Source organism: Candidatus Enterococcus myersii (genome assembly GCF_017316025.1).
Lineage (GTDB): Bacteria > Bacillota > Bacilli > Lactobacillales > Enterococcaceae > Enterococcus_C > Enterococcus_C montenegrensis.
Window position 1 is genome coordinate 115,344 of sequence record NZ_JAFLVT010000018.1, and the last position, 56,984, is coordinate 172,327.

Annotated in this window: 64 protein-coding genes and 2 tRNA genes (2 of these 66 cut by a window edge); 12 read left to right on the top strand and 54 right to left on the bottom strand. The window is 37.9% G+C overall.

Going from position 1 to position 56,984, the window contains the following annotated elements:
- The 6 genes from rimM to rpsP form a co-directional block, all read right to left on the bottom strand.
- Positions 1-65: the 5' portion of a ribosome maturation factor RimM gene (gene rimM / locus JZO76_RS12055; RefSeq protein WP_206904821.1), read on the bottom strand. The gene continues 457 nt to the left of window position 1, outside the view; only the first 65 of its 522 coding nucleotides appear in the window; the start codon lies at positions 63-65; the stop codon falls past the left edge of the window.
- A 63-nt stretch (positions 66-128) separates the two neighbouring features.
- The gene (locus tag JZO76_RS12060; protein ID WP_206904823.1) at positions 129-662 is read right to left on the bottom strand and encodes a DUF3267 domain-containing protein; all 534 of its coding nucleotides are present in this window, start codon (positions 660-662) and stop codon (positions 129-131) included.
- Between the two features lie 223 nt (positions 663-885).
- Positions 886-1,689 carry a hypothetical protein gene (locus tag JZO76_RS12065; protein ID WP_206904826.1) on the bottom strand — a complete coding sequence of 268 codons (804 nt, stop codon included), beginning with the start codon at positions 1,687-1,689 and terminating at the stop codon, positions 886-888.
- 121 nt (positions 1,690-1,810) lie between these two features.
- The gene (locus tag JZO76_RS12070; RefSeq protein WP_206904833.1) at positions 1,811-2,074 is read right to left on the bottom strand and encodes a hypothetical protein; all 264 of its coding nucleotides are present in this window, start codon (positions 2,072-2,074) and stop codon (positions 1,811-1,813) included.
- A 110-nt stretch (positions 2,075-2,184) separates the two neighbouring features.
- Entirely contained in the window at positions 2,185-2,430 is a 246-nt protein-coding gene (locus tag JZO76_RS12075) for a KH domain-containing protein (RefSeq protein WP_206904836.1), read from the bottom strand.
- 11 nt (positions 2,431-2,441) lie between these two features.
- Positions 2,442-2,714 carry a 30S ribosomal protein S16 gene (gene rpsP / locus JZO76_RS12080; protein ID WP_016171544.1) on the bottom strand — a complete coding sequence of 91 codons (273 nt, stop codon included), beginning with the start codon at positions 2,712-2,714 and terminating at the stop codon, positions 2,442-2,444.
- 256 nt (positions 2,715-2,970) lie between these two features.
- Here rpsP and JZO76_RS12085 point away from each other — a divergent pair, with 256 nt between their 5' ends.
- Positions 2,971-3,525: an NADPH-dependent FMN reductase gene (locus JZO76_RS12085; RefSeq protein WP_206904840.1), complete on the top strand. Its 555-nt coding sequence runs from the start codon at positions 2,971-2,973 to the stop codon at positions 3,523-3,525.
- 165 nt (positions 3,526-3,690) lie between these two features.
- Here JZO76_RS12085 and JZO76_RS12090 read toward each other — a convergent pair whose 3' ends face one another.
- Complete coding sequence (locus JZO76_RS12090; RefSeq protein ID WP_206904843.1) at positions 3,691-4,263, bottom strand: DNA-3-methyladenine glycosylase I; 573 nt, start codon at positions 4,261-4,263, stop codon at positions 3,691-3,693.
- 157 nt (positions 4,264-4,420) lie between these two features.
- On the opposite strand from JZO76_RS12090, the gene JZO76_RS12095 reads away from it, so the two are divergent.
- The 4 genes from JZO76_RS12095 to JZO76_RS12110 all read left to right on the top strand — a co-directional run bounded on the left by JZO76_RS12095 (position 4,421) and on the right by JZO76_RS12110 (position 7,857).
- The gene (locus JZO76_RS12095; protein ID WP_206904847.1) at positions 4,421-4,804 is read left to right on the top strand and encodes a GntR family transcriptional regulator; all 384 of its coding nucleotides are present in this window, start codon (positions 4,421-4,423) and stop codon (positions 4,802-4,804) included.
- Positions 4,801-5,679, top strand: coding sequence for an ATP-binding cassette domain-containing protein (locus JZO76_RS12100; RefSeq protein WP_206904849.1), 879 nt, complete (start codon positions 4,801-4,803; stop codon positions 5,677-5,679). The genes JZO76_RS12095 and JZO76_RS12100 overlap by 4 nt, the downstream gene beginning before the upstream one ends.
- A 14-nt stretch (positions 5,680-5,693) precedes the next feature.
- Positions 5,694-6,902: an ABC transporter permease gene (locus JZO76_RS12105; RefSeq protein ID WP_206904852.1), complete on the top strand. Its 1,209-nt coding sequence runs from the start codon at positions 5,694-5,696 to the stop codon at positions 6,900-6,902.
- Between the two features lie 145 nt (positions 6,903-7,047).
- The gene (locus tag JZO76_RS12110; RefSeq protein ID WP_206904855.1) at positions 7,048-7,857 is read left to right on the top strand and encodes an HAD family hydrolase; all 810 of its coding nucleotides are present in this window, start codon (positions 7,048-7,050) and stop codon (positions 7,855-7,857) included.
- A gap of 225 nt (positions 7,858-8,082) precedes the next feature.
- Here the strand turns inward: JZO76_RS12110 and JZO76_RS12115 are convergent, their stop codons facing one another.
- The 4 genes from JZO76_RS12115 to JZO76_RS12130 all read right to left on the bottom strand — a co-directional run bounded on the left by JZO76_RS12115 (position 8,083) and on the right by JZO76_RS12130 (position 11,015).
- Positions 8,083-8,592: a GNAT family N-acetyltransferase gene (locus tag JZO76_RS12115; RefSeq protein WP_206904857.1), complete on the bottom strand. Its 510-nt coding sequence runs from the start codon at positions 8,590-8,592 to the stop codon at positions 8,083-8,085.
- Between the two features lie 148 nt (positions 8,593-8,740).
- A complete protein-coding gene (ffh, locus tag JZO76_RS12120; protein WP_206904860.1) occupies positions 8,741-10,153 on the bottom strand; it encodes a signal recognition particle protein in 1,413 nt (470 codons plus the stop codon).
- A 25-nt stretch (positions 10,154-10,178) separates the two neighbouring features.
- Positions 10,179-10,517: a putative DNA-binding protein gene (locus JZO76_RS12125; protein ID WP_206904863.1), complete on the bottom strand. Its 339-nt coding sequence runs from the start codon at positions 10,515-10,517 to the stop codon at positions 10,179-10,181.
- Positions 10,518-10,544: 27 nt separating this feature from the next.
- Positions 10,545-11,015, bottom strand: coding sequence for a DUF523 domain-containing protein (locus JZO76_RS12130; protein ID WP_206904867.1), 471 nt, complete (start codon positions 11,013-11,015; stop codon positions 10,545-10,547).
- A gap of 210 nt (positions 11,016-11,225) precedes the next feature.
- On the opposite strand from JZO76_RS12130, the gene JZO76_RS12135 reads away from it, so the two are divergent.
- On the top strand, positions 11,226-11,957 hold the full coding sequence (locus JZO76_RS12135) for a response regulator transcription factor (RefSeq protein WP_206904870.1): 732 nt from the start codon (positions 11,226-11,228) through the stop codon (positions 11,955-11,957).
- Positions 11,954-13,690 (top strand): sensor histidine kinase, encoded by a 1,737-nt coding sequence (locus tag JZO76_RS12140; protein WP_206904871.1) that lies wholly within the window; start codon positions 11,954-11,956, stop codon positions 13,688-13,690. Before JZO76_RS12135 ends, JZO76_RS12140 begins: the two co-directional genes overlap by 4 nt.
- Before the next feature lie 78 nt (positions 13,691-13,768).
- Here JZO76_RS12140 and JZO76_RS12145 read toward each other — a convergent pair whose 3' ends face one another.
- Positions 13,769-14,650, bottom strand: coding sequence for a phosphate ABC transporter substrate-binding protein (locus JZO76_RS12145; protein ID WP_206904873.1), 882 nt, complete (start codon positions 14,648-14,650; stop codon positions 13,769-13,771).
- 205 nt (positions 14,651-14,855) lie between these two features.
- On the opposite strand from JZO76_RS12145, the gene JZO76_RS12150 reads away from it, so the two are divergent.
- On the top strand, positions 14,856-15,059 hold the full coding sequence (locus JZO76_RS12150; RefSeq protein ID WP_206904875.1) for a hypothetical protein: 204 nt from the start codon (positions 14,856-14,858) through the stop codon (positions 15,057-15,059).
- A 222-nt stretch (positions 15,060-15,281) separates the two neighbouring features.
- Here JZO76_RS12150 and JZO76_RS12155 read toward each other — a convergent pair whose 3' ends face one another.
- Positions 15,282-15,623, bottom strand: a complete 342-nt coding sequence (locus tag JZO76_RS12155) for a hypothetical protein (RefSeq protein WP_242595879.1) — start codon at positions 15,621-15,623, stop codon at positions 15,282-15,284.
- A gap of 110 nt (positions 15,624-15,733) precedes the next feature.
- Here JZO76_RS12155 and JZO76_RS12160 point away from each other — a divergent pair, with 110 nt between their 5' ends.
- Positions 15,734-16,585: a hypothetical protein gene (locus JZO76_RS12160; protein WP_206904876.1), complete on the top strand. Its 852-nt coding sequence runs from the start codon at positions 15,734-15,736 to the stop codon at positions 16,583-16,585.
- Positions 16,586-16,729: 144 nt separating this feature from the next.
- On the opposite strand, the gene JZO76_RS12165 is transcribed toward JZO76_RS12160, so the two are convergent.
- On the bottom strand, positions 16,730-17,893 hold the full coding sequence (locus JZO76_RS12165) for a pyridoxal phosphate-dependent aminotransferase (protein ID WP_206904878.1): 1,164 nt from the start codon (positions 17,891-17,893) through the stop codon (positions 16,730-16,732).
- A gap of 183 nt (positions 17,894-18,076) precedes the next feature.
- Positions 18,077-18,808 (bottom strand): epoxyqueuosine reductase QueH, encoded by a 732-nt coding sequence (locus JZO76_RS12170; protein WP_206904880.1) that lies wholly within the window; start codon positions 18,806-18,808, stop codon positions 18,077-18,079.
- A 297-nt stretch (positions 18,809-19,105) separates the two neighbouring features.
- Here JZO76_RS12170 and JZO76_RS12175 point away from each other — a divergent pair, with 297 nt between their 5' ends.
- Positions 19,106-19,462 carry a hypothetical protein gene (locus JZO76_RS12175; RefSeq protein ID WP_206904881.1) on the top strand — a complete coding sequence of 119 codons (357 nt, stop codon included), beginning with the start codon at positions 19,106-19,108 and terminating at the stop codon, positions 19,460-19,462.
- Positions 19,463-19,582: 120 nt separating this feature from the next.
- On the opposite strand, the gene JZO76_RS12180 is transcribed toward JZO76_RS12175, so the two are convergent.
- The 35 genes from JZO76_RS12180 to JZO76_RS12350 form a co-directional block, all read right to left on the bottom strand.
- A complete protein-coding gene (locus JZO76_RS12180; protein ID WP_206904883.1) occupies positions 19,583-20,098 on the bottom strand; it encodes a type II toxin-antitoxin system Phd/YefM family antitoxin in 516 nt (171 codons plus the stop codon).
- 340 nt (positions 20,099-20,438) lie between these two features.
- A complete protein-coding gene (locus JZO76_RS12185; protein WP_431520971.1) occupies positions 20,439-22,613 on the bottom strand; it encodes a copper-translocating P-type ATPase in 2,175 nt (724 codons plus the stop codon).
- Between the two features lie 161 nt (positions 22,614-22,774).
- The gene (locus JZO76_RS12190; protein ID WP_206904887.1) at positions 22,775-24,967 is read right to left on the bottom strand and encodes a heavy metal translocating P-type ATPase; all 2,193 of its coding nucleotides are present in this window, start codon (positions 24,965-24,967) and stop codon (positions 22,775-22,777) included.
- Complete coding sequence (gene copZ, locus JZO76_RS12195) at positions 24,967-25,176, bottom strand: copper chaperone CopZ (protein WP_206904896.1); 210 nt, start codon at positions 25,174-25,176, stop codon at positions 24,967-24,969. The genes JZO76_RS12190 and copZ overlap by 1 nt, the downstream gene beginning before the upstream one ends.
- Before the next feature lie 24 nt (positions 25,177-25,200).
- Positions 25,201-25,650: a CopY/TcrY family copper transport repressor gene (locus tag JZO76_RS12200; RefSeq protein ID WP_206904898.1), complete on the bottom strand. Its 450-nt coding sequence runs from the start codon at positions 25,648-25,650 to the stop codon at positions 25,201-25,203.
- Positions 25,651-25,771: 121 nt separating this feature from the next.
- Positions 25,772-26,761: an aldose epimerase family protein gene (locus JZO76_RS12205; RefSeq protein ID WP_206904899.1), complete on the bottom strand. Its 990-nt coding sequence runs from the start codon at positions 26,759-26,761 to the stop codon at positions 25,772-25,774.
- A gap of 323 nt (positions 26,762-27,084) precedes the next feature.
- Positions 27,085-27,156 (bottom strand) — tRNA-Gln (locus tag JZO76_RS12210).
- A 1-nt stretch (position 27,157) separates the two neighbouring features.
- Positions 27,158-27,241 (bottom strand) — tRNA-Tyr (locus tag JZO76_RS12215).
- 87 nt (positions 27,242-27,328) lie between these two features.
- Positions 27,329-27,589, bottom strand: coding sequence for a DUF2969 domain-containing protein (locus JZO76_RS12220; protein WP_206905334.1), 261 nt, complete (start codon positions 27,587-27,589; stop codon positions 27,329-27,331).
- A 122-nt stretch (positions 27,590-27,711) separates the two neighbouring features.
- Complete coding sequence (locus JZO76_RS12225; RefSeq protein ID WP_206904903.1) at positions 27,712-28,365, bottom strand: CBS and ACT domain-containing protein; 654 nt, start codon at positions 28,363-28,365, stop codon at positions 27,712-27,714.
- Positions 28,366-28,368: 3 nt separating this feature from the next.
- Entirely contained in the window at positions 28,369-29,070 is a 702-nt protein-coding gene (locus JZO76_RS12230; protein ID WP_206904906.1) for an ABC transporter ATP-binding protein, read from the bottom strand.
- Positions 29,070-29,846, bottom strand: a complete 777-nt coding sequence (locus JZO76_RS12235; protein ID WP_206904909.1) for an ABC transporter ATP-binding protein — start codon at positions 29,844-29,846, stop codon at positions 29,070-29,072. Before JZO76_RS12235 ends, JZO76_RS12230 begins: the two co-directional genes overlap by 1 nt.
- Positions 29,827-30,801: a branched-chain amino acid ABC transporter permease gene (locus JZO76_RS12240; protein WP_206904913.1), complete on the bottom strand. Its 975-nt coding sequence runs from the start codon at positions 30,799-30,801 to the stop codon at positions 29,827-29,829. The genes JZO76_RS12235 and JZO76_RS12240 overlap by 20 nt, the downstream gene beginning before the upstream one ends.
- Positions 30,802-30,810: 9 nt before the next feature.
- The gene (locus tag JZO76_RS12245; protein WP_206904916.1) at positions 30,811-31,689 is read right to left on the bottom strand and encodes a branched-chain amino acid ABC transporter permease; all 879 of its coding nucleotides are present in this window, start codon (positions 31,687-31,689) and stop codon (positions 30,811-30,813) included.
- A 167-nt stretch (positions 31,690-31,856) separates the two neighbouring features.
- Positions 31,857-33,038, bottom strand: coding sequence for an ABC transporter substrate-binding protein (locus JZO76_RS12250; protein WP_206904919.1), 1,182 nt, complete (start codon positions 33,036-33,038; stop codon positions 31,857-31,859).
- Positions 33,039-33,772: 734 nt separating this feature from the next.
- Positions 33,773-34,060: a membrane protein insertion efficiency factor YidD gene (gene yidD, locus JZO76_RS12255; protein WP_206904922.1), complete on the bottom strand. Its 288-nt coding sequence runs from the start codon at positions 34,058-34,060 to the stop codon at positions 33,773-33,775.
- Between the two features lie 107 nt (positions 34,061-34,167).
- Positions 34,168-34,827 carry a 3D domain-containing protein gene (locus JZO76_RS12260; RefSeq protein ID WP_206904924.1) on the bottom strand — a complete coding sequence of 220 codons (660 nt, stop codon included), beginning with the start codon at positions 34,825-34,827 and terminating at the stop codon, positions 34,168-34,170.
- Positions 34,828-35,334: 507 nt separating this feature from the next.
- Positions 35,335-35,511 carry a DNA-directed RNA polymerase subunit beta gene (locus JZO76_RS12265; protein WP_016171500.1) on the bottom strand — a complete coding sequence of 59 codons (177 nt, stop codon included), beginning with the start codon at positions 35,509-35,511 and terminating at the stop codon, positions 35,335-35,337.
- 19 nt (positions 35,512-35,530) lie between these two features.
- On the bottom strand, positions 35,531-36,829 hold the full coding sequence (gene murA / locus JZO76_RS12270) for a UDP-N-acetylglucosamine 1-carboxyvinyltransferase (protein WP_206904927.1): 1,299 nt from the start codon (positions 36,827-36,829) through the stop codon (positions 35,531-35,533).
- Positions 36,830-36,923: 94 nt separating this feature from the next.
- A complete protein-coding gene (locus JZO76_RS12275; protein WP_206904931.1) occupies positions 36,924-37,157 on the bottom strand; it encodes a DUF1146 family protein in 234 nt (77 codons plus the stop codon).
- 332 nt (positions 37,158-37,489) lie between these two features.
- The gene (locus JZO76_RS12280; protein WP_206904934.1) at positions 37,490-37,909 is read right to left on the bottom strand and encodes a F0F1 ATP synthase subunit epsilon; all 420 of its coding nucleotides are present in this window, start codon (positions 37,907-37,909) and stop codon (positions 37,490-37,492) included.
- A gap of 13 nt (positions 37,910-37,922) precedes the next feature.
- The gene (gene atpD / locus JZO76_RS12285) at positions 37,923-39,329 is read right to left on the bottom strand and encodes a F0F1 ATP synthase subunit beta (protein ID WP_206904937.1); all 1,407 of its coding nucleotides are present in this window, start codon (positions 39,327-39,329) and stop codon (positions 37,923-37,925) included.
- A gap of 29 nt (positions 39,330-39,358) precedes the next feature.
- Entirely contained in the window at positions 39,359-40,261 is a 903-nt protein-coding gene (locus tag JZO76_RS12290) for a F0F1 ATP synthase subunit gamma (RefSeq protein WP_206904940.1), read from the bottom strand.
- 14 nt (positions 40,262-40,275) lie between these two features.
- A complete protein-coding gene (gene atpA, locus JZO76_RS12295) occupies positions 40,276-41,841 on the bottom strand; it encodes a F0F1 ATP synthase subunit alpha (RefSeq protein WP_206904943.1) in 1,566 nt (521 codons plus the stop codon).
- Between the two features lie 23 nt (positions 41,842-41,864).
- Positions 41,865-42,407, bottom strand: a complete 543-nt coding sequence (gene atpH, locus JZO76_RS12300) for an ATP synthase F1 subunit delta (protein WP_206904947.1) — start codon at positions 42,405-42,407, stop codon at positions 41,865-41,867.
- Positions 42,394-42,912, bottom strand: coding sequence for a F0F1 ATP synthase subunit B (gene atpF / locus JZO76_RS12305; RefSeq protein ID WP_206904950.1), 519 nt, complete (start codon positions 42,910-42,912; stop codon positions 42,394-42,396). Before atpF ends, atpH begins: the two co-directional genes overlap by 14 nt.
- A 91-nt stretch (positions 42,913-43,003) precedes the next feature.
- Entirely contained in the window at positions 43,004-43,219 is a 216-nt protein-coding gene (atpE, locus tag JZO76_RS12310; RefSeq protein WP_016171491.1) for an ATP synthase F0 subunit C, read from the bottom strand.
- A gap of 91 nt (positions 43,220-43,310) precedes the next feature.
- Positions 43,311-44,027, bottom strand: coding sequence for a F0F1 ATP synthase subunit A (gene atpB, locus JZO76_RS12315; RefSeq protein ID WP_071865630.1), 717 nt, complete (start codon positions 44,025-44,027; stop codon positions 43,311-43,313).
- A 295-nt stretch (positions 44,028-44,322) separates the two neighbouring features.
- Complete coding sequence (gene smpB / locus JZO76_RS12320) at positions 44,323-44,781, bottom strand: SsrA-binding protein SmpB (protein ID WP_206904952.1); 459 nt, start codon at positions 44,779-44,781, stop codon at positions 44,323-44,325.
- A 174-nt stretch (positions 44,782-44,955) separates the two neighbouring features.
- The gene (gene rnr / locus JZO76_RS12325) at positions 44,956-47,328 is read right to left on the bottom strand and encodes a ribonuclease R (RefSeq protein ID WP_206904959.1); all 2,373 of its coding nucleotides are present in this window, start codon (positions 47,326-47,328) and stop codon (positions 44,956-44,958) included.
- Between the two features lie 3 nt (positions 47,329-47,331).
- Positions 47,332-48,081, bottom strand: a complete 750-nt coding sequence (locus JZO76_RS12330) for an alpha/beta hydrolase (protein ID WP_206904961.1) — start codon at positions 48,079-48,081, stop codon at positions 47,332-47,334.
- 107 nt (positions 48,082-48,188) lie between these two features.
- Positions 48,189-48,425: a preprotein translocase subunit SecG gene (secG, locus tag JZO76_RS12335; RefSeq protein ID WP_071865626.1), complete on the bottom strand. Its 237-nt coding sequence runs from the start codon at positions 48,423-48,425 to the stop codon at positions 48,189-48,191.
- A 162-nt stretch (positions 48,426-48,587) separates the two neighbouring features.
- Positions 48,588-48,857: a GNAT family N-acetyltransferase gene (locus JZO76_RS12340; protein WP_206904965.1), complete on the bottom strand. Its 270-nt coding sequence runs from the start codon at positions 48,855-48,857 to the stop codon at positions 48,588-48,590.
- A gap of 1 nt (position 48,858) precedes the next feature.
- Positions 48,859-49,128, bottom strand: coding sequence for a (4Fe-4S)-binding protein (locus JZO76_RS12345; protein WP_206904966.1), 270 nt, complete (start codon positions 49,126-49,128; stop codon positions 48,859-48,861).
- 142 nt (positions 49,129-49,270) lie between these two features.
- Complete coding sequence (locus JZO76_RS12350) at positions 49,271-50,215, bottom strand: alpha/beta hydrolase (RefSeq protein ID WP_242595880.1); 945 nt, start codon at positions 50,213-50,215, stop codon at positions 49,271-49,273.
- Positions 50,216-50,403: 188 nt separating this feature from the next.
- Here JZO76_RS12350 and JZO76_RS12355 point away from each other — a divergent pair, with 188 nt between their 5' ends.
- On the top strand, positions 50,404-51,105 hold the full coding sequence (locus JZO76_RS12355) for a TIGR00266 family protein (RefSeq protein ID WP_206904968.1): 702 nt from the start codon (positions 50,404-50,406) through the stop codon (positions 51,103-51,105).
- A 137-nt stretch (positions 51,106-51,242) separates the two neighbouring features.
- A complete protein-coding gene (spxB, locus tag JZO76_RS12360; protein ID WP_206904970.1) occupies positions 51,243-52,967 on the top strand; it encodes a pyruvate oxidase in 1,725 nt (574 codons plus the stop codon).
- Between the two features lie 49 nt (positions 52,968-53,016).
- On the opposite strand, the gene JZO76_RS12365 is transcribed toward spxB, so the two are convergent.
- From JZO76_RS12365 to JZO76_RS12380, 4 genes are all read right to left on the bottom strand, one after another.
- Entirely contained in the window at positions 53,017-54,030 is a 1,014-nt protein-coding gene (locus JZO76_RS12365) for a branched-chain amino acid aminotransferase (protein WP_206904971.1), read from the bottom strand.
- Positions 54,031-54,356: 326 nt separating this feature from the next.
- Positions 54,357-56,051, bottom strand: a complete 1,695-nt coding sequence (locus JZO76_RS12370) for an oleate hydratase (protein WP_206904972.1) — start codon at positions 56,049-56,051, stop codon at positions 54,357-54,359.
- Between the two features lie 47 nt (positions 56,052-56,098).
- On the bottom strand, positions 56,099-56,224 hold the full coding sequence (locus JZO76_RS12375) for a methanol dehydrogenase (protein WP_206904973.1): 126 nt from the start codon (positions 56,222-56,224) through the stop codon (positions 56,099-56,101).
- A 200-nt stretch (positions 56,225-56,424) separates the two neighbouring features.
- Positions 56,425-56,984, bottom strand: partial view of a PH domain-containing protein gene (locus tag JZO76_RS12380; RefSeq protein WP_206904974.1) — the end only. The gene runs 832 nt beyond the window's last position; the window shows 560 of its 1,392 coding nt (coding positions 833-1,392); the start codon falls outside the window, past its right edge; the stop codon is at positions 56,425-56,427.

The following is a 56,984-nucleotide window of genomic DNA, read 5'->3' on the forward strand; positions in this document are numbered from 1 at the left end:
ATAACACGAACTTCGCCACGGATCCCATGGGTATTGACAATTTTTCCTACATTTAAATATTCCATTTAATAGCCTCTTTCTCTCAAGTAGAATTTCTGATTTATTTTATCACGGTTACTGCTTGTTTTCTAGCCTACTTCGTGAAAGGTCAAGCCAACCTCTGTATCTTCTACCAATAAATTTTTAGGGGTCTTTAAAAGGAGATAACACCAATAAAAATCACCCGCACATGCCCCGCTATGGGCTGCCACTAAAAGACGTAGCCATGCATAAGGCCAAGTATTCATAATCAGTAACAAGCCAGTTGTAAGCAATACAAATGGGGCAATACTAATCATGAAAAATTGCCATTTAGGATACAGTGAACCAGGACTTGTAGCATAGGCCATACCATTTTTAAAACCAAATTTTACTTGGCCTTTCAAATTAAAGATTTTGAAAAAAATACCATGGATGCCTTCGTGAATAATGACAATCACCAAAAAACTAATAATAATTGCGCCAATTTCTAGTAAAAATGAGATACTTTGAAAATTATGCTGATTAAATGGCGGCAACAATAGCACACCATAACAAATCGCCATAATTACCAAGGCAGCTATGTTTAACTTTTTGATAACTTTTTCATCTTCTAAAAGATTTAATTCACGATAAACTTTCATTTTGTCTCACCACTTTTTTTAATTACCATTTCCACATAACTTCCCAAATGTATTTTTATTATAACATTTTTAATTTTACTCAGAAGCACTTTCTTTTCTACCAACATTAGCTTTTTCATATTTAGAGTCAATAAAAGCTCCACGAACGAAGAAATTGCCGCCAAAAATTTAACTTTAGCAGTATTGATTTCGTTTGTAGAGCATAAAGTTCGCCGTATTTTTTTTATTTATTCATAGAAACTGCCATCTCCAAGGCAGGAATTGTATCTTCATGGGTGACAGTATAAACCGTTTTGTCTACTTGCCAGACGACCTGATTACTTTCATAACCATTTTGTGCCATATCAATGGTAATTTGTCCAACACTTTTTGGTGCAGGTAACATGGCTTTTTCTAAATAATTTACCACTTCTTTGGCTAAGGCTGTACCATCTTGCCCATTAACATTACTTGCCCGCAGCACAATCGACCAGTTGCCTTCTTTCCAATTTAAATAAGTTGAGCCTGCCGCACCTTGACTATAGGCGGTAATATCATGACCCAAGTCCACTTTTTGGCCCCCCTCATCAAATTGGTAGTTGACCGCCTTTTTAGCGGCATCTTTACTGGCAAACTGCTCCATTTTATAACGGGCAAAGGGTGTTTGCTGGTTTAAAGATTGATCGTTTAAAACCAGTGGTGCATCCATAATATAATACAAAACCGCCAAACTGTCTTTTTGCTTATCCATCGCAATATTCAAAGCACGATTTTCATCCCGCGGAATATTAGTTGGCAATAAGGTCTTCGGATTTTCTTTTTTTAATTTGGCTAAGGCGTCAGCCTTTTTCTCACTTGAACTTGATTTCGTCGTGTTTTTAGTACTTTCACTTGACTTTGTTTTTGTTTCAGAATTTTTATCTGTTGTCGTAGTGGTTGCGTTTGTTTGTGCTGTACTTTTATCTTCTTCACTATTGGCAGCTGGTGTTTTACTTGCACAAGCTGCAAGGGTTAAAAGTAAGGCCCCCAATAAAATTATCTTTTTCATTTTAATCCTCCAAATTTAAGACATAAATTTTTGAGCGATTCCAATCAATAAAAAAAAGATTATTGATTAAAATTAAGCGTACTCAATTTGAAGACAATTGACAATCAATACGACTTAAAGGCTACCCAATCTTATCTGAAACCCAGTTACTAACATTATGAAACGTTTCTTTAACAAAGTCTACACTACTATTTAAGACAGAATCAATTCCATCGGCATTAATGTGTGTTACTGTTTGATTAAACCAGTTGGCAATATCGTCTTTGAAAATCCATACCAAAAAAATTGCCATAGCTAGCCCTAAAAGACGCCATAAAAAGGAGCCTAATTTAAAAATAATAAACAAAATAATGATAATTGCTACAATTACAAGCCATTGTGTCATTTTTTTTTCCTCCTGACTTTTCTTTTATTATCTATCAGAAAAGATTTCTTGTCCTCCGTCTTGAGTATGAAAAAAAGACAGTCCCAAAAAGGAACTGCCTTAATCTTTATCTACTTGCCATCTAGAATGTTTAAACGGACTTTTTTGGTACCTTCAGTACGTACACCGTAAACAATTGTACGAATAGCTTTGGCTACTCGCCCTTGTTTGCCGATAATACGACCGATATCTTCTGGTGCCACGCTTAAATTATACTCATAAAAGTCAGCTGACTCTTCAACATTAAGTTTAACAAGATCAGGCTGAGTAACTAACGGACGAACAATCGTCAAGACTAAATCAGTTAAATCAGTCATCATTGGTCACCTTATTTCGTATATTTTGCTTCGTGGTGTTTTTTCATAACGCCTTGTTTTGAAAGGATGTTACGAACAGTATCAGAAGGTTGTGCACCTTTTTGCAACCAATCAAGTACTAAATCTTCTTTGATTGTTACTTCTGCAGGGTCAATCAAAGGATTGTAAGTACCTACAGTTTCGATGAAACGTCCATCACGAGGAGAACGAGAGTCTGCTACTACGATACGGTAAAAAGGTTTCTTTTTAGAACCCATACGTTTTAAACGGATTTTTACTGCCATTACAATTCCACCTCCATATAATTTAATCACAAGAGGTAGTTTAACAGGTTTTTCACTTGGTGTAAAGAGTTTTTTCTTTACAGCTAAAATAAAATTTTTTTAAACATTCATTTAAAGAATTTCCACTAGCTCCAATTAAAAATAGCGTTCGTTTTTTAACAAGACTTATCTTTTGTTTTTTTCATACTTTTCTTGTTATGATTGTTGTAACGAAAGCATTTATCACAGGTATAAAACTATAGGAGGAATATGATTTATGAAAACAATTGGTTTTATCGTCGGTAGCCTACGGAAAGATTCTTACAACTTAGCCGTTGCCAAAGAATTTGCAAAATTATTGCCCGCTGGTTTTGAAGCAAAGTTCATTGAAATTTCAGACTTGCCTTTTTACAACGAAGATTTGGAAAATGAAAATGATATGCCCGCAAGCTGGAAACGGCTACGAAGTGAAGTGGCTACAGTAGATGGCGTCTTCTTCTTTTCACCTGAATACAATCGTTCTGTCCCTGCCGCTTTAAAAAACGCCTTAGATGTTGGTTCACGTCCGATGGGTTCTAGTGTCTGGGGTGGCAAACCAGCTCTTGTGGTTACCGCTTCTCCTGGTGGCATTGGCGGTTTTGGTGCTAACCATCATATCCGTCAATCGCTTGTCTTTTTAGACATGCCAACCTTGCAACAACCAGAAGCTTATATTGGTGGCATTCATAATCTTGTTAAAGAAGACGGCTCGATTATTGAAGATACGGCTAAATTCTTCCAACTAATCGTAGATAAATACATCGCCTTCTTCAATAAATTAACGGCTGAATAATAATTTTTTGGTATTAGTTAGATAGTAAAAAAAGATTGCCAAACTATATTTAAGGACCTGTGACTATTAGTGGTCACAGGTCTTTTTGATATCTATCTATCGTACTTTACGAGCTATTATTTCATTTTGAACACTTCAGTTTTATTCTTTTAGCTACAGTAAAAATCACAGCTTTTCTTGTACTTCTTCGTGACGAAAACAAACTGTAAGATGATCGTTTACAATCCCCACAGCTTGTAAGAAAGCATAGATAATTGTACTGCCAACAAATTTAAAGCCTCGTTTTTTTAAGTCTTTGGTAATTTCATCGGAAAGTGGTGTTTTTGTTGGTATTTCTTCACTCGTTTTAAAATAATGTACCAGCGGTTTACCTGCGACAAAGTGCCACAAATATGCTGAAAAACTTCCCCACTCTTTTTGAATTTGTAAAATGCAATTTGCATTGTTAATCGCCGCTGTAATTTTAAGCCGATTTCGAATGATGCCAGCGTTACCCATTAAGCTTGCAATTTTCTCATCATCAAAAGCAGCCACTTTTTCAATTTCAAAATTTTCATAGGCCTCATCAAAAGCAACACTTTTATTTAGAATCGTTTGCCAACTTAACCCCGCTTGATTACTATCCAAAACCAATTTGCGAAATAATTGCTGATCATCATATTCTGGTACGCCCCAGATGACATCGTGATATTCTTTCATTGCCTGATTACCAGTTTCGGCCCAGTCACATCGCTTCATGTTTATTCTCCTCGTCTCATTTTTCTTTATTTTAACAGATAAAACAAAAAACACTTGCTTTTTCTAGGTGTACTACATATACTAGTACACACAATGAAGGTCATTACTTTACCATTCATTTAATTATTTAACAGTAAGAAAGGAGTTGCCCACACTTATGCTTACAATTGATAAAAACAGTAGCAAACCCTATTACGAGCAGTTAGTTTTAGGGATAAAACAGCAAGTCGTCACTGGTATTTTGCAGCCTGGCGATCGCTTACCGTCTGTGCGTGAACTGGCTAAAGAATTATTGATGAATCCAAATACCATCAGTAAAGCTTATAAAGTTTTAGAAGTGGAAAATGTAATTGTAACCGTTAAAGGTAAGGGTACTTTCATTAAAAATACCGAAAATATCCCCCGTGATGAATTTCGTATCCAGCAGCTAAAGCAAAATTTTCAAGCATTAATTATTGAGGCCATGCAGTTGCAAGTGACCAAACATGAACTGATTAGTTGGTTAGAAGAACCACAGTTAAAAGGAGGAGGCACACAATGAAATTAACCCAGCTAAAAAAAATAATCGGCACAAAAACTGTTTTAACTGATATTGATTTTACCTTACATGAAAATGAGATTGTTGGGTTGATTGGCCGCAACGGCTCTGGCAAGACGACTTTGTTTCGTACCATCGCTGGTAATTATTTGCCAGATGAAGGAAGCATCACGATCAATGGTCAAAATATTACCCAGGATACAAAATTAAAAACTGAAATTTTTTATATTGATGAGTTGGATAACTTTTTAAAATATTATCCACTGCAAGGGATTAATGATTTTTATCGCACCGCCTATCCTAAGTTTAATCAAGACCTTTACTTGCAATTAATGAAAGAACATGGCCTAAATCAACGACTACACTATCGCAAAATGTCTAAAGGCATGCAAGGACTCTATCAAATGATTTTAGCAATTTCATCTAGTGCCAAATATCTTTTATTAGATGAACCCTTTGATGGCCTAGATATCATTGTCCGCAAAAAAGTAATCGGCTTACTATTAACTCATCTAGCAGAAGACGGCCGTAGCGCATTAATCGCCTCTCATAATCTGCAAGAATTAGAAGGGATTATCGATCGGGCACTACTGATTAAAGGTCAAACGATTGCAAAAGACTATACATTAGAAAATATGCGTGCCAATGCCCGCAAAATTCAGCTTGTTTTCCGCACAAAACAGATACCACCAATCGTTAAAGAAAACTCAAAGCTTGTCACAATCCAAGGACGTGTAATCGTCGCAATCTTTGAAAATTACACAGCTGAATTAGCCGCAACCATTAAAAGCTATGAACCATTAGTTTTTGAAGAACTACCGCTAACACTAGAAGATCTTTTTGAAGCCAATTTGCAAAAAGAAAAACTATTGGTTTAAGAAAGGAGTTTATTATGTTAAAGAAAATCTATTTAAAACGCTACGGTAAAGCTTTAATCGCCTTTGCTGTCATAACTTTTGGACTTTACTTTTTAAATGCCCATAGCGCTGTTACCAATTGGCAATCACAAAATAACTACTATCACTCTTCTCAATTTGAAAAAGAATTTAAGGAGCATCCGGAATCTTTCACTTATTGGAATCAAGAAAATGAAAAAGATGTACCTTATACCTCAAGTAAAGATTACGTACAAGATCAGTTATATGTCTATGGTACCGCCTACTCAGAACACAATATTTCTGCTAAACAGGCACAAAAATATGATGCCAAAACAACTTATTACACTCGCTTTGGTGGCGATTTTACTATTTTAAATATTGTTCTGGTTGCTTTAGCTGGATTTTTACTTTTCTTTATTGATGAGAAGACCGCATTTAATCGTTTTTTATTTGCACTACCACAAAAACGTAAACAGCTTTTTAGGGCGAAATTGCTGTATGTTGCCTTACCTATTTTAGCGATTTTCTTACTGGGACAACTCTTTTATGTGACATATATAAAAATCGGTATTCCAGCACCCTATTTAAATGCCAGTTGGAGTCAATTACTCCATGCTGTTTTTAGTAGTTTTAGTTTAGCTACTTTGTTGTTTGCCGTAAGTATATTTATCGGTTCAATGGTAGGAAATCTAGTATTCGGTCCTTTGACTTGGCTTGTCTTTGTATTTTTTGCTAGTTTTACTCCTGGTTCTGTTACAAACTTTTTAAATCTTTTTACCTTCAAAGAATACGGGAGCTTCCCCTTTAATTTGGAAAATTTATTTATTTATCGCATCGGTAAAACCGGTGGCTATTGGTGGATGATTCCGATTTTTCTAATTGCAGCCTTCTTATTTATCTGGTGGAGTTATCGCAAATTTACTGTTTTGTCCCTAGAAAACGACGGGGATTACTTACTTCATCGTGATTCTCGTTGGCCCGTTTGGTTTTTAATGTGGGGCTTCACCGGCTTTATTAGTTTGAACACATTTACGAATCCATGGCAAAGTTACTTGATGTTACTAGATACTCCTGAACGTATTTCATTGTTTAGCACAGTTATTTCTACGCTTGTAACGCTTGTTTTACTCGGTATTATGCTCTATGTACTAGTCTTCTTTTCTACCCTTAAAGCTGCTTGGCACCATTATCGTAGTAAAAAACACGGAGTAGAACTAAACTAACTTTTAGAACAAAAATTTACAAAAAATAAATAATTTATGCGAACATTTGTAAAACGTCGTGGAATCTTCCCCGACGTTTTATTTTTTTACCCTTTTATTTGCTATACTAATAACAGTAACCGATTACAATTTGAGGAGAAAAATCATGATTAAACTGATTATTAGTGATTTGGATGGTACTTTTTTAAACAGTCAAAGTAAATTTGACGAAAATTTGTATCAAGAAGTGCGCCAAATCATGCACCGCCAAAATGTTATCTTCGCCCCATGTACAGGTAAGCAATGCGAACGGGTAGAAGCTTTATTCAAAAATGTTGGTAGTGAAGATTTATGGATCTTAGGCGATAGCGCCACGCGAATTAAACACAAAGACAAGTACATGTATGAATCCTTACTACCTAATACCATTGGCAAAAAAATTATTGCCAAACTACAAAGTATCCATCAGGACTTCACGATTATTGCCTGTACGCAAACAGCTGCCATTATTAGTGAAGACACTCCAGCTGAAAGTGAAAAAATGGTACAGGGATCTTACGAAGTAGTTGAAAAAATAGCAGACTACCAAGAAATTAACGATGACTTTGTCAAAATTACCGTTTACGATGGAAAATTAAGAAGTTATGAAGTGGCACCCCAGTTAGCTGAATTTGAAAAACAAGCTTACATCGTGGCTTCTGAAGCAGCTTGGATTGACATTACCAATTTTGGCGTACACAAACGACACACAGTTGAAGAATTGCAGCAAATTTTACAGATCAGCTCACAAGAAACAATGGTCTTTGGCGATGGTCACAACGACTTAGAGCTTATGCAAGCTGGTGAATTTAGTTTTGCAATGCGTAATGCCTTTGAAGAAACTAAAGCAGCTGCCAAATACATCTGTAAAAGTAACGACGAGAATGGTGTCTTATTAACGATTAAACAATTATTATCGTTACAAGAGGAAAATTAAGCTAAACAACTTCACGAACTTTCTCATAAGCTCGTTTGTGAAGCCAGATATTAAAAAAAGCTTTCCGAACTCCTTTAAATCGCCTTTTCTTTACAGCACATGCGTTAGAAAGGCTGGATGTGGTCATAACTGCTATGTGAGTGTTTTTACCTGTGAAAAACTTATACTTTCTTATACGAGCAAAAGTGCAGGATTTTATGCTTTAATAGCAAATCCTGCACTTTTTTATTTTGTCGCCATAAACAAATAATGCGGCATCACCACATTACGATAATTTTTAATGAAACTCTCTTTTACCACCATGCCATTGCGAATAGCAACATTCATTGAAGCTAAATTCGTATCCCGGACAATGGAAACAACGGCTGATGCTCCCAAATTTCTAAACGCATATTCTTTTACTGCTTTAGCTGCTTCTATCCCATAGCCCACACCCCAAGCGTCATAAATCAAATGATAGCCAATTTCCAAATAGGTTTTGCCACTCACGAGTTGATCAGTTAAGCCGCATTCGCCGATAATTTTACCATCACTTTTGCGAATCATAGCCAAGAGACTATAGCCTTTTTCCTGATACAGCTTTAAATTCCAATTTAACCAATTGCTCACTTCTTCATCAGAAAAAGCGCCCTCATAGGCATACATCACCCGCTCATCTTGTAAAAATTCTGCTAAAAAGTGTTCTTCCCCTTTTTCCCACGGACGCAAGATAAGACGTTTGGTTTCAATTTGCATTTTTATTTTCTCCTTTTAAAAAAAGATACAAAAACCCGAACAGCTTATATCCTTTCTTACAGACGTGTTGTTTGAAATAAACAAGCAGTAAAAAAGGCTATAGTATTCGGGTATCATCATCATAAACTAAGACTTTTAGCCCATTAGTTTATTTACGTTTTTTCTTTTTCTTTTGTTTTTTCATCATACGGTTCATAGCCATTTTGCCCATTTTACCTTTAATGCCAGAACCAAACATCTGATCCATTCCCGCCGGCATTTGACCTTTTGTCATTTGTTGCATCATTTTACGGGCTTCTTTAAATTGCTTAATCATGCGATTCACTTCAACCACTGAATTACCAGAACCTGCAGCAATGCGGCGACGGCGACTTGGATTTAACAAGTCCGGATCTTCTCGTTCGGCTGGTGTCATCGACATCACCATTGCTTTTTGGCGGGCGATTTGTTTAGGATCGACTTTAACATTTTCAATTCCTGGCATTTGACTCATTCCTGGAATCATTTTTAATAAATCTTCTAAAGGTCCCATCCCCATGACTTGATCCATTTGTTCAATGAAATCGTTAAAGTCAAAGGTATTTTCCTTCATCTTTTTCGCTAATTCTTCCGCTTTTTTCTCGTCGTAATCTTGTTGCGCCTTTTCAATTAAGGTCAGCATATCCCCCATGCCTAAAATACGACTCGCCATCCGGTCGGGATGGAAAACTTCTAAGTCCGTTAATTTTTCACCAGTACCGGTAAATTTAATTGGTGCACCAGTCACTTGACGAATGGAAAGGGCAGCACCACCACGGGTATCCCCATCTAATTTGGTAATCACGACCCCCGTGATACCTAGTTGTTGGTTAAAGCTATCTGCAACTGTAACCGCATCTTGCCCCGTCATAGCATCTACGACTAAAAGAATTTCATTGGGCTGGGCAATTTCTTTGATCTGTTTTAATTCATCCATCAGCTTTTCGTCAATGTGCAAGCGACCCGCTGTATCGATTAAAACATAATCATTTTTCTTTTCCCGTGCTAATTCCATCCCTTGGCGCACAATTTCCACTGGACTGACATCAGTTCCCATATCAAATACCGGAACATTTAATTGTTGGCCTAAAACTTTCAATTGATCAATCGCCGCTGGACGATAAACGTCACCGGCAATCATTAGTGGTCGGGCTTTTTCCGTTTTAATCAGTTGGTTGGCAAGTTTACCAGCAAATGTTGTTTTACCAGCCCCTTGTAACCCCACCATCATGATAACCGTCGGAATTTTTGGTGATTTATTTAAGGTTGCAGTCTCACTTCCCAAAGTCTTGGTTAGTTCTTCATCAACGATTTTAACAATTTGTTGCGCTGGTGATAGACTATCTAAAACTTCTGATCCGACTGCTCTTTGACGTACATTTTTAACAAATTCTTTGACAACTTTTAAATTAACGTCGGCTTCTAGTAATGCCAAGCGGATCTCCCGCATCATTTCTGTGACATCAGCCTCAGTAATCTTTCCTTTTTTACGCAACTTGCTCATGGCTTGTTGCAGGCGTTCTGTTAGATTTTCAAATGCCATTTTATTCGTTCCTTTCAACTAAAAACTATTCATCGATTTCTTGCAGTTCCTGCAAAAATTTCGGCAGCTCTGCATCTTTAGGATAATGGGCCTTAATGTAGTTTTCTGCCCGATCTAAAACTTCGCCGCGAACAATATAGTCCGAAAATAAATGAAGCTTGCGCTCATAATCTTCCAAAATTTTTTCCGTCCGCTTTATATTATCATAAACTGCCTGACGACTCACCTGAAATTCTTCTGCAATCTCCCCTAGTGAAAAATCATCGGCGTAATACAACTCCATATAATTCATCTGCTTTTCGGTCAAAAGCGTAGAATAAAATTCAAATAATGCATTCATACGATTTGTCTTTTCGATTTCCATGAGATTCCTCCTGTCATGAAAAATTAGTTAATTGGTAGCTATTGTGATCAGTTGATGATAATTGTTTTCTGAATAAACTTCTATGCCTTGCTTTACAAAATAGGCAGTTGCAACCCCGACACCAGCTACTTTATTGCCACTAAAGGCACCGTCATAAATTTGATGACTGCCACAAGAAGGACTGCCCTCTTTTAAGACTACCTGGGTAACATCCAGAGCTTTTAATTTTTCATAAGCGCGTATCGCACCTGCTTTATATGCGGCGGTCACATCGACGCCTTGACAAGAAACAACCACCGCATCGCACCTCCAGACATCAAATCCATCGCCGCCGATAATTTCAGCCGGATCTCTTGGGGTGTTTAATCCACCTAAAACCTCAGGACAAATCATAATTGCTTGTTTCTTTGCCACCAAAGCTTGCAGCTGTGGGATTGTTTGCGTATTGCCATCATAACGGCAAAAAACGCCATCTAAACAGGCACTAATTCCAATCATATGTCCTCCTTAAACAACAGCACGATTTTTTATAAACAAAGCTAAAATTTTAGCAACAAAAGCCATTCTTTTTTTCTTAAAAGTCAATTTAACGCCCTTTATTATAGCATTATTTCCCTTCCTTAAATAGTCCCCACCGCTTTTCTATGCTAAAATAAAACCATCTGTCGCAGGTATGCGACTAAGAAAAACACCGCAAAGGAGTTTGCTATGAAAAAAGTGTTAATCGTTGACGATGAACCTTCCATCGTCACATTGCTGACCTTTAATTTGGAAAAAGAAGGTTACGTTGTGACCTCTGCCACAGATGGTACAACTGGCTTAAAATTAGCTTTAACCAAAGATTTTGACTTTATTATCTTAGATATTATGCTGCCGGGAATTGACGGCATTGAAATTACGAAAAAATTACGGCAAGAAAAAAAAGAAACGCCGATTTTATTATTAACGGCAAAAGATGATACGATTGATCGAATTTTAGGCTTAGAAATCGGCGCTGATGATTACCTGACTAAACCCTTTAGTCCCAGAGAAGTTTTGGCCCGCATGAAAGCTATTTTTCGACGGATGCGTCCCGTTGAAACTCCGTTGCGCGCCAATGAGCCAAAAGATACCGACGATGAATTAACCGGAGAAATTTTACAAATCGGTGCAATTAAAGCGGATATGGATAATTACGAAGTCACCGTTAACGACGTAAAGATATTTTTAACCCCCAAAGAATTTGAATTACTCGTCTACTTTATGAAGCGAAAAGATCGTGTGATTGACCGTGATACGCTATTAGACCGCATCTGGAATTTCGACTTTGCCGGTCAAAGTCGCATCGTGGATGTCCACGTTTCACATTTACGGGAAAAAATTGAAGAAGATCCTAAAAATCCCCGCTATCTTTTAACAGTTAGAGGCTTTGGTTACAAATTTCAGGAGCCCAAAGCATGAAAAAACGGCGTGTTTTAGAATATTTGCTGTGGATTACAACATTACTCGTGCTTTTTGTAGGAGCCTGGCAATTAATTGGTGGTTTTTTTGAGCACCAGGTCTTAAGCCAACAAGAGAATTACTTAGAAAAAAAAGGGAATCTACTGTTACGAATGGCAAAAGAAGAAAATTATAATGAGGCGAGTCTACGTCAATTGAGTCAGCACTATATTGAACACGTAGATGAACGGGTAACTTATCTGTCGGCTACTGGTAAAATTATTTTTGATACTTCTAATAGCAATCTTTTAGGCACCCGCTCCAATCGTCCCGAGGTAAAAACCGTCTTAGCCGGAGGAAAATTGGGTACTTCGCTGCGAAAAAGTGCCACTTTAAAAAAAGAATTACTCTATGTCGCGTTACCTGTGGAGCAAGACAATCATTTAATTGGTATTTTACGGATCGCCGAAAGCACGACAACTTTTATGACCGCTGCTAGTAGCGTTAGAAATTCAATTTTAACAGTGTATGTGATTTTGTGCTTGTTGATTACCATTTTTGTCTTATATTTTTTACGCCAAAAAAATCGGCCTTTAGAAACTTTATTGCCAGCGATTAAAAAAATGGTGGCTAATCCCACCCGTACTGAAACAATTATGCAAACCACGCCGCAATGGGAAGAACTTTACCAAGCCTTAAATCAATTAAGCGAACAAATGAGCCACACGTATAAAGCCTATTCTGCAACCGAACACAAGCTGCATACACTTTTAAACGATTTAATGATTGGTATTTTCATTGTCGATAGTGAAAACAAACTCGTCATGATCAACCCTGAAATGAAACGGCAACTTGGCTTATTTCAAAATCTAGCAGAAAAAGTTAATTTTGCCGAAGTGATTAAAGATCCGCAACTTATTCAGCTAGTCTATCGCATCTCACCGAATAATCCTTTTTTACATGATGAAATTACCTTACATCAAAACGGTGAACGCGTGCTGGATATTGATTTGCGTTTATTTAATGAAGAACGGCAAATTTTAGTGATGTCTTATGATATGACACAAGTGCGCCAACTGGAAAAAATGCAGCAAGATTTCGTCAGCAATGTTTCCCACGAACTAAAAACACCTGTCACCTCCTTAATTGGCTTTACCGAAACGCTCCTAGATGGTGCCAAAGACGATCCAAAGACAACGACAGAATTTTTACGCATTATGGAAAAAGATGCCAAACGGCTGCAAGCTTTAATCCAAGATATCATTCAGCTTTCAAAAGGACGTCAAGCCCTAGATTACCCGATTCAAAACATCACTGTCGCGGAACTTTTAGCCCAAATTTTGGAAAGTTATCAAGCTCAAATTCAAGCGAAAAATTTAAGTGTTCATTTAGTAGGAGATCAAGCTTTAGTCTGGTCCACAAAAGTTGAACTTTTCTATCCGATTGCTAAAAATTTAATTGAAAATGCAATTAAGTACACACCGGAAGCTAAAAAAATTACAATTAGCTATACTCTAGCAGATAATTTAACCTTAAACGTTTCAGATCAAGGCCTTGGCATTGACAGCGATGATCAACAGCGCATTTTTGAACGCTTCTATCGGGTAGACAAAGCCCGCGCAAGACAATCCGGCGGCACCGGTTTAGGCTTAGCCATTGTAAAAGAATCTGTTGAAAAACTCGGAGGCAAAGTCCAATTAGAAAGTCACCCCGGTGTTGGCTCAACCTTCACCGTGACACTACCAAAGCTCTAAATAGAGCTAAACGGCAAAAAGCTACTGACAAAATTTATTGTCAGTAGCTTTTTTAACTAGCTTTTAAAAGGAGTGTGACTATTTGTTTGTCACCTTACCATCAACAGAACGTTCAATTTTCATGGTGGTAATTGGCAGGTAACCCAATTCTTTTACAGGACCGTTTTGAATTTCATCGGTTAGTAGATAATCCAAGAATTTTTTTACATCCTTGTCTGGTTCACCTTTTGTATACATGTGTTCGTAAGACCAGATTTTCCATTTGTTTGTTTCGATATTTTCTGGGGTTGGCGTCACATTATCAACAGAAAGTTCCTGTAAACTATCGTCAATATAAGATAACGCCAAGTAACTGATAGCCCCCGGTGTTTCTGCGACTATTTTTTTCACGGTGCCAGAAGAATCTTGTTCTTGGGATTGCACCGGTGTTGCACCATCAAGTCCCCATTTTTCAAAAGTTGCTCTGGTCCCACTGCCAGAAGCACGATTAACGACTGCAATTTTTTCATCTTTGCCGCCAACTTCTTTCCAGTTGGTAATTTTACCAGTAAAAATGTCAATTAATTGCTGTTGGGAAATATTTTTGACTGCGACGTCTTTATTTACTACTGGGGCCATTCCTACAACCGCTACTTTGTGGTCCACTAGCTCTTTTGCATCGACACCATCTTTTTCTTCGGCAAAAACATCTGAGTTGCCAATCGTTACAGCACCAGCAGCAACTTGGCTCAACCCTGTACCACTTCCGCCACCTTGAACAGTAATTTGATAATTGGGATTTTCAGTAGTAAAACTATCTTTGGCTGCCTCAACTAATGGTTGTAAGGCTGTTGAACCAACCGCGGTAATTTTTGCACCGCTTGTTTTATTTTCTTCTCCAGTTTTTGCACTACCATTCCCACAGGCAGCTAATAATAAAGTTGCTGCCACTGCAGTTGCTACTAAATATACTTTTTTCACGTTTTCCACTCCTATCTTTAATTACAAACTCAGTTTACACAAGCTTTGTAAACTTGATATAAGCAGTGTGTAAAGATTTTATCAAGCATTGTAAAATTTACGTAAACCAATTTGTCATGAGCTTATTTCACCCTCATTTTAAAAAAAAGGAATATAATAAAAGCTGTAAAGACAATTGTGTTACATAAGAAAGGAATTGATAATCATGTTAGAAATTCATTACATCGTAACCGGTTCAGATGAAGAAGTAAAAAAATACGACAAAGCTAGTGATTTTGTTGGGGCGCAATATAAAGAAGTGCCAGACTTACAAGATAACTATCAAGTAACCAAAGCACTATTAGACGGCAAAGAAATTGAATTAGACGACAAAACCATTGGCGGTTTATTCAATTATTTGAACAAATAGTTAAATAATTCTAAGTTACTTTTTGAAGATTAAAAAAACCACTTATGATTTTTTTCATAAGTGGTTTTTTATCTGTCCTGTTACAGGAGTGAAAAAAGCTTTTCCAACCGGCTTATTTCACGCTTCCTTCTTTAGTTAAAAGTTAAAATGTGCGAAAAAAAAGCCATTTTTGCAAATTTTGCTCCTTTGGCTTTAAGCCGCAGAATTCTTTTGACTTTTTTATTATCTAATAAAGTTAAAGACAATAAATGCATAAAGCAAAAATAATGTTAACACAATGAATAAAACATTCTCCCGCTGATCGTGATTGGGATGTAATAAAATATAAAGGCGCTCTTTTTTACTTTGCTTTTTATGTACAAAAAAATGAATCACACTATAAAAGATTCCGACTGCAATAAAAGTCAGAAAAAAACGAACAAAATACTGCATGCCCACCGCTAACATCATGACCATTGTCGGAATGAAGAGCAATTGTTCAAAAAAGATAATACCTTGACGATAACGACGAAAAAACTCGATTATAGCATATTTCATTTCAAAACCTTCTTTCATTTCATTCATTTACTTTGCATCTATTTTACATTAGTTTACTTCTGTCTAAATACCCGATATAATTAAATTACAATTAACTTAAGATGAGATTACGAAAACTTCCGAAAGTAGGGGCGCTGATGCACTTAAGTAAAGAACAAACGACACGTCTTTTAGAACAGATGGATTTTGTCACTTTCCAAGAGAAAACCACCCAATATTTTGACGGTGAAGAAGTAGACTTTTCCGTTTATTATCTTAAAAACAAAAAAAATGGTTCCGTTTTGGCGACAATGCCAAAATACGCCTATGTGCCAAAAGAAGATGGTAACGGTAACCGATATGTAATGGGGTATGCAAGTATTTTATGGGAACAATTTGCTCCTGTTGACAAAGAAAATTTTGTTGCACGCCACGTCCAAGCTTTTTTTGAGCAAAACAGCTATTTACCCAAAAATTATCAAGCCATCGTCAAAGACATTGAATTAGGGGCAAAATATCGCTTCTTCTTACTAGAACCATTACTGCGGGATTTAGAACTATGGGCAGCTGAAAAAGCCCGTTTACTACAACAGAAGAAACGCTATGGCTCCCCGATTTTAAAAGAACTCGTACAGCTGCCTAATTCTCAATTTGAAAACTTCTGTGTTCACCACTTTGCAACAAGCACTCACTATAACCAGCTGAAACTATTACTTGAAGATTTACCTGTGTGCTTTTTAAATCCCGATTATGAACTTGTTCATTACGGCTACGCCGTTGAATTTTGGCTTCACTATTCAGGTGAGGACACGAGTGTCAATTTAGAAGAAGAACTAAATGCTTTTGCCACCTCATTTTTAAACCAAGAATCAAATTATCACAGCCGCTTTTTATCTAGCGTTAGTATGCGGCAAGAATTATCCGAAGAAGTTTTACTAAAAATCGGTGCTCTATTAAGTGATTTAGAATACTGGGCTACTCGTCGTCTGATGCGTAAAGTCGAAATTTAACAAAAAAACCGTCAACTCTTTGAAAGTAACAAAGAACAACTGTGGTAAAAAAATTTTATAACCTAAAAAAAGATGGCTAACAAATCTTTGCTTTCGTCTTGTAAACAAAAGCAAAAGAATTGGTGACCATCTTTTTTATCTTAATTAATTTTCCAAATAAGCAGTCAAGCGGTCGATCGCTTCAACTAATTTTTCCATACTAGAAGCATAGCTTAAGCGAATATACCCCTCTGCTTCTTTTCCAAAAGCAATCCCAGGAATAACAGCTAATTTGGCCTTTTGTGCTAAATCGATACAAAATTTCATGGAATCTTGTTCCAAATGTGCAGGAATTTTGGCAAAAAGATAAAACGCACCGGAGGGTTTAGCTACTTCAAAACCCAGTGCTGTCATTTTTTCATATAAAAAATCCCGCCGTAAGCGATACTCTTCTTTCATGATTAAACCATCGTCAATTCCCTCAATTAAAGCTCGAACTGCCGCTTTTTGTGAAATTGTAGAAGCAGCGGTTACCAAATATTGGTGAACTTTAATGATTTCTTGGGTCAACTCTTTTGGTGCAAAAATAAAACCAATTCGCCAACCAGTCATGGCGTGAGATTTCGATAGGCCATTAATCAAGATAGTTTGCTCCCGTAAAAATTCGGCAATCGAAACATGCTCTTCATCATAAGAAAGTTCGCTATAAATTTCATCACTAATGACAAATACCGGATATTTTCTTAAGACGTCCGCCAAAGCCTTAACTTCTGCTTTGGAATAAGTAACTCCAGTAGGATTACTTGGATAGTTTAAAATTACTGCCTTAACAGCATCCCCATGGGCAATTAGATGCTCCTCCAAAACTTTTGGTGTCAAAACAAAATTATCACCAGTTGTATCCATATAAATAGGTTTGGCTGCGGCTAAGGTAATGACCGGTTCATACCCAGGGTAAATAGGGGCAGGTAATAGTACTTTATCGCCAGGATTTAAAACAGCTAACAATGAAGCGGAAATTGCCTCTGTAGCACCAATTGTCACTAAAACTTCTGAAGTGTAATCATAGGCGACGTGATATTTCTGCTTTAAAAAAAGAGCAGCAGCTTCCCTGACGTCTGCTAAGCCAGACATTCCGGTATAATGACTGAAGTTTTGCTCAATGGCATCTTTACCAGCTGTTTTGACATGATCGGGGGTATTGAAATCTGGTTCTCCTAAAGTCAATTTCAAAATATCTTCAATGCCGGAAACTTTTTCATCAAACTGGCGGATTAAAGAAACTGCAATTTGATAAACTTGTTTGTTGAAGCGTTTTGTTAAATCCATCTTCTCCACTCCTTTTTATGAATAACCTTGATACTGTATCACGTTTTATGTTTTATCCTACCATAAAATGAAAAAAAGCGGCAGTGAAATTTTCAATAAAAATAAAATGCAGTACAAAATACAGAAAAACCGTGCTAAAAACTGTGTGTTTCAGTCTTTAGTACGGTTTAAAGTGGCAAAATTTTAATGAGTCAGCTCTGACTGTTGTGCTAAGTAGGCTTTGGCTTCTTTGTTCACAGCTTTTAAATCTACCCCTTGTTGTTTGGCAGCAAAAACACAGCCACAATAACATTGACGAAAGACATCGTATTCCTTACACATTTGAATAGAGCGTTCATAACCTTTATTCTTTTTAAAATCGCTTGGTAGATAATTCACACTGTAAATTTTTTGAATGTCCATCCCGATCTGATTAATTAATTGCGCATTTTTCTTTGGCGAAATTGTCAGGGCACTGCCAAAATAATCATACCCCAGCTTTAACGCCTCTTCTGCTACTAAATCGAGGCGCATTTGAAAACAAGCCGTACATCTTTTGCCACCTTCTGGTTCATCTTGTAGGTGGTTTTCTTTGATAATGGCTAAAAATTCATTGGGTTTATAATCGGCAGCAATAAACCCCACCTCAGCGCCGGTCTTTTCATTAAAATCGGCGACGAATTTCTTTTGTACGAGTAAACGGCGCTCATATTCACTTTTGGGGTGAATATTGGAGTTGGCAAAATAAATCGTAACGTCTGCATATTGTGTTAAAAATTCTAAAGTATACGTACTGCAAGGAGCACAACAACTATGAATCAAAATTGTGGGGCGTTTTTCTTCTTCTTCCCAACGGGTAATCATTTTCCGTAAAACGTAGTCATAGTTAATTTTTTGGTTCTTCATTTTATCTAAAATTTGACTTGCTTCAATCATCAAAGTATCTCCTTACTGATTTGATAACAATTAAACTTGCTGGCTGTAGTGCTTTAACAATCATTTATCGATCTGAAAAATATAACAATTACTTCCATATAAAATTCAGTCTTATTCGAAAAATTCGAAAAAATAAAAAACGTTCTATTTTATTTAACAAAGAGGAAAATAAGAATTTTATTACTTTCAAAACAAAATGATTAAATAACGTTGTTTTTATCATTTTTAGTACCTAAAATGAATTATAACTAAAAAAACACCGTTACTTGTAATTCATCTTAAACTAGGAGGTGCCCGATGTCAAAAGCATTTTTGAAACTACCCGTCATGTTTTTTGCAATTCCATTTGTCTACTTATCCTTACTTCTTGATACATACTTTCATTCGATGTTTGGCTTTTTAATCACACTGATTTTTTCACTTGGTGTCGGTTTTTATTTTAAAGCCTGTGATCAGTTATTCTTATGGTTTTTAGGCAATATTCTTTCTACTGTTTTTTCCGTTATTTTGCAAAATCAACATCCTGAATGGCACTTTTTCTACCAACCTTTTAACCCAGCATTTTTAGTATTACTTTTGTCTGTCCTCTATTTAATCCCGCAAATTATTGGTATTATTTGGGCGACGACCCTACAAGTACATCTTTTTAAATAGCGTTATAAATTATAAAAAGGCTTCAAGTTACTTACACGAATAAGTAACTTGAAGCCTTTATTTGCCTCATAAAAACTCTAAAAATTCAGCGCCCCACGTTTAACAAGTAATACTATTATTTTAAGACTCTTTCAAATGAATCTTTTTGATAATCAATTTGTCAAATAAACTAGAGGTGCTATCTTGTTCTCCGATAATTTCTGCGACAATCGTTTTACCTTCGTGTTTTTTGCGTAACTGATAGACAATTTTGCCGCTTTCTTTTAATTCAGATATCATATCCACAACACCGCCAAAACCGGTCTTACGGGTAATAAAACCGAGGGCAACCATCCGCTCATCTAAATTTTTAGCTGAAATTACAGAACCTGTAATCAAAGCAGTCCGCATTTTTCCTAAAAATTCTTCTAGACCATCGGCTGTTTGTAAATCATCCTCTTCCACTTCTGGACGATTATGTAATTCCTGTAATAGATTTTCATATTGTTCTTGGGTCAACATTACACCGGCTACTTTTTCCCGATTAAAAACGTAAACTGCTGTTCCCGCTTCTCGAGCCTGATTAAAAACATCCATTGGAGATTTTTTCACTTCGGTAATAGAAGTCGTCGGCACCTCTAACTTTTTCAGTTCCATTTTGCTTCCTCCTTGAAAAATTCCCACTATAGAAAAGGCAGTCAGCAAGCCGCCCTGCGTATTTAGTATTTATCAATTCCATAGCAAAGTAGTTCAACGAACACATTATAGCACACCTAAGCTTAGATGAGGCAAATGATTTTTCTATTGTTATTTCATTTTAGCAAATCCTGTGCATATTGCCACAAAAAAAATAAAGTCTGACACGCCTACAACAAATATGCACGCTATTTTTTCAAATAACGGCTTAAAATTGACTTTTTGACTAGGCTAAAAATTTTTTCTACAAATAAAAAAACTGTAAAATCATAAAATTTCTATGACTTTACAGTTTCAATAACTATTTTTTAATTTTTAAAGTCATGGCATTAATAGCCACAATAACCGTACTTAAAGACATCAAAATCGCTCCCACAGCTGGGCTTAAAATGATCCCAATTGGTGCCAAAATACCAGCAGCTAAAGGAATCGCCACAATATTGTAGCCTGCACCCCACCATAAGTTTTGAATCATTTTGTTCCGGGTTTGTTTTGATAAATCCAAAAAGTGTAAAATATCTTCTGGATTACTATTAGTCAAGACCACATCAGCAGAGTCAATTGCAACATCGGTCCCTGCACCAATCGCAATTCCCACTGTCGCGCGGGCTAAGGCTGGAGCATCATTAATGCCATCTCCTACCATAGCTACTTTTTTACCGGCATTCGTCATTTCACTAACAATTTTTTCTTTGCCATCGGGTAATAGCCCTGCATGAAAATTATCAATGCCTAAATAATTGGCCACAGCTGTAGCGGCTTCTTGATTGTCACCAGTCAACATAACCGGCTCAACACCACGATCTTTTAGCGCTTGAATAAAGGTTTTTGCTTCCGGTTTTACCTTGTCCCCTAAGGCAATGAGGGCAATTAATTTATCATCAACAAACAAGTAACTAATTGTATTGCCTTGTGTTAAATAAGGTGCCAACGTTTTTTTATCAACTGTTTGTTTGCGTTTTGCTAGCTCTTTGTCGTTTGCTATTAGAACTTGGGTGTTATTAACGACACCCGACAAGCCGACACCAGCAATATTTTTTAAATCTTCGCCTTTTAGAACTTCAATTTCTTTTTCTTCGATATATTTCATAATTCCGGTTGCAATTGGGTGATTGGCGTTTTTTTCTAAAGCACCAATATATTGTAACGCCTGGTCTTCTTGCCAATCTGCGGCTAATATTTCAACGCCGGTGACCGCAAAAGTACCTTCTGTTAAGGTCCCTGTTTTATCTAAAAGAATTGCATCTAAATCATGCGTATTTTCAATAGCATTCCGATTTTTTAGCAATAACCCGTTTTGGGCAGCTAGAGAAGTTGAACGTGCCACTACAAGCGGAATTGCTAAGCCCAAAGCATGGGGACACGCAATTACAAAGACTGTCACCATGCGGTCAAGTGCCGTTGGCAGATCCGCTGCTACAAGCCAAGCGACAAATGCCAATACCCCAGCGACTAAAGCGACATAAAAAAGCCATTTTGCTACTTTGTCTGACAAAGCTTCCAAATGTGATTTTTCAGCTTGGGCGTCTTTGACCATTTTCATCACTTTGGCTAAATATCCATTTTCACCAGTACCGGTTACTTCAATTTGGATTGTACCGTCGCCATTAACAGAACCGCCAATAACTTGATCTCCAGTTTTACGGATCACACCTCGGGATTCACCAGTAACGGCAGACTCATCAACAGTTGTTTCACCCTTTAAAATCTGACCGTCTGTTGGCATTTTATCCCCAGCACGAACAATTAACGTGTCACCTTCGTGGACTTCTTGTAGCGAGATTTTTTCTTCTTTTCCCGCTTTATTAACTCTTGTCACGGTATCTGGTAGTAATTCAGCCAATTTTTTTAAAGCGCTGCTGGCATTTGAGACAGCATTCATTTCAATCCAATGCCCCAGCAACATAATCACAATTAAGGTCGCCAATTCCCAGAAGAAATCCATCACATGTTCGGTGTGTAAAAAGTGATTGGCAATGAATGCATAAAGACTATAGATATACGATACCGTAATCCCCATGGCAATTAGGGTCATCATTGCAGGATTTTTCATTTGTAATTCCATTTTAGCTCCGCTTAAAAATGGTTGACCACCATAAATAAATAAAATCGTAGCCAAAATTAAAACGACATAATCAGAACCAGGAAAAGTAAATTGAAAAGGCAGACTCACCCCCATCATCGGTGAAAGGATAATAATCGGAATTGCTAAAACTAAAGAAAGCCAAAATTTCTGTTTGAAATTTCCCATATGCATAGAATGGTCCATCCCACCCATATCGTGATCCATATGCTGCATATCGTGATCACCATGACTCATTCCATGGTGCATTTGCCCATGATCACCATGGTTGTGATTCATGTGCCCATGATCCATATGTTCATGATCCATATGCTCATGATCCATTTTCCCATGATTCATGTGTTCATGTTCCATTTGCTCGTGACCCATATGATTAGGATTGCTACCGGTCATATTATGATTGGTAGCAATCTGGGTGTTTTCAGCAGAATTTTCACCCTTTTCATCTTCTTGATGACCTTTGTGATCCATGTGAGCCATATGATCCATAGCTGCCGCTTTATCATGATTCATTGGCTGCTTTTTTTCATCTACATCTTTTGCGTCTTTCATCACTACTCCCTCTTTTCTAGTTTTAATCGATTCAGACTAAGTGAGTTTAGTAAAACACTGACTGAACTAAAGGCCATTGCCCCGCCAGCAATAATCGGATTTAAAAAGCCTAAAGCAGCAAAGGGAATACCAATTGTATTGTAAACAAATGCCCAAAATAAGTTTTGTTTTATTTTTTTTATTGTCGCTTTTGACAATTGCAGCATTTGATCCAAATAGGTTAAATCACTGTGGATCAACGTTACATCGGCAGTCTCCATGGCAATATCTGTTCCGCTTCCCATTGCAATACCAACATCAGCTAAGGCTAACGCAGGCGCATCGTTAATTCCGTCTCCTACCATACCTACTAATGCACCTTTTGCTTGTAGTTCTGCTACTTTGGCAGATTTTTCATCTGGCATAACTTCAGCAAAAACATTCGTAACAGAAATTCCCACCTGTGAACCAATATATTCAGCTGAGGCCTTGTTGTCACCTGTTAGCATATAGACTGCAATCCCATGATTTTGTAATGTTGCAATTGCCGCTTTGGAAGTTGCTTTGATTTCATCAGCTACAGCTACGATCCCTAAAACATTTGTTTCATCTGAAACCAGCATGACTGTTTTACCTTCTTTTGACCATTGATTTAATTTTGAAAGGTAGTTGTCACAATCTTCTTTTTCTGCCATAAGCTTCGCATTGCCAACAAAATAAGTTTTACCATTTATTTGTCCGGCAATCCCCAAACCAGGCAATGCTTCAAAGTGATCAACCTTCACGGCTTGAATATTTTTTTCTATGCCATAATCAACGATTGCACCGGCTAAGGGATGCTCTGAAGCAGCTTCTAAACTAACTAAAACAGTTAATAAATCCGCTGTGGCTAATTGCAAATTCGTTACAGTAGGTTTTCCTTTTGTAATTGTTCCCGTTTTATCTAAGACAATGGCATTTAGTTGCGCAGCTTGTTCCAATACCGCTCCGCCTTTAATTAAGATACCGTTTTTAGCGCCTAGTCCAGTCCCAACCATAATTGCAGTTGGTGTTGCCAGCCCTAAAGCACACGGACACGCAATAACTAGTACAGCAACACTATGAATTAAAGCTTCCTGCCAATTGCCACTCACAAGTCCTGTTACAATTAATGTTACCATAGCAATTGCTAAAACGCTGGGTACAAACACTGCTGAAATTTTATCCGCAATTTGTTGAATCGGGGCTTTTTGTCCTTGGGCATCTTCAACCATACGAATAATCCGAGCTAAAACTGTCTCATCGCCGACTTTCAAGGTTTTAATCACTAATTGGCCGGTATTGTTAACAGTCCCGCCAAAAACAGTACTGCTGCTTGTTTTTGCCACAGGCATACTTTCCCCTGTCAGCATACTTTCATCAACGGTCGTTTTACCACTAAGCACAATGCCGTCTACGGGAATTTGCTCTCCAGGACGAATAATTACTTGCATTCCTTGTCTTACAGATGCAATGGCTACTTCACTTTGGCTCCCATCTTCATTGACCACCCGTGCGGTTTTTGCTTGTAGTTGCATCAATTGCTTAATGGCAGAACTAGTTTTATTTTTTGCAGTAGTTTCCAAGTATTTTCCAAGTAAAATTAAGGCTATAATCATTCCGCTACTTTCAAAGTAAAGTTCATGGGGATCACCGCCTAAAAAACCATTATAAAAACTCAAAATAAAAGCTGCCGTAGTACCTAAAGAGACCAAAACATCCATGTTTGGTGCTTTGGTTTTTAAAGCATGATAAGCACCTTTATAAAAGCGTAGCCCAACACCAAATTGAATCGGGGCAACTAAAATCAACTGCACGATAGGACGATGGAAAAAGTGCACCCAGGAGGCATCAACACCAAGTATCATCGCAATCATTGCAACCATTAAAGGGGCAACTAAAACAACGCTGATCATTAAATCCCGTCGCATTTTTTGAATTCGTGCTTGTTTCTTTTCTGCTACTTGTTGCCGATGCGCTTCATCATCCAAAATTGCACCATACCCAATGTTTTCCACACTTTTAATTAACGCTTCGGCAGTGGTTTCATTAAATTGTACGGTAGCTTTTTCCGTAGCCAAGTTGACTGTCGCCTGCGCAACTCCTGGTTGTGCCTTTAATTCTTTTTCAACGCGAGCTGAACAATTGGCGCAGGTCATCCCTGTAATGACAAAGGTTGCGACTTGCTCATTATTCATTAGGCCACCTCAGTTGGATAACCAGCCGCCGTAACTGCTGCAATAATTTTTTCATCGGTTAATTGGCTATCATCGTATTTCACCACGCCGTTGTTTTTCTTTAAATTAATTTTGACTTTTTTCACGCCTGGTAATTCATTGATTGTACCTTCTACTTTTGCGACACAATGCCCACAACTCATACCACTAATATTAAATGTTTGTTTCATCTTGATTTCCTCTTTTCATAATTTTTAATGATTTATTTTGACTTGATGTTGACTACATTCACATTGACCAGGAATACAATTGCAAGCAATACTTGCTACTGGTGTTTTGGCAAGTAGCGCAGTATTAATTGCCGCAATATCTGCTGCTGTCAATTCTGCTTCGTTGATTAAGTCAGCGATTGTTACACCAATCTTTTTGGCACAGATGTGAGAAAAAAGATTTTCGGTTGCACTGCGAACAGTTGCAGTTTCTGATACATTGGGGTAATAAATAAATTTTTTACCTTCTGCCTCACTCCGAATTACTTCTTTTTTACTTAACCGTCCTAATAGTGTCTTTACCGTAGCAAGCTTCCAATCCATCTTATCACCTAAAATTTCAGCAATCTCATGCGCAGTTGCAGCTTTTACTGTCCATAATACCCGCATCACTTCCCATTCTGCATCGCTGATTTTGACAGGTTCTGTCATCATGTTATCCTCACCTCGTTTACAAGTGTAATCTTAACTTCTTTTTAAGTTTACATCTGTAAACGTAAATGGTCAAGAAAAAACTTCACCAAATTTTTTAGTGAAGTTTTTTTGTGCCTATTTTTTAAAAAATTAATTTGAAAGTACTTTCCATTGTGTAAGGTTTATCAGCTGTCAGAGTAATACTGCCAAATTGAGGGTAAATTTCAGTACCAGGCACCCCTTGTGGCTCAATCGCCACTGCCCCGTGATTTGCCATAACGCCGTTTTTCATTACTGTCCCCGCTTCCCCAGTGCCAGTGGTATAAATAACTACTGCTGGAGCTTGTGTCATCAAACTTAAGGCAACTTTTCCATCTGGTGCAGTTAAAGTTAATGCTTTTTGGGCACCTTCATCAATCAAAAAAGGATCATCTAAAAGCGTCTCGCCAATTTTAGCACCTGTCACAAAATCAAATTTTGTACCAGCGACCGCAACTTTCTCGCCAGTTGTTGTGACGTCATCATTGGTTTTAGCAACAAAATGTGCGTTAATTTGTAAATTATGCGTATCAATTGACTCACTGGGCGAACCCGTCAAATTGTAGTAACCATGATTGGTTGGATTGAACAAAGTTTTTTTGTCTGTGGTTGCTTCAAATTTGAAACTGTATTGATTATCATCGGTTAAAGTATAAATTGCTTTTGCCGCTAAATTACCAGGGAAACCGTGATTGCCATCCGGATCATTTAATGTGAAGATAACACCAGCCTCATTATCCTTAGTGAAGGTTTGTGCCTCCCAATTTCGCGCGTCAAATCCTACAAAACCACCATGTAATGTATTGCCTTTTTGATTGGCCTCTGTTTTGTAAATTGTTTCATCTAATTCAAACTGTGCGCCGGCAATGCGACCAGCGACCGGGCCAATGGTAGCATTATAATAACTATTTTCTTTGTAGTCTGTTATTGTCTTGCATCCAACCAATACATCACGCAAAGTACCATCGACTGGTAATGCTAACGAAATGGCACGCGCCCCAAAAGGATGTAGCCCCAAAACTACGCCGTTTTCATTTTTCACTTCATAATACGTCCCGAATGCCTTACTGTCTAACTTTGTAACTGTTGCCATCTGCACCGCTCCTTTGTTTATCTACTATCTCGATGAAAAAAAGCCTTTTCAATCTCTTTTTTAGTATAGCGGTGATCAGCAGGAACGTCAATTTATTTAGTAACATTTAGTAAATTTAATTTTACTACTTTTCGTATCCACGTAAGAGGACCTGTCACCTTAAAAAAAAGCAAGTTTAAGATGTAACGTATGGTCTAAAACATTAATATAATTCTAGCCCCTATTTACGCACAAAGTCTGGTCTGAAAATAGCTTTTTCAAAAACAAAAGCGAGATTTTTATTGCACAAAAAAACGCATCTTCAATTGAAGATACGTTTGAAACTGGGGTAGCTGGATTCGAACCAACGCATGAGGGAGTCAAAGTCCCTTGCCTTACCGCTTGGCTATACCCCAATGGTGGAGGAGAGTGGATTCGAACCACTGAACCCTAAGGAACGGATTTACAGTCCGTCGCGTTTAGCCACTTCGCTACTCCTCCGAAAGGTTTTAATCAACCTGACTTAGTTATAATACAAAAGATAACTAAAAAATGCAAGTGGTAATTTCAATTTTTTTTACAGAAATTTTAGTCATGCAAATTATGTTGCAATAACACAGCTTCCACCGCTAAATCTAAGGATTTATAAGCTCCTAGATCCTCTTTTCCTAAGAAAGCTTCGTAATTCTTTTCACCCATAGTCAAAATTTCACCAATAACTTTTTTACCGATTGATAATTGGTTGACGGTGTAATTTTTACCTTTAATATCTTTTTTTACTTCTTCTACTTTAACTTCGATATCTTTTTTCTTCGTCACACTTCTCACCTCGCTAAAGTATTTTATCATATTCTTATCTTGTTGGGTATAAAAAGGAAATGAAAAACCCAAACAAGTCCGCCTCCCCTTCTCATCTTGGTACTTTAACCGCTAAAAGGTACGTGCATTTTTTGTTTGGGTTGTAATCTTTCTTACATATTATGCGTATTGGTTAAAACTGCTGCAGTTACCAAATAACCGGCCTCTGTTAGTACTTCTTTAACTTTTTCAACATTACGAGACTGAACTTGAATTTCAACAATTGTAGCCAGTTCCATCCGATTGACGACAATCGTTAAAATACTAAAATCATGCTCGGCTAAAAGTTTGGTAATTTCTGCTAAAATCCCCACATGATCATCGGCTATTTGTAAGCTGACCCGGGTCCCACCATCGTTGTAGCCAGTAATTTTTAAAAAGGCCGCGAAGATATCATTATTGGTTATGATTCCTTTGACTGCTTCTTTTTCTACTACTGGTAGTACAGCAATCTTATTTTCCCGCATTTTATAAATGGCATCTTCTAGCAATGCATCTGGTGCAATGGTCAGCACATTTTTTTCCATGACATCGCCTACGGTCGTCTTATTTAACAAATAATTGGCTTCATAGACACTTAAACTTGTGGCTTTTGAAGGCATCGCTTCTTGAATAATGCCTTCTGTAATTAATCCGACTAATTTATCCTGTTGCAAAACGGGCAAACGATGGATATCGTGTTGTTTCATTAAATCAATCGCATCAAAAATAGGTGTATCTGGTGCTACTACTACTAAGTTTTTCGTCATAAAATCACTAACACTCATCTTCTAACCCCCTAAATAAGCTTTTTTCACTTCATCGCTGGCTAATAATGCTTTTCCTGTGCCATCTAAAACAACACTGCCAGTTTCCAAGACATACCCGCGGTCTGCAATAGACAAAGCCATTTTAGCATTTTGTTCGATAAGTAAAATCGTCGTACCTTGCTCTTTGATTTCTTCAATAATACTGAAGATTTCTTTAATAAAAATCGGCGCGAGTCCCATTGACGGCTCGTCTAACAAAAGCAATTCAGGTTTTGACATTAAAGCGCGCCCCATAGCCAACATTTGTTGTTCACCACCAGAAAGTGTTGCGGCATCTTGGTTGCGGCGTTCTTTTAAAACCGGAAACTTTTGAAAGACTTGTTCGTAATCTTGTTTTACCTCTCCGTCCTTACGTAAAAATGCACCCATTTCCAAGTTTTCTTGTACCGTTAAACCACTAAAAACATGGCGTCCTTCTGGTACTTGAGATAACCCAGCTGCCACAATTTTTTGTGGCGGCGTTTTGGTAATACTTTGTCCTTTAAACGTAATTTCACCTTGGCTTGGACGTAATAAACCTGAAATTGTCCGTAAAATTGTTGTTTTTCCAGCACCGTTGGCACCGATTAAAGAAACAATCTCCCCTTTATTGACATTAAATGACACATCATGAACCGCTTCAATAACACCGTAATGGACAGTTAAATTTTTAATTTCTAACATTACATATCCCCTCCCAAATACGCTTTTATGACACGGGGATCTTTTTTGATTTTTTCTGGTTCACCTTCAGCAATAATGCGACCGTATTCCAAAACATAAATCCGCTGACACACATCCATCACCAAACTCATGTCGTGTTCAATTAGCAAAATGGTCAGCTGAAAGTCCTTTTGAATTTTACGGATTAATTCCGTTAATTCGGCTGTCTCTTGCGGATTCATTCCTGCTGCTGGTTCATCTAAAAACAAGATTTTTGGCTCTGTTGCCAGAGCCCGCACAATTTCTAAACGCCGTTGTTCGCCATAGGGCAAGTTTTTAGCTAAAGTTGTTAATTTACTTTCTAAACCAAAAATTGCCAGTAGCTCCACTGCTTTTTGTTTCAGCGCATCTTCATTACGGTAAAATTCCGGCAAACGTAAAATACTTGTAAAAAAGCCTTCTTGATGCTTGGCGTTCATCGCAATTAGAACATTATCTAAAACACTTAAGTCTTTAAACAAACGAATATTTTGAAACGTCCGAGATAATCCCATTTTGGCAATGTGGTAAGGCTTAACGCCATTTAACTTTTCAACTTGTCCTTGCGGTGAAAATAACACATCACCTGCACTAGGCTCATAAACACCGGTTAATAAGTTAAATAGTGTCGTTTTTCCTGCACCATTTGGGCCAATCAACCCTACCAATTCATTAGTATCCAACGCCATATTCACATGAGAAACTGCAGCCAGGCCACCAAAGTTTTTCGTCAAATTTTTAACTGTTAATAGAGGCATCTGCATCATCCCCCTTTGTGAATTTTTGCCAAATTTTCTTAACAGAAAATTCCCAAGTTCCCAACAAGCCACTTGGTTTAAAGATCATAATGATAATTAGCGCTAGTGCGTAGACAATCATACGAACATAACCAAAGTCTTGTAAGAACATATTTAAAACGCCCAAGACAATCGCTGAAACGACTGCTCCTGTCGTTGAACCCATCCCGCCAAAGACGACAATAATTAATATATCAATAGATTTCATAAAGCCATAGTCTTTTGGAAAAACCGATTGTTGGTAACCGGCAAATAACGTGCCGGCAATACTAGCCGTAATAGCCCCTAACACAAAGGCAACGACCTTATACTTGGTTGTGTTAACTCCCATCGACTCGGCTGCTATCTCGTCTTCGCGCACAGCTAATGTCGCACGACCGGGACCACTATGAACAAAATTTGCCACAACTAAGATCGTCAATACGGCAAAGACGTAGACCGTCTCCCAAGTGGTAAATTGTAAAATACCAAAAATTCCGGTTGGACCATTGGTGATATCCCGCATGTTAACAATTAAAATACGGATAATTTCTGAAATTCCCAACGTTGCAATCGCCAAATAATCGCCTTTTAATCGCAGTGTTGGAACGCCGACTACTAATGCCACCACGCCTGAAATCACCATTCCTAATAAGAGGCCAGTAAAAAAGCCGCCATAAGTAGGATTATTAATTGACATAATAGCACCGGAATAAGCGCCAATCGCCATAAACCCAGCGTGCCCTAAAGAAAACTGACCAGAAAAACCGATAATCAAATTCAAACCCACAGCCAAAATAATGTTGATACCAATATTGACAATAATCCGGTCAGTAAACATGGTAATTACACCGGTGTTATAAAAAACTAACAAAACCACATAGACTAAAGCAGCCAAGCCTAACCAGGTTAAATTGTATTTCAAATTCTTTTTCATCCTGGTCACCTACACTTTCTCTTTAATATTCTTGCCTAAAATTCCTGCCGGCCGAATTAATAAAATCAAAATCAAAACTAAATAAACAATAGCATCTTTAAAATCAGAAAAGCCTAACGCCGTTGCAATTGTCTCAATTAGACCAATTACAAAGCCCCCCAAAGCTGCACCAGGAATAATCCCAATCCCTCCTAATACGGCGGCAACAAAAGATTTCAACCCTGGCGTAACCCCCATCATGGGATCAATCGAGTTATAATAAAGACCGATTAACATCCCGCCAGCAGCCGCTAAAGCTGAGCCCAAGGCAAAGGTAAAAGAAATTGTGCGATTCACATTAATTCCCATTAATTGAGCAGCATCTGGATCAACGCTGACTGCCCGCATCGCTTTTCCCATCTTCGTTTTCTTTACAATTAATTGTAATAAAACCATCAAAATAACTGAGACTGCTAAAATTAAAAGCTGAATATTGCTGACTTTAATAAAACCAAAGCTATATGTTGCCCGTTTAATTACTTGTGGAAAAGCCCGCACATCTGGACTAAAGAAGAAAATCATGACATTTTGCAGTAAATAAGATACCCCAATCGCTGTAATCAAAGCAGCAATTCGAGTTGATTTACGCAACGGACGATATGCCAAAAACTCAATCACTACACCTAATGCCGCACTAGCCGCCATTGAAATCAAAAGGGCTGGGAAAAATCCCAATCCGCCAAGATTAATCAAAAAATAGCCAATAAAACTACCAATCATATAAACTTCACCATGGGCAAAGTTAATTAACTTGATGATTCCATAAACCATTGTGTAGCCCAAGGCCAATAATGCGTATATACTGCCTAAAAATAAGCCATTTATTAATTGTTGAATCATCGTTTCCATCTCATCACATCCATTTATCTTTTAAAAAAAGGTTGAGATAAAAGTCCCGCTGCAGTAAAAGTATCCCTCATTTATTTTAGAAAGCGCCTGTCTTTTAACAGTATGCTAAAAACAAATGACTGATCGTTTACTACAGCTGTCTTTATCCAACCTTTCAAAGTTCTTATTTACGGATTTACTGTCTCCGCTGAAGTTTCTTTTCCATCTGTTAAGCCCAGGACTACGGCTGATTTTTCAGGGTTATGTTCTTTATCAATTGTCATTTCTCCTGTTACCCCTTTAAAATCTTTCAAGCTTTCTAAACCTTTTTTAATCGCACTTGAATCAGCAGACCCTTCATCTTCAATCGCTTGTTTTACCATATAAACAGCATCATAAGCTAATGCATTAAATGAAGATGGTTCTTTGCCATACTTTTCCTTAAAAGCTTTAATGAAAGGTTCTACCTTGTCTGTTGCCGGAGCTTTCGTTGAGAAGTGACCTGTGTAAAAGACATTTGTGACATTGCTAGCACCAGCTGTTTCTACCAATTTGGCATCACCAAAGCCATCAGCCCCCACAATTGGCGTTTCAATTCCCATTTCCCGCGCTTGTTTGATAATTAAACCAGCTTCTGTGTAGTAGCCCGGAATGTATAAAACGTTGAAGTCTTTGTCTTTGATTTTTGTTAAGACTGCTTGGAAATCTTTGTCACCTTCTGTAAAGTTTTCTTCCGCAACGATTTTGCCTTTGTATTCATCTTTGAAGGCTTTTGTTAAGCCAATACCATAATCACTGGAATTATCACCTAAGATAATCGCTTTATCTGCTTTTAAGTTTTCATGGGCATATTTTGCTAAAATTTTTCCTTGGAAGCTATCTTGGAAACAAGAACGAAAAGCGTAAGCTTGGACTTTATCCCCTTGTTTTGTGATTGCATCATCTGTTCCTGATGGTGTAACTAAAGGTACTTCTGCTTTAGTTGCATTTGGTAATGCAGATTTTACCGCACCAGATGTCGCTGGCCCAATTAGCGCCACAACTTTACTGTTTGTTGTTAGGTTGGTCGCGACAGTTCCTGCTTCATTATTATCTGATTTATTATCTTTTGAGATTAAATCTATTTTTTTGCCGTCAATACCACCATCGGCATTGATTTGCTCGACTGCTAATTCAATACCTTCTTTTTCAGCATTTCCATAGGCTGCCACTGCACCGGATAATTCCATATTCATTCCGATTTTAATCGTATCGCCTTCTTGTTTATTTCCTCCAGCAGAACCTTCTGTGGCTCCGCCTCCTTTTGGCGCTGCACTACATGCAGATAACAACACTAACCCCGTAAACAAAAATGCAAATTTCTTTTTCATATTATTCCTCCTCTTTTTCTCGGCAAAAATTTTTTGATTACACCAAAACTTCTATTTATATAAATATTAAATTTACCCAAAACTTTGGCTAACCAATAAAGTTAAAAATTATGCCTTCTAAAAACAAGCTGTTTTCATAAAATAATCATGACACCGCCATGGACGATGGGATATGTTATAAAATATACTGAAAATTCAGAACAAAGTCAATGAATATTCAGAATATTTCATCAATTATTGCGAAATTATTTTATGTAAGCCTTTTACATATTTCAAAAGCATCGAAAACATGACAAACTAACATAAACATCAGGAACTGCTTTTGTAAAAAAACAACAAACAAAGTTTTTTATTATCTTCTTTTAATAATTTTATCATTTAATTTCAGTTAAGCCAAACGATATTCTAAGCACGCAACTTATTTTAAACGCTTCAAACCCATTAAAAATCGCAAAAAAAACTGAAGTTTCCTTCATGACCAGAACAGCTAAAATACTTTTTTAGCTAACATGTAATGATAGTCTACCTTCAGATATCCTATAACAAGTGATCTAATACGCTAAACCTGTTTTTGTTATCTGCCAAAAATTCCTTGGTTACTATTTGGCTATAGACAGGTATTTTTTTTTAAGCCATGCATTGCCGGTTGTTTTGCCTTCAATAGAAGAAATTAGCTTTCTTTTGAAACTCTTTAATTTTGGCAAATAAAAAAACGCCAAGAGAATGGTTAGCTCTTAGCGCGAATGATGGTGATGATGAAGTTGTGTTTTACTTTCTTTTGGTTTATTAGGGTTCCGACGCAAGGAGAAAGTTTCCGGCACATAATCTAGGCCGCCTTTTACAAAAGGATGACAGCGTAATATTCTTGCAGTCCCCATAATACCACCCTTTAAGGCTCCATGTTTTTCTACTGCTTGAATCATATATGACGAACAAGTAGGGTAATAACGACAACTGGGGGGAAACAAAGGAGAGATAAAGCGTTGATACCCCCGTACCAGTCCAATCATTATTTTTTTCATGTAAATTATCCTTTCTGGAAATGATTGCCACTGGCCAAAGCATACGTCAATTTTAAAACTGTTACAAGTAAAAAAGTTCAAGTCACATGAACTTGAACTTTTAACTCCTATCCTAAAATCGTTACTTTCACTTGACGACGTCCCCAAGCTTCACATTGGCCTGCTGTCGAAAAATGAACATCAATAATATTGCCTTGAATTGCTGAACCGGTATCCACAGCGTATGCTTCGCCATAACCTTCAACATATAAATGCGTTCCTAATGGAATTACACTTGGATCAACAGCTACCGCCATTGGGTTGGCAAGTAAGTTTTGGCCAGTTGCAGTGACAGAACCGCCACCTAAAGCATCCGCTGGATCTGAACTATAGGCTGTGGCTTCCATCATCATTGTTTGACCACTTGGTTGGCTTTCATTTGCTTGCTGCGCTTTTGTTTCTTGTTGGGCAGCTTCTTGTGCTGCCTTTTCTTTTTCAGCTTTTTCTTTTTCGGCTTTTTCCGCTGCGATTTTTTTTGCCTTTTCGGCGGCGGCTTTTTTAGCGGCCTCTTTTGCTTTAATATCTGCTTTGACTAAATCAACAGCTTTATTATTTGTTGTTTCCACTAACAGTGAACTTGATAAATTAGTTGCTTCAGCTTTTGAAACAAGTTCAGTCTGAAGTGTTGGCTGACTAGCCGTTTCATTTTCAGCTGCGTAAACAGGTAACATACTACCTACGGCGATCACAATCGTTGCACTTAAAATTGGTAATAAACGGGTTTGCATTAATCGACACTCCTCAAAAATATAAAAACTCTAATGGCCTAACTTGTACCATTACAATTAAATTGAATTTTTCCACGAGAAGTATCATAGCATCTCTTTTTAGCTGATAGGTTACAAGAGAGTTAAACCTCTTTGACAAGAAAAAAGAAACGCTGCTGTTTTTTGTTACAAACGAAATATTTGTCTTATAAGCATAAAGCAATAAGCAAGAGCCTTGCTACTATAGGCTTTCAAATTATTACAAAAGCGTAATTTTCAATTCAGAAAGTTTTTTTGAGAACGCTTTTATCACAAGTTATAAAATCACGATTACATGAAATTTGGGAAATCGACCCAAAAAACGCTGTTTATTACGTTAGTTTTACAAAAAAGACAAAAAATGAAGCGTTATCAATACTAATTTTCCCCACTGTTGTTTTAAAATAGTTAATTTTTATTAGAAAAATTTCGCTCCTTGGTATGAAACAACACAAAAAAAGTCGACCATATACGGTCGACTAACAGTTTTTATTTCATAAAATCTAAAATATGCGTCCAGAGTCCTGGATAAAAAACTTTTAATGGCATTCCTTCACCAATTCCACCATAGCCAATCATCGTTCCAATAATGAACATAATCATTGCAAGTAAAAGGACAAAAAGAATTTTCACTAAAGTCGTAATAATATAACGATTTAATCTCATCCAGTCACACCTCTATCTTTTAAGCAATTGTAGCAGCACTTTTAGCTGCTTTGTGTTCAATCTCAACACGTTCCACATTACCACCTAGAGCTTGTAATTTTTTGTGGAAGTTGTAATAGCCACGATCTAAATATTTCAAATTGCGAACGCGGGTAATGCCGTTTGAACGTAAACCAACTAAGATTAAAGCCGCTGCAGCACGTAAGTCCGTTGCATAAACTAATGCACCTTGCATTTCATGTCCACCTTCAATGACAGCCACATTGCCATCAATTTTCACATGAGCATTCATACGACGCATTTCTTCTAAATGTTGGAAACGATTTTCAAATACGGTTTCTGTTACGATACTTGTGCCTGGTGCTACCATTTGAATTGCAGTCATTTGAGCTTGCATATCTGTTGGGAAACCTGGGTGAGGCATTGTTTTCACGTCTGTTGGTTTTAATACTTTAGGCCCAATAACGCGAACTCCGCCTTCTTCTTCAATAATTTCAGCACCCATTTCGCTTAATTTAGAAATTAAAGGACGATTATGTTCTGAAATGGCATCTTGAATTAAAACGTTACCTTCTGTCATTGCTGCGGCCACCATGAAAGTTCCAGCTTCAATTCTATCTTGAACGATTGAATGGTTAACTGCGTGCAAATGATCCACGCCTTCAATTCTCATGGTTTCTGTACCAGCACCAAAAATTTGTGCTCCCATTTTATTTAAGACATTCGCAAGATCAACAATTTCAGGTTCACGGGCCACGTTTTCGATGATTGTTGTTCCTTTTGCTTTAACAGCAGCCATCATAATATTTTGCGTAGCACCAACACTTGGGAAGTCCAAGTAAATTGTGTTGCCGTGTAACTCATCGGCAATTGCTTCAATATAACCATCTTTTTGATTAATTTTAGCGCCTAAAGCTTGGAACCCTTTTAGATGTAAGTCAATTGGACGTTTACCAATTGCACAACCACCAGGCATCGCAACTTTAGCATGTCCGTTACGCGCCAATAATGGTCCCATAACAACAATAGATGCCCGCATTTGGCTGACTAATTCATAAGGTGCTTCAATTTCTAATTGACGAGAAGCATTGATCGTCACTTCGTTTACAGCTTCATTAAAATCTACGTCCACGTTTAAGTGGCGAATAACTTCATTCATTGTTAAAACGTCAGATAGAATTGGCACATTACGTAAAGTAGTAGTCCCTTCTTCTGCTAATAGACTTGCAGCTAAGATTGGTAAAACGGCATTTTTTGCGCCTTCAATTTTGACAGTACCTTTTAATTGATTACCACTTTGAACGATAATCTCTTCCATAAAATTCCCTCCAGAAAATAGCCTGAATGCTTCTGCACTCAAAATCTGTTTTATTATACCATAACTTTTTCATAAAGTACGTTTTTTGTATTCGTTAGACAATTGAAAGAAAAGTATTCTTCAATAAATTCAGGATTTCCAAGAAAAAGCTACTTGTCAGATAGCCCAAGCTAATGGCTAACATCAAAATAACAATCCTGATTTGCGCTGTCTGAAACGATTTGAAAAGTGTATCCAATCGTAAAGACCGCAATCCCCAAAAGGCTAAGTAAACAAATGCAAAGTGACTGATAATCCGTACAATTGCATCGACACCATATACTTGCATCCTTCTTCCTCCTGAGTAAAAAATTCAACACTCCTATAGTACCACAAATAGTAACTTAAAAAAACAGAAATATTTTAAAAATCTTTAAAGCGTTTTTTAAAAGTCTCTTTTATAATTTTAGCTTATTTTGCTTTTCCTGCAAAACAAAAAGGTCGAAAGTATGACAAAACAAAATAACACTTTGTAAAATGTATCCGTAAAACGTATTTTTTATTTTACGCTATGTATAAAAAATAGACTGCGATAAATTTTTATCACAGTCTATTTACAGATAAATGATGTCCTCACAATTTGCTACCAAGTATAAAATTGCGGTTAGGCATCATTGCTTATCATTGATGTTTTGAAACATTAATCCGATTAATAGCCCGATGCAAAGCAACAGTCGCTCGGCGTAAAGAATCGACATCTTCTTTTTCCCGTGCTTCTTCAATCATACGTTCAGCCCGCTGTTTGGCGCGTTCAGCCCGAGAAACATCGATATCACGTTCCCGCTCAGCGCTATCGGCAATAATGGAGACCACATTATCTCGCACTTCCATAATGCCGCCGTTAACCGCAATCCAGTCAACATGGGTATCAGAATCGGTACGTTTTACCCGAACTTCATCAATTGCTAAAGGTGTAATAATCGGTGCGTGTTTTGGTAAAATACCAATTTCACCAGCCGTTGTGTTGGCAACAACGATTTTAGCGTGGTGATCATAAACTAAACCATTAGGTGTTACCACATTTACAGTTAAGTATTCCATGGTGCACCCCTTTCTAGTAGCCTAGTTTTTTCGCTTTTTCCACCGCTTCTTCAATTGTACCGACATTACGGAAGGCTTCTTCTGGTAATTCATCGTGCTTCCCATCTAAAATTTCTTTGAAGCCTTTAATTGTTTCGGCAACGGGTACATAAGAACCCGGTTGTCCGGTAAATTGTTCGGCAACGTGGAAGTTTTGTGATAAGAAAAATTGAATTCGGCGCGCTCTAGCGACCAAGACTTTTTCTTCATCTGACAATTCATCCATCCCTAAGATGGCGATAATATCTTGTAATTCACGGTAACGTTGCAAGACATGTTGGACTTCACTGGCTACTTCATAGTGAACTTCACCAACAATTTCTGGTGCTAAAGCACTAGAAGATGATGCAAGGGGATCGACCGCTGGATAAATCCCTTGTTCTGTTAATTTACGTTCCAAGTTGGTTGTTGCATCTAAGTGAGCAAATGCTGTTGCTGGCGCAGGGTCAGTGTAGTCATCGGCTGGTACATAGATCGCTTGAATAGACGTAATAGAACCTTTTTTCGTTGAAGTAATCCGTTCTTGCAGTTGTCCCATTTCAGTTGCTAGTGTTGGTTGATAACCAACAGCAGATGGCATCCGGCCTAACAAGGCAGATACTTCTGAGCCGGCTTGCGTAAAACGGAAAATATTATCGATAAAGAGCAATACGTCTTGACCTTCTACATCGCGGAAGTATTCCGCAATTGTTAAACCAGTCAACGCAACCCGCATCCGGGCACCTGGTGGCTCATTCATTTGACCAAAGACCATGGCAGTTTTTTCAATAACGCCAGACTCTTTCATTTCATAATACAAGTCATTACCTTCACGGGTACGTTCACCAACACCGGTAAAAACAGAAATCCCGCCGTGTTCTTGGGCAATATTATGAATTAATTCTTGGATTAAAACGGTTTTACCAACACCGGCACCACCGAACAACCCAACTTTACCACCTTTTAAGTAAGGGGCTAGTAAGTCGATAACTTTAATCCCAGTTTCCAAAATTTCTGTACTAGTGCTTAATTCATCAAAATCAGGTGCTTTTTTATGGATACCACTACGTTTAGCATCAGCTGGAAAAGGTGCTTCCAAGTCGATTGTATCCCCCAAAACGTTAAATACACGACCTAAAGTATCTTTACCTACTGGCACAGAGATTGAGCTGCCAGTGTCGACAACTTCCATTCCCCGCTGCAAACCATCGGTAGACTCCATGGCGATAGTTCGAATTACACCATCACCTAGTTCCAAGGCAGCTTCTAATACAATCTTGGTTTTTTGCTCGTCGTTTTTATAGACAACCAAGGCATTGTTAATGTCTGGTAATGATTGATCTAAAGAAAATTCCACGTCAACAACGGGACCGATTACTTGAACAATCTTGCCTGAACTCATCTGTTTTCCTCCATTCACTCACGAAATCATTAATCGAGTGCCGAAGCTCCCGCTACAATTTCGGTAATTTCTTGGGTAATTGCCCCTTGACGTGCGCGATTATAAGAAATCGTCAAATCACCGATAATATTTTTCGCATTGTCTGTTGCTGTCTTCATAGCTGTCATTCCGGCTGCATGTTCAGCGGTTTTCGCATCAACGATTGCACCGTAAATTAAACTTTCAGCATATTGTGGTAACAAGTGATCTAGAATTTCTTCTTTGGAAGGTTCAAACAAATATTCTTGTTCATAACTTTCCGCTTCTTCTGGATCCAAGTCAACAATTGGCAACATTTTTTCAACTCGAAACTGACTCGTTAATGAATTAATATGGTGATTGTAGCACACATATAATTCATCAAAGACTTCATTTTGATACATTGTTGTTGCCATGGTAACGATTTTACGAACTTCTTCAAAACTTGGTTGGTCAGACAAATTACGCAATTCATATGCCAAATTAATTCCCCGTGCTTTAAAAAAGTCAGCTCCTGTCGCGCCAATAGCTACCATCACGTATTCATCGGCTGATTGGTGGTCTTCTTTTAACATCGACATCATTTGTTTTAAAATTGAACTATTGTAGCCACCAACTAAACCACCATCAGAGGTAATCACGATGTAGCCGGTTTTTTTTACCGGACGGCTAATCAGCATGCTATTGTAATTCACCCCATCTTGTGGGCCGGCAGAATAAATATCATTTAACTGTTGTGCAGTCAAATGCGTTACTACTTCCCGAACTTTTGAGGCATAAATTTGAAACTGTTTTGAGTGAGCTTCAGACTTGGTCAATTTAGCCGCCGATACCATTTGCATGGCGTTGGTGATTTGACTGGTTTTCTTCGTTGAAGCAATCCGTTGCTTAATCTCGTTTAAGGAAGCTCCCATTTATCTCACCTCTTTTAAGAACGTTCGTTTTCGATTGAAGCGACAGTTTCTTTGGCAGAACCGCTACTACTATTACCGGCAGCCATAAAGATATCTTTTGCTTCTTTAATTGCTGCATCCACTTGATCTTCAGCCGGTAAATCTTTGGTTGTACGAATAGTTTCAAAGATATCAGCATGGTTTGCATCAATATACTCAAACAAGTTTTCTTCGAAATCCAAGACACGGTTAACTGGAATACTGTCAATAAAACCGTGGGTTAAGGCATATAAAATGATAACTTGTTTTTCAACAGCTAATGGTGCATGTAATTTTTGTTTCAAAATTTCTACGGTACGGCGACCACGATTTAGTTTTGCTTGGGTCGCTTGGTCCAAATCAGAACCAAACTGTGTAAAGGCTTCTAGTTCACGATAACTAGCTAAGTCCAAACGAAGCGTTCCCGCAACTTTTTTCATTGCTTTAATTTGAGCAGAGCCCCCAACCCGTGACACTGATAAACCAGCGTCAATAGCAGGTCGCACACCAGAATAGAACAAATCATTTTCTAAGAAAATTTGTCCATCGGTGATTGAAATCACATTGGTTGGGATATAAGCAGAGATATCTCCGGCTTGCGTTTCCACAAATGGTAACGCGGTCATTGAACCGCCACCTAATTCATCAGAAAGTTTGGCCGCCCGTTCCAATAGACGAGAGTGCAAATAGAAAACATCCCCTGGATAAGCTTCACGACCTGGTGGACGACGTAATAGTAAAGAGAGTTCACGATAAGCAACAGCTTGTTTTGATAAGTCATCAAAAACAATTAATACGTGTTTGCCGTTATACATGAATTCTTCACCCATAGCCGTACCAGCATACGGTGCGATGTATAGTAATGGAGCTGGTTGTGATGCCCCAGCAGAAACAACGATTGTATAATCTAAGGCACCATATTTACGTAATGTTTCCACTTGTGCACGAACTGTTGAATCTTTTTGTCCAATTGCCACGTAAATACAAATCATATCTTGACCTTTTTGGTTGATAATTGTATCAATCGCAATGGATGTTTTACCGGTTTTTCGATCCCCGATAACGAGTTCCCGTTGACCACGACCAATTGGCACTAAAGCGTCAATGGCTTTTAACCCAGTTTGCATAGGTTCAGAAACGGATTGTCGTTGCATAACACCTGGTGCTAATGTTTCCACTGGGCGTGTTTTATTGGTATCAATTGCACCTAGACCGTCGATTGGTTGACCTAATGGATTTACAACCCGACCAATTAAAGCATCCCCAACTGGTACTTCCATAATTTTCCCAGTACGTTTTACTTTATCGCCTTCGCGGATGGTCTCAAAGTCGCCTAAGATGATAATCCCGACGTCGTTTGTTTCTAAGTTTTGCGCCATCCCAAATGAACCATTGGAAAATTCTAGCAATTCACCACTCATGGCATTTTCCAAACCGTGAGCCCGGGCAATCCCGTCACCAACGTAAGTTACAGTCCCAATTTCTTCGACTGCTAGTTCACTCTGGTAATTTTTAATTTGTTCTTTAATCAGAGCACTGATTTCTTCTGCTTTGATGGCCATTTGTTTCACCTCTTTAATTAAACTTATCTACCAATCATCGATCGTAGTTGTTCTAATCGGCTTTTTACACTGCCGTCAATTACTTGATGGTTGGCTTCCACCACGACCCCGCCTAAAATATTGGGATCAACTTTTTCAACCAAATTTGCTTTTTTATAGCCCAATAAGCTGGCAATTTTTTCTTCTAATTGTCCTTTTTGCTCACTAGACAAAGTCACGGCGGTTGTCACCGTACCCAAAACTAGGCTTTGGGCTTCATCATAACGGCGTTCATATTCATCGATGATTAAAATTAAATCATCCATGCGATTATAACGGAAAACAACTTCTAAAAAGTTTTTGGTGATTCCGTCAAATTCGGAAACGATTTTGTCCATTAAAGCGCGTTTTGCTCCTAAGTTCAAACGAACATCACTCAGCATATTACCAAGATCAGGAATTGCTTCATAAACGTTTTTCAAACTAAGCAAATCTTGGTAGACAGCATCGGTAACCCGTTCTTCTGCCGCCAGCTCAAACAACGCTTTACCGTAGCGTTTGCCTACCGTGTATTTATCGAGTTTCATGGTTGCCCAATCCTTCAATATAGTGATTAATTAATGCTTCATGGGCTTCTGGCGATAGCTCTTTGTTCAAGATTTTTTCGGCAATTTGTAAAGAAAGTTCAGCTACATCGTCTTTAACACTTGTCATTGCAGCATCTCTTTCCATGGAAATATCACTTTTTGCCTTATCTTTCAAACGAGATACCTCTTCTTTGGTTTCGTTTAAAATATTTTGACGGCTGAGCTCGCCGCTGTCTTTAGCATTTTTGATGATTTCAGCTGCTTCGCTTTTGGAAGACATCAATTGAGTTTGACGTTCTTGTTCAAGCTTAGCTGCTTTAGTCCGGGATTGTTCAGCGGAATCTAAATCGTTAGCAATTTTATCTTCCCGTTTTTTCATCATGTCTGAAATTGCGCCCCAAGCAAAGTGCTTTAAAAGTGCAACTAACAATAAGAAAGAACCGGATACAACGACGATACTACTGATAGTTGTATTCCCGACTTCTGCTAATACAATATTTAGCATAAGCGTAAGCTCCTTTTCTACTATTTAAGGTTGCCGTATCATGGCAAAAAAGCAAAAACAGTTTGCATCCGTTTCTGCTTTTCTCGTGGTTTTAGCCCATGAACACAAGTAACAAAGCAATAACCACACCTAAAATAGGCACAGCTTCTACTAACGCAACCCCGATGAACATTGTGGAACGTAATTGACCAGACATTTCTGGTTGGCGTGCCATAGATTCGATAGTTTGTGAGATAACTTTCCCGTTACCATAACCAGCTCCGATAGCTGCCCCGACGATTGCGATACCTGCTGCGATAAAGTTCATAATTTTTTTCCTCCTAAATTATAAAGTTGAGACGACCGGATAAATGTTTTTGCATTTTGTCGTCAAACCAGTTGATAAATGTCTTTTGAATCTACTCTTCTGTTTCCAATTTGTGCCCCATAAATACCATGGATAAGGTGACAAATACGTACGCTTGGATGGCGCCTATAAATAATGAGAAGCCAATCCAAATCATCTCTAATGGAATAACTACAGGAAGCGTTAGCCAGCCAACATTGTTTAACATGTCAACAATTAAGCCAAGCAAAACCTCACCGGCGAAAATATTCCCGTAAAGACGTAAACCCAGGGTAATGATGTTGGTAAATTCTTCGATGATCTTAATTGGTAGCAAAAAGGCTACGGGTTGTAAAAATGATACTTTAAAGTAACCTTTCAACCCAAATTTTTGCACCCCGAAGAAATGGGTCATCGCAATCATCATCAATGCCAATGTCAATGTCACAAAGGGATCCGCGGTTGGACTTTTCCAAAAAGTTGTTTCACCGACAACAATTTTCGTCACAAGACCAATCTCATTGGCGACAAAAACAAATAGAAACAAGGCAAATGATAATAAATGGAAGTTGTTCACTTCATTACTTGGGAGGTTATCTCCTAAGATACCGCGAACGAAATCAATTACCCACTCAATAAAGTTTTGTTTGCCCTTTGGTTTTAACTGTAAATTTCGTGTACAAACAAAAACTAGTGTAAAGACAATAACACACGTGATAAGTGTCATTAAAAGGATGGTGCCATCAAACCAGATGGGACCAATATTGAAAACGAGTGGTTTTTCTTTCAATATTTCTCACCTCTTTTCATACGTATGCTCCAGCTAAAAAAGCTGGTAAATAAGTGCTGCTAATGCTTTTGGCATGATAACCAATGGGTATCATACCACCACGGATAGAAAATTTCAAAAGATTTTCAGTAAGATTTGACAGTTTTAGCAAAATGACTAATAGAAATGTGTAATACCTATAATCAGTAAAACGAATCATTAACTAAAAAAGCGAAATTTGACACACCGTCTGAGTAAATGCTATCAAAAAGACCCAACTTTATAAAGCAATATCCCCTGTTAAATGCAAATTTCTTCAATAGTTTTTTAAAACGCGGCTTATTTGTCTTTCTTGATCCTTACGTTTTAATGTTTCACGTTTATCATACTCTTTTTTCCCCTTAGCAAGTCCAATTAAGACTTTGGCAAAACCGTCTTTTAAGTAGACTTTAAGCGGGACTACGGTCATCCCGGCACTTTTCATTTCACCATATAAACGATCAATTTGTTTACGGTGTAATAAAAGTTTTCGTGTCCGCAGTGGATCGTGATTGAATAAATTGCCTTGTTCATAAGGTGAGATGTGGACATTGTATAAGAATGCTTCCCCATTGCGAACACGAACAAAACCGTCTTTTAAATTAATGCGGGCATTGCGGATTGACTTAATTTCTGTCCCTTGTAAAACAATCCCAGCTTCTAACGTATCAATAATTGTATAGTCGTGGCGGGCTTTTTTATTTTGGGCGATCAATTTACCTTCGCCTTTTGGCATATAAGCCACCTCCTGTGCTTTTTTATTTATAAAGGCCGCTAAAATTTCCACAAGAAAAAACATTGATCTGACTGCCTTAGCACTGTCAGAGCTTTCTAACAAGGGCTGAGACATTCCTATAATCCTGCTTTCAATTACAGATAAGCCCAACGCCTTTGTCCCAACCGCTTTTCATTATTTATGTTTTTTCTTTTTGACTCCTTTATAAAACGGTTTTTTACCTTTTTTCTTCTTATTATTTCCTAAATAAACTTTTAGTTGACCTTTTTTATCACCGGTCTTAGCTTTAGTTGTAGAATTTTTCTTGCGGAAGTTAGCAGGATTCGTGATTTTTTTACCACCGCGATTTTTCCGACTCGTTTGTGGACGTGGTAATTGGGTAACTTCTTCTGCTGAAACCAATTCAAAATCAATTTCTCTGGTTTCAGGATTTGCATTGGTCACTTTTACCCGTACTTTTTGGCCAATTTTAAAAGTCATTCCTGTTCTTTCACCAACGAGTGCCAGCTGTTGTTCAACAAAATGGAAGTAATCATCTTTTAAATTACTAATGTGGATCATACCTTCAATTGTATTCGGTAATTCAATGAAGATACCAAATTTCGTAATCGAGCTGATAACTCCGTCAAAGTCTTCACCAATATGTGCTTGCATGAACTCAGCTTTTTTCATAGCGTCAACTTCACGCTCACACAAAACAGCCCGACGTTCCATATCAGAAGAATGATGGGCAATTTCTGGCAGCTTTTCTTGCCATTTACTTTGCATCTTTTTATCCGTAGTGCTTGCATAACTTCTAATTAAACGATGCACAATTAAATCGGGATAGCGCCTAATCGGTGAAGTAAAGTGTGTATAATAATCTGCCGCTAAGCCATAATGGCCTGCATTGTGTTCAGAATATTTTGCCTGTTGCATACTACGTAACAACATCATGTTCACAATCATTGCTTCGGGACGTTCTGCCACATCAGCAACAACTTTTTGCAAATCTTTTGGTGTAATACTTCCTTTAGTATGTTTAACTACCATCCCCAAAGCGGCAGTAAAATCAAAGAAGCGTTGCAATTTTTCTTCTTTTGGATCTTCATGAATACGATAAATAAACGGCAAATGCAACTTATTATAGTGCTCTGCTACTGTTTCGTTGGCTGCTAACATGAAAGATTCAATTAAACGTTCCCCAATGCCGCGACTCCGTAAAACAATATCTTTTGGATGACCATCTTCATCTACTAAAACTTTTGCTTCGCGATCTTCAAAGCTAACCGCTCCTCTTTGTATCCGGCGTTGTTCCAAAATATGGTGTAACTCCGCCATTTCAAAAAACATCGGTACTAATTTTTCATACCGTTGGGAGACTTCTGGGTCATGATTTTCAATAATCGCGTTCACTGCCGTGTAGGTCATTCGTTCACTAGTTTGGATAATACTTGGAAAAATAGCGTGTTTGACAATTTTCCCACTTGAATCAATCTCCATTTCACAACTCATAGTGAGACGAGGCACGTGCGGGTTTAGAGAACAAATACCATTTGACAGCCGTTGGGGAATCATTGGAATAACGCGATCGGTTAAATAGACACTAGTCCCTCGCTCATACGCTTCTTGATCTAGCGGGCTACCTTCTGTTACATAATACGAGACATCTGCGATATGCACACCTAAGAAAAAATTACCATTTGCTAATTTTTTTACAGTAACTGCATCATCTAAGTCCTTTGCATCTTCGCCGTCAATTGTCACGATCAATTGGTCGCTGCGATCAATCCGCTCTGGAAAATCAGCAGGGTTGATTGTTTCAGGTACTTTGTCTGCTTGGGCTAAGACATTAGCTGGAAAGCTGGTTGGAATGCCATGGCTAATAACGATGGATAAAATATCCATGCCTGGGTCGTTTTTGTGGCCGATAACTTGTTTTATGATACCTTCAATGCTAGTCGGATAGCCTTTTTCTGGGTAATGGGTAATCTCCACAATGACAATACTGCCGTCTACTGGTTTAATACCCTCAGCAGCAACTAAAACTCTTAGGCCGTTAAAATTTTTATCCTTTGGTTTCACGCTGCCGTACAAATCACTTTCTGCGATTTCACTTTCATCAAATAACGTGAATTCACCCACGATTTGTTTGACCGCCCGTTGTCTAATTTCAACGACTTGCCCTTCGGCACCACGATCAGAAAAAGGATCAGAGACCTTCACAATATCAATGGCAACTGTATCGCCATCCATGGCAAAACCTGTGGCTTCTTTTGGAATAAAAATATCATCTTCTTCAGGATCGATGGTCACAAAACCAAATCCCCGCTCATTGGCGCGAAAAGTCCCCTCCACCAATACTTTTTGAGGTGGTAATTTAATTTTACCTTTTTTATTAAAGACAATAGTCCCTTCTCGTTCCATCACAGCGATTGTCTGGATGAGCACTTTAAAATCATTACTTTTTTGCAGTTTTAAACCTTCGGCAATTTCTTCGGCAGAAAAACTTTTCTTATTACTTGTAGCTAGAAAAGTTAAAATCTGCTCTTTGATTGTTGCTTTCATTTTCTACCTCTTTTCATTTAGCTTAGTTAAGAAGTGGATAACATCTTTTTCAAATTGTTGGTGCACCGGATCAACGGTAATGACGTGACCACTTTGGGCGTACCAGTCCAATGTTACATCTACTTGTCTTAATGCTGCGGCAGTTTTATATGCCGTTTTTGCATCAATCATTTCATCGGCACCGCCTTGGGCCAAGTAAACCGGCACCTGTACAGAAGAAAGATTTTGACTAACTCGCGCTCCTAGCGCTTCAATATTTTGCAATTGTTTATTTACTAGTGGTCTTAGCTCACTTAGCTTTGCTGCTAGTATATCACCACTAATTTTTTGACGTTGATAAATTTGTTTAGCATATAATAGGAAGTTTTCTTCGACATTATTTTCTGTTTTAAATAAAGGCGAGCAAAAAGCACCACCTGCTACAATCTCTGGGTAGCCTTTGGTTAATAAGTCCATGGCAAAAATTCCACCCATCGATAGGCCAAAAACAGCAATTTCTTCAAAGCCTTCTTTAACTAATGTAGAAAAAGCATTTTCGGCATCTTCTTCCCATCTTTTAAAATCTGTCATTAAAATTTCTTTGGGCTCCATAGTACCGTGCCCCAAAAAAAGTGGTGCATAGACAGTATAGTTTTCTTTTTCCAATGCTCGTGACAGCATTCTGACGTCATTGGGGCTGCCAGAATATGCATGAAAGAGCAAAACAGCTTTCTTTCCTTTTTTTGTAAAAAATGATGCTGGTTTTTTTTCCACGATTTCTCACCTCAATAGCCCAATTTTACCATAAAAACAAAAGAAGGCTGAAACCTGACGCTGGATACGCCATGAGTTTCAGCCAAAAAATGATCGGTTTTATCCGTTTATTTTGATGATAAAAAGGCTAATACAAATAACAAAATTAACCAAATAGCGCCCAAAACTGCTGTTGTACGCTGCATCACGGCTTCAAAACCGCGGGCTTTTTGTTTACCAAATAATTGGTCGGCACCGCCGGTAAAGGCACTGGCTGCACTATTTTGTTTGCTCGGCTGCATCATGATAGCGATAATAATGATGATTGAAAGCACAATCACTACGCCTAATAAAAAATTATACATTCGCCGCTTCCTCCTTAAATACAATTCATCTAGTTTACTTTAGCATAAATACTGCTAGATTGCCACAAGGAATAGTTTTAAAAAAAGACTTTAACCTTACCTCCTCCACCTAAAAACAGCACAACGAAGATAACCTTCGTTGTGCTGTTTAATAGGTAAAGATTATTTGCGTAATACGTCACCGTATTCTGGTTTTTCAGCAAATTCTTTTTTGGCAAATGGGCATAGTGGAATAATCTTTAAATCATCCCGACGTGCACGTTCTACGCCATGCAATACTAATTGTTCAGCAATTTTTTGGCCACGATATGCTGGTTCAACAAAAGTGTGATCGATAATCATCATATTATCAGCAGGTGACCAAGTCATTTCACCAATTTCTTTTCCATCGTCATATACTGCAAAGCGGTCTTTTTCTTCTTTAAATTCCATTTTAAACATCCTTCCGAATAAATTTTAATGCCCCTGTCGGACATGTATTAATAACGCGTGCATCTTCATCGGCGCTGGCATTGTCTGCTAAAATCCACGGTCTGCGCCCGACTTCAAAGACTGCACCATTTCCGCGAACACAATTGCCAACATGGGCACAAATGTCTTTGTTATAATAAATATCGATATCTTTGCCGGAGTACTTACGATACCCATCAGCAACTAGCATTTCTTCTGTGACTTCTTGGCCACCGATTTTATTACCTTCCATCTGATTGCCTCCTTTAATTTAAGTGTCGCTACTCTAATTAATGCGTATTAATCAGAACTATAACCACTTACATTTTATCAGTAGTGTCATTTTTAGACAAATAATTATCCTTTTAAAAAGGTCCTGTCACTTTTACGTTACACTACCCTAAATTTTTTTCAATAAATGACCAAATTGTTTGCCAATAAGCTTCAGGCTGTTCTTTTTTAGCTTTTAAGTGCCCTACTCCTGCAAAAATTTTAAGCTCTTTTTTATCGGCGGTGGCTTCCATTAAGGTAACCGTTTCTTTCACTGGAATAAATTGATCTTCTTGGCCATGAAGAAACAAAACGGGCAAATGATTGCTCCCCAACTGTCGGCTGACAGATGCCTCTAGTAATGAATAGCCATTCCTTTTTTTGGCATATTGATTTGCCAGACCCATAAAGCGATTAACCGGATAGTTGGTTAAGCGGTGGAGTTGATATTTAAATGCACTATAAACGGAAGTGTAACTACTGTCGGCAATTAATAGCTTTACTTGAGGCGGTAATTTTTCCCCACTGGCCATCAATACCGCAGCCGCTCCCATCCCTTCACCATGTAAGATGATTTCTGCTTGTGAGTTATTTTCTGTAATTAAATTAATCCAAGTAATTAAATCTAGACGGTCTAACCACCCCAGGCCGATAATTTTGCCACTGCTGCGGCCATGGGCTCTAAGGTCTGGGACTAAAACATTATACCCTGCTTCAAAATACGTTTTAGCTTGGGCTGACATTTCATCAAAGCCCGTGCTCCGATAACCATGGACACAAATGACCCACCGGCTACTATCTTGCAAAAAAGTTGAAGCCACTAATTTTTCTTGGTCAAAACTAAGTGCGCCCCATTCATATTCAGTTAACCAAAAATTGTAAAGATCATCGGTAGGCTCTTCTTTTTTTGCATCTGGATTTAATGACGGCTGTCCTTTTGACAAATACCAATGATTGTCTCTTTCGACAATGGCATCGACAAAAAAACGCGCCCAACGCCTTAAGTAATGGTAATAAAACAGCAACCCAATTACTATTATTCCTAAAACTATTCCAATAATCATCAACATCCACGTCACCTATTTCTATCTAAACTCAACAATTCAGCTGCCCGCATAAACTTTCTCTTTGCATTTAGTTTATCATTTCAAAAATCAAACCACCATAAATAACCCTCTTCTTTGTCAGAAGTTAACTTTTTGCCCAAAAGCAAGTTTGTCATATAATAATAATATGAATGAGGAAAGAAGGTTAGCAAATGAAATACAAATTAAGCTCTACTTCGGTTTTTCCCTTAGTGGATATTGCACTACAAGAAGGTGAAGAAGTTCAAATCGAACCAGGTTCAATGGTTTATCACAATGGTTTAGTTACACTTGAAGGTCACATGAATAGTAATGGTAAAAAAGGAATTGGCGGTATGATGAAAGCCCTTGGTCGCTCATTGTCCAGTGGTGAAAGCTTCTTTATTACTAAAGTAAAAGGAGATGCAGAGAATGCCCAAGTTACGATTGCGCCTTCGACTCCTGGTACTATTCGAGAATTGCCAATTGGTCCAACGCAATGGCGTTTAAATACTGGGGCCTTTTTAGCCAGTGAGAGTAGTGTCTCTTATACGATGCAACGTCAAAAATTAGAAGGTGCCTTATTAGGCGGTACTGGCGGTTTATTCGTCATGGAAACCGCTGGTGAAGGGATGATGCTGATCAATGGATTTGGCGATCTCGTAGAAATCACCATGGATGGTAGTCAACAGTTTGTTGTTGATAATGAGCATGTCTTAGCTTGGAGTAAGTCCCTTGATTATCACATTGAATTTGCTTCTGGCACTTTTGGTTTTAAAACAGGTGAAGGGCTAGTGAATCGCTTTTCTGGTCAAGGAAAAATTATTATTCAAAGTCGAAATATTGAAGCTTTTGCAGGCTTAATTGCGCCTTTTATTCCCACAAGCAGTAATTAAGTAAATGATTGCAGGCGTTTTACTTACTTTGAGTAAGATTATTGGTAATTTTTTTTAATTGGCGGTAACATAAAGACAGGTCAATAAAACGAGCGTTCTTTAAAGCGCGCGATATAAATAAGAAAGAAGTGTTTAAAATGACAAAAATCAATGCCGGCGTCGCAATGTTAAAAGTCATGGAAGATTGGGGAATTGATCATCTATACGGATTACCTGGTGGTTCCTTCAACTCCACAATGGATGCTTTATTCGATGAACAAAATCATATCAAATATATTCAAGTCCGTCATGAAGAAACTGGGGCACTAGCCGCTGCAGCTGATGCAAAAGTAACTGGCAAAATCGGTGCTGTCTTTGGTTCTGCGGGTCCTGGTGCAACACATTTGATCAACGGTCTATATGATGCCCAAATGGATCACGTCCCTGTTTTAGCCTTACTTGGTCAAGTTGCATCAACAGCTATGAACACCAACGCTTTCCAAGAATTAAATGAAAATCCAATTTTTGCAGATGTTAGTGTTTACAATCGGACGGCTATGAATGCTGAAAGTTTGCCATTTGTAATCGATGAAGCAATTAAAGCGGCTTATCGCCACAGTGGTGTCGCTGTCGTTACTATTCCCGTTGATTACGGCTATGCTGAAATTGAAGACAACTTCGTTTCAACGGCCGCAACATATCAAACTGCAACAATTCAACCAAATGAAGCTCAATTAAAATCTGCCTTGCCACTAATTAAAGAAGCAAAACAACCTGTTTTATATATCGGCCAAGGAGTTCGCGGTGGCGCCGACGTGGTTAAAGCTTTTGCTGAACACTTTAGTATGCCGGTTGCAGCCGCAGTTTTAGCTAAGGGAATTATTAACGATGACTATGAAAATTATTTAGGCTCTGCTGCACGTGTAGCAACTAAACCTGCTAATGAAGCCTTACTTAGTGCTGATTTAATTATTTCAGTTGGTAGCAATTTCCCATTTGGTAACTTTATGTTCAACAAAGGCGCTAAATTCATTCAAGTAGATATTGATGGTTCAAAATTTGGACGTCGTCATGATGTTGACGTTGCGATTTTAGGTGATGGTATTTTAACTTTACAACGTTTAACTGAACTTGGAGAAGCGCGCTCTGCTGACAATTGGTACAAAGCAAACCAAGAAAATATTAAAAACTGGCATAATTGGCGTCGTAGTTTCTACGATGATGCCCGCAAACCAATGCGTCCAGAACCCGTTTACAAAGAAATTAATCGAATTGCTGAAGATGACGCAATTTTCGTTGTTGATGTCGGGAATGTTACGACACATTCCGTTCGTCATTTGGAAATGAACGGCAAACAACAATTTACAACTTCTGGTTGGTTTGCTACGATGGGCTATGCGGTGCCAGGTGCAATTGGTGCTAAATTAAGTTACCCAGATCGTCAAGTCTTCACAATCAATGGTGATGGTGGTTTTGCTATGAATATGCAAGATATCATCACGCAAGTAAAATACAAATTACCAATCATTAACGTGATCTTAACGAACGATTCACTTGGTTTCATTGAAGCAGAACAAGAAGAAACCAATAAAGCAATCTTTGGTGTTGATTTATATGACGTTGATTTTGGTAAAGCAGCCGAAGCAATGGGAGCAAAAGGCTTTACAATTACAGACTACGATCAATTAGCCCCCGCTTTTGATGCGGCAAAAGAAAGTGATCGTCCGGTTGTTATTGAAGTGAAAATTGCAAACGATCGTCCATTCCCGGTTGATGCAATGGAACTTGATCCAAATAACTTCTCAGCAGAACAAATCAAAGCATTCAAAGAACGTTATGAAATTCATGACATGCCAAACTTAGCTGACTTATTAAAAAAGTAAAGTGAACAAAAAAGCAGTAGCGAAATTTCGCTACTGCTTTTTTTACGTTTTAAGCAAGCGTAATAATCCAACCTGCCGGCGCCTTTTTATCACCAAATTGAATGCCAGTCAATTCATCATATAATTGTTGTGTAACGGGTCCGACTTCTTTTTCAGAATAAAAGACGTGAAAATCATCCCCAAATTGAATACCACCAATCGGTGAAATAACCGCGGCCGTGCCGCAAGCCCCAGCTTCTTTAAAACGATCTAAGTTATCCATTGGCACATCTTCTTCTAAAGCTTCTAATCCCAAGCGCTCTTTTGCTAGATGCAATAAAGAATATTTGGTGATACTTGGTAAAATCGATGGTGATTTTGGGGTTACAAACTCATTTTCTTTGGTAATTCCAAAGAAATTGGCAGAACCGACTTCTTCAATTTTTGTGTGCGTTTCGGGATCTAAGTAAATACAATCCGAAAAGTTACGTTCTTGTGCTTTTTCGCCTGGTAATAAACTAGCCGCATAGTTACCACCAACTTTGGCAGCTCCGGTTCCATTTGGCGCAGCGCGATCATAATCAGAAACAATAAAATTCGTTGGCGTCAAACCACCTTTAAAATACGCTCCCACCGGCATACAAAAAACAGTAAAAATATACTCTGGTGCTGCGTGAACACCAATATTTGGTCCCACACCAATTAATAATGGACGAATATATAACGTACCACCAGTACCATAAGGTGGCACAAATTCACGGTTTGCTACCACAACTTGTTTAATTGCACCAAGAAAAAGCTCTTCTGGTACCTCAGGCATCAACAAGCGCCGCGCACTCCTATTCATGCGGGCACTATTTTGATCGGCTCGAAATAAATTTACTTTTCCATCTTTTCTGCTGTAGGCTTTTAAACCTTCAAAACATTGCTGACCATAATGTAAGGCAGTAGAGCCTTCGTGGATGGGCAAATATTCATCTTCTGTTAATTGACCGCTGTCCCACGCGCCATTTTTCCAATGGGCGATAAAACGATATGGTAATTTAATATAATCAAAACCCAATTCATCCCAGTTTATTTTCATGCCAAACCACTCTCCTTTGACCTATTCTTAAGGTGCTTTTTGCTATGGTACAACACTTTCAGGATTTTGTCATGAATTTTTTGAAAATTTCAACAATTACCCAAAAATAATAAGCCCAATAGGAAAAGCTGAAGGAATCATAAAACAGAGCCCTTTGAAAGACCAGACAGCGCTAAAACGCTCCAATCAATGTTTTTCTTGAAAAAAAATACTACTTTTAGACAAAAAAAGAATCTAAGCAGTGCCCACCTTGCCACTACTTAAATTCTTCTTACAGGTTTCATGTTTAAAGCTTCCTCAGCAAAACTTAAACGCCAACCCCACTTTTATTCAAACATCTTTTTAGCGGCTCGTAATAAAGTTGGTAAATCTTTGTCGTAACGCGGTGTTTTAACCAAACGACTCATTGGAATACCTGCAAAATGGAAAGCCGCAATTTCACCAGAGCGTACAGCACTTTGTTCTGTGAAAATCATTTGGTAAGGTTGTTCCACAAATTCACCCGTGAAAGCCAAGTTGGTACTGTGTTTAGGAATTACTTTAGGACGGTCAACTTTCGCCCGATTGTTAAATAAAGCCGAAGCATAAGGCATATAGACAGGGATATTATTAATGATACTGTCCAAAATTTCTGCTTCTCGTTCTTTAATATTGACCGGACCTGGATCAACTTTTGATAGTTGACCAATCAATTCTTGCGCCATTTCTTTGCCTGTCATTTTAATGTATTGTTTGTCGACAAATTCACCTCTGCGGCGTGGATATAAGAAGTAGCCCCAAATTACGGTTTCATTTGGTTTTTGCGTCGTAAAATGCGGTTGATGGTGGACTACAATCGACATATTCACATCCACTTGATTTAACGGCGTAATCGGAGTTGTTGATAAGAAAGAATTCAAGGCATTACCAGGTTCTTGTGTAGTAATTCGCGCAATCTCATTTAATAGCAAATGGTCTTTTGTTGTCAATGTAAAGCTGACCCATTCACTAGCCTCACGATCGGCAAAAAATTTATCTGGATTTCCAAGATTATAAAAACGTTCCGCCGCTTTTTTCCAAAGACTAGAAGCTGCACCATAATCCATATTTTCAACAGCCGGAGTAGTATAGTCACCCATTGTAGCCGCATCGGTAATCGAACCATTCGTGAAAATGACCGCTGTATCGTCATCGACTGGGACAAATTCTTCTTCGTTGGTTTGAGTGTTTAGCATGTGCAGACCAGTAACAGTAATTTCATCTTGCATTGTTGTTTCTTTAAATTCCCAATCTGTTACCAAACGATCTAAAACAATGGTAACTCCTTGATCTTTTAAATAGTTGATTAATGGTAACATGATACTTTCATATTGATTGTAGCGCGTTCTATTCACCCCAACTAAATGTTCAATTTGAGTGAATTCATAAATCATTTGATGCATGTAACGACGTAATTCTTGGGCTGAACTTTTTGTCCGAAAAGCAAAAGTAGTCTCCCACATATACCAAAAGTTTGTTTCAAAAAACGTCGGTGAATCTTTGAAATATTCTGCGATCGTCACATTATCCAATTTTTCTTCTTCTGAGTCTGGCATAGCAATGAGTTTTGTTAACAACATTCTATCTTTATTGCTAAAACCTAAATGGCCCCCATCGATAATCCCTTTGCCACCTTGCATCAACCGTGCTTTGTCAAATGTACGATGTTTGGCATCAAAATCACGCGTATCTTCTGCAGCAGTCATATTTTCTTCTGTCACCGATGGCACGCGTTCTAAAAGATCCATCAAATCAACATACGTCCGATAATTCAACATCCGACCACCACGGGCAATATAACCTTTTTGATTTTCTAAAGGGTGGTTTTCATTCCAATATTCATCGGTTGCATCTTTTAAGGGTGAACCATCATTTGAGCCATGATCATCCAATGAATAAAAGGTAATTTTATCGCCTGACCAATTTCCTTCTTGAATTAAATAAACTGCAGCCGCCATATTAGCAAGTCCGGCACCAATCATAATCGCTTTGTTTTTTCTCATCATAATTCCCTCCAATCAAAACATTACAGCAGGTAAAGTGCCACCTGTTATGCTTCAAATTCGTCATACAAATGACTATCATCTTCAAAAAAGCCTGTTTTCTTAGCAATATAGGCAACCCCAAGGGATAAAACTGCAACCCCAATGCCTAAACGTAGTAATCCTTTTTTCATCATTGTCACTTCCTCTCACTGAAACTTTAAACCGGTCATTTTTCCTCTGATTTAAGAATAGCCCTGAAGATTTTATTGTGCAAAAATAAACTACTTTTTCACCTTATTTTTTAGACATTTTTTACTCATTGTCCAAAAATAAAACTTTTAAAAGTGCCAATATGAATTCCTTTACACAAAAAAAGCGTAGACCCTTTTGTCTACGCTTTGCTATATGATTGAAGTTTCGTTACTAATTTTTGATAGAGTTGTTTGGTTTTCTGTTCTTCTTTAAAAGTGAAGTAATAATCACGATTTTTAGTTGTAATCTTTAAAAAAGGCAAAGAACGGCTGTCTAAATAAAGGGTCGCCTTTTTATCAGCAACCATGTAATAACCAGTACTGTAATCCTCGCCACCGTATCCGCTCGTACGCTCTACTGGACTTTTTAATTTGTCAACCAAAGTCACCTGTTGAATATCGGCTAATTTGACTTCACTAGTAGCAGCAAAAGGCGCCTTTAAAACTAATTCATCTTCTTTTAACGCTGCTTGAAAAGGATCTTTGGTAAAATCCATCAAATAAATTGGAATTAAAGTAGCAAATAATACGCCCACTACCAAGAGGACAATTGCCCCCATAAAAATTTTACCCATCGGTCTACCTAAATTCATGGTCATATTCAACCCAATTCGGTCCGGTAATAATAAACGATGGTCGCTTTCGTTAATATAGACACCAAAGCGCCAGTACTGATCTTCTCCTTGATAGCGAAATTCTG

Excerpts from the sequence above, each read along its gene's own strand:
- JZO76_RS12165 (WP_206904878.1), bottom strand. The coding sequence starts at position 17,893 with ATGGATTTAACAAAACGCTTCAACAAACAAGTTTATCAAATTGCAGTT.
- JZO76_RS12105 (WP_206904852.1), top strand. The coding sequence starts at position 5,694 with ATGTTAAAGAAAATCTATTTAAAACGCTACGGTAAAGCTTTAATCGCC.
- murA (WP_206904927.1), bottom strand. The coding sequence starts at position 36,829 with ATGGAAGAGATTATCGTTCAAAGTGGTAATCAATTAAAAGGTACTGTC.
- JZO76_RS12375 (WP_206904973.1), bottom strand. The coding sequence starts at position 56,224 with ATGAAAAAAGGATTACTACGTTTAGGCATTGGGGTTGCAGTTTTATCC.
- JZO76_RS12110 (WP_206904855.1), top strand. The coding sequence starts at position 7,048 with ATGATTAAACTGATTATTAGTGATTTGGATGGTACTTTTTTAAACAGT.
- JZO76_RS12275 (WP_206904931.1), bottom strand. The coding sequence starts at position 37,157 with ATGCAAGTATATGGTGTCGATGCAATTGTACGGATTATCAGTCACTTT.
- JZO76_RS12370 (WP_206904972.1), bottom strand. The coding sequence starts at position 56,051 with ATGAGAAAAAACAAAGCGATTATGATTGGTGCCGGACTTGCTAATATG.
- JZO76_RS12125 (WP_206904863.1), bottom strand. The coding sequence starts at position 10,517 with ATGGAAATCGAAAAGACAAATCGTATGAATGCATTATTTGAATTTTAT.
- JZO76_RS12185 (WP_431520971.1), bottom strand. The coding sequence starts at position 22,613 with ATGACCGGTAGCAATCCTAATCATATGGGTCACGAGCAAATGGAACAT.
- ffh (WP_206904860.1), bottom strand. The coding sequence starts at position 10,153 with ATGGCATTTGAAAATCTAACAGAACGCCTGCAACAAGCCATGAGCAAG.
- JZO76_RS12220 (WP_206905334.1), bottom strand. The coding sequence starts at position 27,589 with ATGATAAAATACTTTAGCGAGGTGAGAAGTGTGACGAAGAAAAAAGAT.
- spxB (WP_206904970.1), top strand. The coding sequence starts at position 51,243 with ATGACAAAAATCAATGCCGGCGTCGCAATGTTAAAAGTCATGGAAGAT.
- JZO76_RS12280 (WP_206904934.1), bottom strand. The coding sequence starts at position 37,909 with ATGGAATACTTAACTGTAAATGTGGTAACACCTAATGGTTTAGTTTAT.
- JZO76_RS12065 (WP_206904826.1), bottom strand. The coding sequence starts at position 1,689 with ATGAAAAAGATAATTTTATTGGGGGCCTTACTTTTAACCCTTGCAGCT.
- JZO76_RS12075 (WP_206904836.1), bottom strand. The coding sequence starts at position 2,430 with ATGACTGATTTAACTGATTTAGTCTTGACGATTGTTCGTCCGTTAGTT.
- JZO76_RS12150 (WP_206904875.1), top strand. The coding sequence starts at position 14,856 with ATGTTAGAAATTCATTACATCGTAACCGGTTCAGATGAAGAAGTAAAA.
- JZO76_RS12170 (WP_206904880.1), bottom strand. The coding sequence starts at position 18,808 with ATGATTGAAGCAAGTCAAATTTTAGATAAAATGAAGAACCAAAAAATT.
- atpE (WP_016171491.1), bottom strand. The coding sequence starts at position 43,219 with ATGAACTTTATCGCAGCAGGTATCGCAATCGTCGGGGCAGCTATCGGA.
- JZO76_RS12350 (WP_242595880.1), bottom strand. The coding sequence starts at position 50,215 with ATGTTGATGATTATTGGAATAGTTTTAGGAATAATAGTAATTGGGTTG.
- JZO76_RS12250 (WP_206904919.1), bottom strand. The coding sequence starts at position 33,038 with ATGAAAAAGAAATTTGCATTTTTGTTTACGGGGTTAGTGTTGTTATCT.
- atpA (WP_206904943.1), bottom strand. The coding sequence starts at position 41,841 with ATGGCCATCAAAGCAGAAGAAATCAGTGCTCTGATTAAAGAACAAATT.
- JZO76_RS12205 (WP_206904899.1), bottom strand. The coding sequence starts at position 26,761 with ATGGCAACAGTTACAAAGTTAGACAGTAAGGCATTCGGGACGTATTAT.
- JZO76_RS12140 (WP_206904871.1), top strand. The coding sequence starts at position 11,954 with ATGAAAAAACGGCGTGTTTTAGAATATTTGCTGTGGATTACAACATTA.
- secG (WP_071865626.1), bottom strand. The coding sequence starts at position 48,425 with ATGTATAATTTTTTATTAGGCGTAGTGATTGTGCTTTCAATCATCATT.
- JZO76_RS12060 (WP_206904823.1), bottom strand. The coding sequence starts at position 662 with ATGAAAGTTTATCGTGAATTAAATCTTTTAGAAGATGAAAAAGTTATC.
- JZO76_RS12340 (WP_206904965.1), bottom strand. The coding sequence starts at position 48,857 with ATGGAATTTAAAGAAGAAAAAGACCGCTTTGCAGTATATGACGATGGA.
- JZO76_RS12175 (WP_206904881.1), top strand. The coding sequence starts at position 19,106 with ATGTCAAAAGCATTTTTGAAACTACCCGTCATGTTTTTTGCAATTCCA.
- JZO76_RS12355 (WP_206904968.1), top strand. The coding sequence starts at position 50,404 with ATGAAATACAAATTAAGCTCTACTTCGGTTTTTCCCTTAGTGGATATT.
- JZO76_RS12260 (WP_206904924.1), bottom strand. The coding sequence starts at position 34,827 with ATGCAAACCCGTTTATTACCAATTTTAAGTGCAACGATTGTGATCGCC.
- JZO76_RS12115 (WP_206904857.1), bottom strand. The coding sequence starts at position 8,592 with ATGCAAATTGAAACCAAACGTCTTATCTTGCGTCCGTGGGAAAAAGGG.
- JZO76_RS12190 (WP_206904887.1), bottom strand. The coding sequence starts at position 24,967 with ATGAATAATGAGCAAGTCGCAACCTTTGTCATTACAGGGATGACCTGC.
- JZO76_RS12365 (WP_206904971.1), bottom strand. The coding sequence starts at position 54,030 with ATGAAAATAAACTGGGATGAATTGGGTTTTGATTATATTAAATTACCA.
- JZO76_RS12100 (WP_206904849.1), top strand. The coding sequence starts at position 4,801 with ATGAAATTAACCCAGCTAAAAAAAATAATCGGCACAAAAACTGTTTTA.
- JZO76_RS12200 (WP_206904898.1), bottom strand. The coding sequence starts at position 25,650 with ATGATGACAGAACCTGTCAAAATCAGCGATGCAGAATGGGAAGTGATG.
- JZO76_RS12070 (WP_206904833.1), bottom strand. The coding sequence starts at position 2,074 with ATGACACAATGGCTTGTAATTGTAGCAATTATCATTATTTTGTTTATT.
- copZ (WP_206904896.1), bottom strand. The coding sequence starts at position 25,176 with ATGAAACAAACATTTAATATTAGTGGTATGAGTTGTGGGCATTGTGTC.
- atpD (WP_206904937.1), bottom strand. The coding sequence starts at position 39,329 with ATGAGTTCAGGCAAGATTGTTCAAGTAATCGGTCCCGTTGTTGACGTG.
- atpH (WP_206904947.1), bottom strand. The coding sequence starts at position 42,407 with ATGAAACTCGATAAATACACGGTAGGCAAACGCTACGGTAAAGCGTTG.
- JZO76_RS12235 (WP_206904909.1), bottom strand. The coding sequence starts at position 29,846 with ATGCCTCTATTAACAGTTAAAAATTTGACGAAAAACTTTGGTGGCCTG.
- yidD (WP_206904922.1), bottom strand. The coding sequence starts at position 34,060 with ATGAAAAAAATAATGATTGGACTGGTACGGGGGTATCAACGCTTTATC.
- atpF (WP_206904950.1), bottom strand. The coding sequence starts at position 42,912 with ATGCTAAATATTGTATTAGCAGAAGTCGGGAATACAACTATCAGTAGT.
- JZO76_RS12290 (WP_206904940.1), bottom strand. The coding sequence starts at position 40,261 with ATGGGAGCTTCCTTAAACGAGATTAAGCAACGGATTGCTTCAACGAAG.
- JZO76_RS12085 (WP_206904840.1), top strand. The coding sequence starts at position 2,971 with ATGAAAACAATTGGTTTTATCGTCGGTAGCCTACGGAAAGATTCTTAC.
- smpB (WP_206904952.1), bottom strand. The coding sequence starts at position 44,781 with ATGCCAAAAGGCGAAGGTAAATTGATCGCCCAAAATAAAAAAGCCCGC.
- JZO76_RS12230 (WP_206904906.1), bottom strand. The coding sequence starts at position 29,070 with ATGTTAGAAATTAAAAATTTAACTGTCCATTACGGTGTTATTGAAGCG.
- JZO76_RS12240 (WP_206904913.1), bottom strand. The coding sequence starts at position 30,801 with ATGAAAAAGAATTTGAAATACAATTTAACCTGGTTAGGCTTGGCTGCT.
- JZO76_RS12180 (WP_206904883.1), bottom strand. The coding sequence starts at position 20,098 with ATGGAACTGAAAAAGTTAGAGGTGCCGACGACTTCTATTACCGAAGTG.
- rnr (WP_206904959.1), bottom strand. The coding sequence starts at position 47,328 with ATGAAAGCAACAATCAAAGAGCAGATTTTAACTTTTCTAGCTACAAGT.
- JZO76_RS12265 (WP_016171500.1), bottom strand. The coding sequence starts at position 35,511 with ATGAGATTAAATCGTTATATTATTACGACTTTAGTGAAAATTCTTTTT.
- JZO76_RS12090 (WP_206904843.1), bottom strand. The coding sequence starts at position 4,263 with ATGAAGCGATGTGACTGGGCCGAAACTGGTAATCAGGCAATGAAAGAA.
- JZO76_RS12345 (WP_206904966.1), bottom strand. The coding sequence starts at position 49,128 with ATGGAAGGTAATAAAATCGGTGGCCAAGAAGTCACAGAAGAAATGCTA.
- JZO76_RS12225 (WP_206904903.1), bottom strand. The coding sequence starts at position 28,365 with ATGAGTGTTAGTGATTTTATGACGAAAAACTTAGTAGTAGTAGCACCA.
- rpsP (WP_016171544.1), bottom strand. The coding sequence starts at position 2,714 with ATGGCAGTAAAAATCCGTTTAAAACGTATGGGTTCTAAAAAGAAACCT.
- JZO76_RS12095 (WP_206904847.1), top strand. The coding sequence starts at position 4,421 with ATGCTTACAATTGATAAAAACAGTAGCAAACCCTATTACGAGCAGTTA.
- JZO76_RS12245 (WP_206904916.1), bottom strand. The coding sequence starts at position 31,689 with ATGGAAACGATGATTCAACAATTAATAAATGGCTTATTTTTAGGCAGT.
- JZO76_RS12135 (WP_206904870.1), top strand. The coding sequence starts at position 11,226 with ATGAAAAAAGTGTTAATCGTTGACGATGAACCTTCCATCGTCACATTG.
- JZO76_RS12160 (WP_206904876.1), top strand. The coding sequence starts at position 15,734 with ATGCACTTAAGTAAAGAACAAACGACACGTCTTTTAGAACAGATGGAT.
- JZO76_RS12155 (WP_242595879.1), bottom strand. The coding sequence starts at position 15,623 with ATGAATGAAATGAAAGAAGGTTTTGAAATGAAATATGCTATAATCGAG.
- JZO76_RS12130 (WP_206904867.1), bottom strand. The coding sequence starts at position 11,015 with ATGATTGGAATTAGTGCCTGTTTAGATGGCGTTTTTTGCCGTTATGAT.